Origin of the sequence: Pseudomonas kuykendallii, from assembly GCF_900106975.1 — a bacterium.
GTDB lineage: Bacteria > Pseudomonadota > Gammaproteobacteria > Pseudomonadales > Pseudomonadaceae > Pseudomonas_O > Pseudomonas_O kuykendallii.
The window spans coordinates 1-57,671 of sequence record NZ_FNNU01000006.1 but is presented as its reverse complement, the minus strand read 5'-3'; the positions used below and the strand labels follow the sequence as shown (position 1 = coordinate 57,671).

53 protein-coding genes and 1 tRNA gene (1 of these 54 running past the window's edge) are annotated in these 57,671 nt (G+C 59.3%); 34 read left to right on the top strand and 20 right to left on the bottom strand.

Going from position 1 to position 57,671, the window contains the following annotated elements; genetic code table 11:
* The 3 genes from BLV15_RS18260 to BLV15_RS18250 all read left to right on the top strand — a co-directional run.
* Positions 1–451, top strand: partial view of a hypothetical protein gene (locus BLV15_RS18260; protein WP_090231138.1) — the 3' portion only. 416 nt of this gene lie to the left of the window's left edge; 451 of the gene's 867 nt are visible here — the last part of the coding sequence; its start codon lies off the left edge, out of view; the stop codon is at positions 449–451.
* A gap of 172 nt (positions 452–623) precedes the next feature.
* Complete coding sequence (locus BLV15_RS18255; RefSeq protein WP_090231137.1) at positions 624–806, top strand: hypothetical protein; 183 nt, start codon at positions 624–626, stop codon at positions 804–806.
* Between the two features lie 156 nt (positions 807–962).
* Positions 963–1,208, top strand: coding sequence for a hypothetical protein (locus BLV15_RS18250; protein ID WP_090231343.1), 246 nt, complete (start codon positions 963–965; stop codon positions 1,206–1,208).
* Between the two features lie 78 nt (positions 1,209–1,286).
* Here the strand turns inward: BLV15_RS18250 and BLV15_RS18245 are convergent, their stop codons facing one another.
* Both BLV15_RS18245 and BLV15_RS18240 read right to left on the bottom strand, forming a co-directional pair.
* On the bottom strand, positions 1,287–1,538 hold the full coding sequence (locus BLV15_RS18245) for a hypothetical protein (RefSeq protein ID WP_090231136.1): 252 nt from the start codon (positions 1,536–1,538) through the stop codon (positions 1,287–1,289).
* 121 nt (positions 1,539–1,659) lie between these two features.
* Positions 1,660–2,130: a DUF4124 domain-containing protein gene (locus BLV15_RS18240; protein WP_090231135.1), complete on the bottom strand. Its 471-nt coding sequence runs from the start codon at positions 2,128–2,130 to the stop codon at positions 1,660–1,662.
* Between the two features lie 325 nt (positions 2,131–2,455).
* Between BLV15_RS18240 and thrS the strand changes: the two genes are divergently transcribed.
* From thrS to qatD, 13 genes are all read left to right on the top strand, one after another.
* Entirely contained in the window at positions 2,456–4,378 is a 1,923-nt protein-coding gene (gene thrS, locus BLV15_RS18230) for a threonine--tRNA ligase (protein ID WP_090231134.1), read from the top strand.
* Positions 4,378–4,929, top strand: a complete 552-nt coding sequence (infC, locus tag BLV15_RS18225; protein WP_175534400.1) for a translation initiation factor IF-3 — start codon at positions 4,378–4,380, stop codon at positions 4,927–4,929. Before thrS ends, infC begins: the two co-directional genes overlap by 1 nt.
* A gap of 61 nt (positions 4,930–4,990) precedes the next feature.
* Entirely contained in the window at positions 4,991–5,185 is a 195-nt protein-coding gene (gene rpmI / locus BLV15_RS18220) for a 50S ribosomal protein L35 (RefSeq protein WP_090231132.1), read from the top strand.
* Between the two features lie 29 nt (positions 5,186–5,214).
* Positions 5,215–5,571 (top strand): 50S ribosomal protein L20, encoded by a 357-nt coding sequence (gene rplT, locus BLV15_RS18215; protein ID WP_090231131.1) that lies wholly within the window; start codon positions 5,215–5,217, stop codon positions 5,569–5,571.
* A gap of 93 nt (positions 5,572–5,664) precedes the next feature.
* Positions 5,665–6,669 carry a phenylalanine--tRNA ligase subunit alpha gene (pheS, locus tag BLV15_RS18210; protein WP_090231130.1) on the top strand — a complete coding sequence of 335 codons (1,005 nt, stop codon included), beginning with the start codon at positions 5,665–5,667 and terminating at the stop codon, positions 6,667–6,669.
* Between the two features lie 127 nt (positions 6,670–6,796).
* Entirely contained in the window at positions 6,797–9,172 is a 2,376-nt protein-coding gene (gene pheT, locus BLV15_RS18205) for a phenylalanine--tRNA ligase subunit beta (protein ID WP_090231129.1), read from the top strand.
* A 3-nt stretch (positions 9,173–9,175) separates the two neighbouring features.
* Positions 9,176–9,478, top strand: a complete 303-nt coding sequence (ihfA, locus tag BLV15_RS18200) for an integration host factor subunit alpha (protein WP_003282572.1) — start codon at positions 9,176–9,178, stop codon at positions 9,476–9,478.
* Positions 9,459–9,815, top strand: coding sequence for a MerR family transcriptional regulator (locus BLV15_RS18195; RefSeq protein ID WP_090231128.1), 357 nt, complete (start codon positions 9,459–9,461; stop codon positions 9,813–9,815). Before ihfA ends, BLV15_RS18195 begins: the two co-directional genes overlap by 20 nt.
* A 75-nt stretch (positions 9,816–9,890) precedes the next feature.
* Positions 9,891–9,967 (top strand) — tRNA-Pro (locus BLV15_RS18190).
* Positions 9,968–10,467: 500 nt separating this feature from the next.
* The gene (gene qatA / locus BLV15_RS18185; protein WP_090231127.1) at positions 10,468–12,417 is read left to right on the top strand and encodes a Qat anti-phage system ATPase QatA; all 1,950 of its coding nucleotides are present in this window, start codon (positions 10,468–10,470) and stop codon (positions 12,415–12,417) included.
* An 8-nt stretch (positions 12,418–12,425) separates the two neighbouring features.
* Complete coding sequence (gene qatB / locus BLV15_RS22430) at positions 12,426–13,289, top strand: Qat anti-phage system associated protein QatB (RefSeq protein WP_305087516.1); 864 nt, start codon at positions 12,426–12,428, stop codon at positions 13,287–13,289.
* Positions 13,286–14,662 carry a Qat anti-phage system QueC-like protein QatC gene (gene qatC, locus BLV15_RS18175; RefSeq protein ID WP_090231125.1) on the top strand — a complete coding sequence of 459 codons (1,377 nt, stop codon included), beginning with the start codon at positions 13,286–13,288 and terminating at the stop codon, positions 14,660–14,662. The genes qatB and qatC overlap by 4 nt, the downstream gene beginning before the upstream one ends.
* Positions 14,659–15,426, top strand: coding sequence for a Qat anti-phage system TatD family nuclease QatD (qatD, locus tag BLV15_RS18170; RefSeq protein WP_090231124.1), 768 nt, complete (start codon positions 14,659–14,661; stop codon positions 15,424–15,426). Before qatC ends, qatD begins: the two co-directional genes overlap by 4 nt.
* A gap of 139 nt (positions 15,427–15,565) precedes the next feature.
* Here qatD and BLV15_RS18165 read toward each other — a convergent pair whose 3' ends face one another.
* Positions 15,566–15,787: an AbrB/MazE/SpoVT family DNA-binding domain-containing protein gene (locus tag BLV15_RS18165; RefSeq protein ID WP_090231123.1), complete on the bottom strand. Its 222-nt coding sequence runs from the start codon at positions 15,785–15,787 to the stop codon at positions 15,566–15,568.
* Between the two features lie 498 nt (positions 15,788–16,285).
* On the opposite strand from BLV15_RS18165, the gene drt2 reads away from it, so the two are divergent.
* From drt2 to BLV15_RS18125, 9 genes are all read left to right on the top strand, one after another.
* Positions 16,286–17,569 (top strand): antiviral reverse transcriptase Drt2, encoded by a 1,284-nt coding sequence (gene drt2, locus BLV15_RS18160; protein WP_090231122.1) that lies wholly within the window; start codon positions 16,286–16,288, stop codon positions 17,567–17,569.
* Between the two features lie 703 nt (positions 17,570–18,272).
* Positions 18,273–19,289, top strand: coding sequence for a site-specific integrase (locus BLV15_RS21945; RefSeq protein WP_139210747.1), 1,017 nt, complete (start codon positions 18,273–18,275; stop codon positions 19,287–19,289).
* Between the two features lie 109 nt (positions 19,290–19,398).
* Positions 19,399–19,608 (top strand): hypothetical protein, encoded by a 210-nt coding sequence (locus BLV15_RS18155; RefSeq protein ID WP_090231121.1) that lies wholly within the window; start codon positions 19,399–19,401, stop codon positions 19,606–19,608.
* Positions 19,609–20,091: 483 nt separating this feature from the next.
* Positions 20,092–22,617, top strand: a complete 2,526-nt coding sequence (locus BLV15_RS18150) for a type I restriction-modification system subunit M (protein WP_090231120.1) — start codon at positions 20,092–20,094, stop codon at positions 22,615–22,617.
* Positions 22,610–23,935 (top strand): restriction endonuclease subunit S, encoded by a 1,326-nt coding sequence (locus tag BLV15_RS18145; RefSeq protein WP_090231119.1) that lies wholly within the window; start codon positions 22,610–22,612, stop codon positions 23,933–23,935. The genes BLV15_RS18150 and BLV15_RS18145 overlap by 8 nt, the downstream gene beginning before the upstream one ends.
* On the top strand, positions 23,935–27,270 hold the full coding sequence (locus BLV15_RS18140) for a type I restriction endonuclease subunit R (RefSeq protein ID WP_090231118.1): 3,336 nt from the start codon (positions 23,935–23,937) through the stop codon (positions 27,268–27,270). Before BLV15_RS18145 ends, BLV15_RS18140 begins: the two co-directional genes overlap by 1 nt.
* A 70-nt stretch (positions 27,271–27,340) precedes the next feature.
* Positions 27,341–28,027, top strand: a complete 687-nt coding sequence (locus BLV15_RS18135; RefSeq protein WP_245728235.1) for a M48 family metallopeptidase — start codon at positions 27,341–27,343, stop codon at positions 28,025–28,027.
* A gap of 6 nt (positions 28,028–28,033) precedes the next feature.
* The gene (locus BLV15_RS18130; RefSeq protein ID WP_090231116.1) at positions 28,034–30,415 is read left to right on the top strand and encodes an AAA family ATPase; all 2,382 of its coding nucleotides are present in this window, start codon (positions 28,034–28,036) and stop codon (positions 30,413–30,415) included.
* A 14-nt stretch (positions 30,416–30,429) separates the two neighbouring features.
* Complete coding sequence (locus BLV15_RS18125; protein WP_090231115.1) at positions 30,430–31,785, top strand: McrC family protein; 1,356 nt, start codon at positions 30,430–30,432, stop codon at positions 31,783–31,785.
* Between the two features lie 8 nt (positions 31,786–31,793).
* Here BLV15_RS18125 and BLV15_RS18120 read toward each other — a convergent pair whose 3' ends face one another.
* Positions 31,794–33,134, bottom strand: coding sequence for a tyrosine-type recombinase/integrase (locus BLV15_RS18120; RefSeq protein ID WP_090231114.1), 1,341 nt, complete (start codon positions 33,132–33,134; stop codon positions 31,794–31,796).
* A gap of 1,085 nt (positions 33,135–34,219) precedes the next feature.
* Between BLV15_RS18120 and BLV15_RS18115 the strand changes: the two genes are divergently transcribed.
* Entirely contained in the window at positions 34,220–35,341 is a 1,122-nt protein-coding gene (locus BLV15_RS18115; protein WP_090231113.1) for a sensor histidine kinase, read from the top strand.
* 98 nt (positions 35,342–35,439) lie between these two features.
* On the opposite strand, the gene BLV15_RS18110 is transcribed toward BLV15_RS18115, so the two are convergent.
* Positions 35,440–35,907 carry a DUF4142 domain-containing protein gene (locus tag BLV15_RS18110; RefSeq protein ID WP_245728234.1) on the bottom strand — a complete coding sequence of 156 codons (468 nt, stop codon included), beginning with the start codon at positions 35,905–35,907 and terminating at the stop codon, positions 35,440–35,442.
* A gap of 316 nt (positions 35,908–36,223) precedes the next feature.
* Between BLV15_RS18110 and BLV15_RS18105 the strand changes: the two genes are divergently transcribed.
* The 3 genes from BLV15_RS18105 (at position 36,224) to BLV15_RS18095 (ending at position 37,803) form a co-directional block, all read left to right on the top strand.
* Positions 36,224–37,105, top strand: coding sequence for a manganese catalase family protein (locus BLV15_RS18105; protein ID WP_090231112.1), 882 nt, complete (start codon positions 36,224–36,226; stop codon positions 37,103–37,105).
* 200 nt (positions 37,106–37,305) lie between these two features.
* On the top strand, positions 37,306–37,446 hold the full coding sequence (locus BLV15_RS18100) for a hypothetical protein (protein ID WP_407072448.1): 141 nt from the start codon (positions 37,306–37,308) through the stop codon (positions 37,444–37,446).
* Positions 37,447–37,548: 102 nt separating this feature from the next.
* Positions 37,549–37,803, top strand: a complete 255-nt coding sequence (locus tag BLV15_RS18095) for a hypothetical protein (RefSeq protein ID WP_090231110.1) — start codon at positions 37,549–37,551, stop codon at positions 37,801–37,803.
* 370 nt (positions 37,804–38,173) lie between these two features.
* Here BLV15_RS18095 and BLV15_RS18090 read toward each other — a convergent pair whose 3' ends face one another.
* The 3 genes from BLV15_RS18090 to BLV15_RS18080 form a co-directional block, all read right to left on the bottom strand.
* Positions 38,174–39,532 (bottom strand): DUF1329 domain-containing protein, encoded by a 1,359-nt coding sequence (locus BLV15_RS18090; protein ID WP_090231109.1) that lies wholly within the window; start codon positions 39,530–39,532, stop codon positions 38,174–38,176.
* Between the two features lie 10 nt (positions 39,533–39,542).
* Positions 39,543–41,318, bottom strand: a complete 1,776-nt coding sequence (locus BLV15_RS18085; protein WP_407072449.1) for a DUF1302 domain-containing protein — start codon at positions 41,316–41,318, stop codon at positions 39,543–39,545.
* Positions 41,319–41,587: 269 nt separating this feature from the next.
* A complete protein-coding gene (locus tag BLV15_RS18080; protein WP_090231108.1) occupies positions 41,588–42,775 on the bottom strand; it encodes a citrate synthase in 1,188 nt (395 codons plus the stop codon).
* Between the two features lie 226 nt (positions 42,776–43,001).
* Between BLV15_RS18080 and BLV15_RS18075 the strand changes: the two genes are divergently transcribed.
* From BLV15_RS18075 to BLV15_RS18060, 4 genes are all read left to right on the top strand, one after another.
* Entirely contained in the window at positions 43,002–44,285 is a 1,284-nt protein-coding gene (locus BLV15_RS18075) for a CitMHS family transporter (RefSeq protein ID WP_090231107.1), read from the top strand.
* Between the two features lie 132 nt (positions 44,286–44,417).
* The gene (locus tag BLV15_RS18070; protein ID WP_090231106.1) at positions 44,418–45,785 is read left to right on the top strand and encodes an acyclic terpene utilization AtuA family protein; all 1,368 of its coding nucleotides are present in this window, start codon (positions 44,418–44,420) and stop codon (positions 45,783–45,785) included.
* Positions 45,786–45,787: 2 nt separating this feature from the next.
* Complete coding sequence (locus tag BLV15_RS18065; protein WP_175534396.1) at positions 45,788–46,093, top strand: DUF4387 family protein; 306 nt, start codon at positions 45,788–45,790, stop codon at positions 46,091–46,093.
* Between the two features lie 56 nt (positions 46,094–46,149).
* Positions 46,150–47,520: an MmgE/PrpD family protein gene (locus tag BLV15_RS18060; protein WP_090231104.1), complete on the top strand. Its 1,371-nt coding sequence runs from the start codon at positions 46,150–46,152 to the stop codon at positions 47,518–47,520.
* A gap of 934 nt (positions 47,521–48,454) precedes the next feature.
* Here the strand turns inward: BLV15_RS18060 and BLV15_RS18055 are convergent.
* The 8 genes from BLV15_RS18055 to BLV15_RS18030 all read right to left on the bottom strand — a co-directional run bounded on the left by BLV15_RS18055 (position 48,455) and on the right by BLV15_RS18030 (position 51,387).
* A complete protein-coding gene (locus BLV15_RS18055) occupies positions 48,455–48,643 on the bottom strand; it encodes a hypothetical protein (RefSeq protein ID WP_090231103.1) in 189 nt (62 codons plus the stop codon).
* Positions 48,644–48,682: 39 nt separating this feature from the next.
* Positions 48,683–48,868, bottom strand: a complete 186-nt coding sequence (locus BLV15_RS21940) for a hypothetical protein (RefSeq protein ID WP_139210746.1) — start codon at positions 48,866–48,868, stop codon at positions 48,683–48,685.
* Between the two features lie 38 nt (positions 48,869–48,906).
* Complete coding sequence (locus BLV15_RS18050) at positions 48,907–49,086, bottom strand: hypothetical protein (RefSeq protein ID WP_139210745.1); 180 nt, start codon at positions 49,084–49,086, stop codon at positions 48,907–48,909.
* Between the two features lie 43 nt (positions 49,087–49,129).
* Positions 49,130–49,312 (bottom strand): hypothetical protein, encoded by a 183-nt coding sequence (locus BLV15_RS18045; protein ID WP_139210744.1) that lies wholly within the window; start codon positions 49,310–49,312, stop codon positions 49,130–49,132.
* 30 nt (positions 49,313–49,342) lie between these two features.
* Positions 49,343–49,531, bottom strand: a complete 189-nt coding sequence (locus BLV15_RS21935; protein WP_139210743.1) for a hypothetical protein — start codon at positions 49,529–49,531, stop codon at positions 49,343–49,345.
* A 41-nt stretch (positions 49,532–49,572) separates the two neighbouring features.
* Positions 49,573–49,779, bottom strand: coding sequence for a hypothetical protein (locus BLV15_RS18040; RefSeq protein WP_090231100.1), 207 nt, complete (start codon positions 49,777–49,779; stop codon positions 49,573–49,575).
* 54 nt (positions 49,780–49,833) lie between these two features.
* The gene (locus BLV15_RS18035) at positions 49,834–50,025 is read right to left on the bottom strand and encodes a hypothetical protein (protein WP_090231099.1); all 192 of its coding nucleotides are present in this window, start codon (positions 50,023–50,025) and stop codon (positions 49,834–49,836) included.
* 576 nt (positions 50,026–50,601) lie between these two features.
* Positions 50,602–51,387, bottom strand: coding sequence for an exodeoxyribonuclease III (locus BLV15_RS18030; protein ID WP_090231098.1), 786 nt, complete (start codon positions 51,385–51,387; stop codon positions 50,602–50,604).
* Positions 51,388–51,525: 138 nt separating this feature from the next.
* Here BLV15_RS18030 and BLV15_RS18025 point away from each other — a divergent pair, with 138 nt between their 5' ends.
* The gene (locus tag BLV15_RS18025; RefSeq protein ID WP_090231097.1) at positions 51,526–51,936 is read left to right on the top strand and encodes a hypothetical protein; all 411 of its coding nucleotides are present in this window, start codon (positions 51,526–51,528) and stop codon (positions 51,934–51,936) included.
* On the opposite strand, the gene BLV15_RS18020 is transcribed toward BLV15_RS18025, so the two are convergent.
* The 4 genes from BLV15_RS18020 to BLV15_RS18005 all read right to left on the bottom strand — a co-directional run bounded on the left by BLV15_RS18020 (position 51,933) and on the right by BLV15_RS18005 (position 57,375).
* Positions 51,933–54,290 carry an ATP-dependent DNA helicase gene (locus tag BLV15_RS18020; protein WP_245728222.1) on the bottom strand — a complete coding sequence of 786 codons (2,358 nt, stop codon included), beginning with the start codon at positions 54,288–54,290 and terminating at the stop codon, positions 51,933–51,935. The two genes, BLV15_RS18025 and BLV15_RS18020, sit on opposite strands and share 4 nt — an antisense overlap.
* Positions 54,291–54,401: 111 nt before the next feature.
* Complete coding sequence (locus BLV15_RS18015; protein WP_090231096.1) at positions 54,402–56,213, bottom strand: glycoside hydrolase family 15 protein; 1,812 nt, start codon at positions 56,211–56,213, stop codon at positions 54,402–54,404.
* A complete protein-coding gene (locus BLV15_RS18010) occupies positions 56,206–57,006 on the bottom strand; it encodes a glucose 1-dehydrogenase (protein WP_090231095.1) in 801 nt (266 codons plus the stop codon). Before BLV15_RS18010 ends, BLV15_RS18015 begins: the two co-directional genes overlap by 8 nt.
* A 156-nt stretch (positions 57,007–57,162) precedes the next feature.
* A complete protein-coding gene (locus tag BLV15_RS18005; protein ID WP_090231094.1) occupies positions 57,163–57,375 on the bottom strand; it encodes a cold-shock protein in 213 nt (70 codons plus the stop codon).
* Positions 57,376–57,671: the final 296 nt, after the last annotated feature.

The following is a 57,671-nucleotide window of genomic DNA, read 5'->3' as shown; positions in this document are numbered from 1 at the left end:
GATGGGCAACCTTGATCGTCGCTCTCTGTATTCGGTCAGCGAGAACGTCGGGGGGCTGTTCTCCGAGCAGGAGCAGAAAGCCGCGAGTTCCCTGATGAAGCAGCAGCTGTCGCTGGCGATGGGTGAATTCGTCGGCCCGGCGGGCAGCCAAGCCCAGTTCGTCGATCCATACGCCGGGGACGAAACGGCGCGCAATCTCGCGGGCGCGAAATTCCTCGCTGCCGTGAGTAGCGACGAGAAGTCTTCGGCCGCCTGGAATCAGGAGAAGGCACCCATCGAAACGGCCCTTCGCACAGCCGCGCTCAAGGAGCAGGTCTCCAAACCTCTGCCGAACCTGTTCGACCTGTTGTCCGCGAGCGGGAAGGAAAACGGGAGCACGTCCGACGAAGGCGGGTTTCCCTCCTTGCAGGACATAAAGGCGACCAACAGCTCGCTGCTGGCGCGGGTTTGAGCGGGTTTAGTCGGTGTCTCACGCGCCTGCGAAACACGGTGGCAACGGCCCGCCAACCTTTGGTTGGGCAATTATCGAGCGTTTTGGCCGCTCTTAACCCTGGACATAACTGAACGGGTAACGGGCTATGGGCTATCGAGTGATAGGTGCTACGCGCGTTTGGTCTAGTGCTGTGCAGGACAGTGACGGCATCAAGGCGTTCGTCATGCTCAGAGGGCGTACCGCGGAACAGTCGGCGGCGTTTCAGGTAACCCGTACGAAGGATTTCGCCAGCCTCGTCGAGGCGGAGTGCGCGGCGGCCGCCATCATCGATCAGATTGCCGGCATCGAAGGGGGCGAGATCCACTTCTATTAGGCCTGTTATTAAGTTCTGTCGGAATTTAGATCTGTCGATTGTCGACAATGGTTGCTGACGATACAGTATCGCTGCGGCATCCAGCCGCGGGCCGTATGCGGTCAATCCAGCAGCAGGGTTTCGTAGTTGAGCAATCTGAGTTTGTCCGAGGACGACGTGCGTAAAGCATTGGGCCTCACCCCCGCCGCACCGAAGAAACAGAAAAAAGAAAAATCGCCTAATCCCTTCACCTACACCTTGGTCGAGTTGAGTGTCCGCAAGAATGGCGGGCCGCCGTTCCGCTTCGAGCACCGCTCGCGCTCGATCAGCCGGCTGACCGCTCAGTTGGAGGCCGAAAAAGCCGCCCGCGCCCAAGGGCTGGATGTCTGGGTGCTTCTGGACATCCGGCAGGAGTCGAAGTAGCCGGCGCGCCTGGCGGTCATTCGCGCCAGGCGGTGGATCGTAGTTCCGTGAAGCCCGGCCCAGGGCGGGCTCGTACGGTCATTCGATCGCTTTGGCTTGCTCTACGCCGGCGGATGTCAGCTTTACGGGCAAGTCCAGGGAATGGTCGTTCACCGCGCCGGGCAGGATGGTTCCTCCCTGAATCAACCCGCGTTCCTGCAGATCGGCCAGGCAGTCCACGACGGCCTGCTGGCCTCGATAGTTGTCCAGGACTTCCTTGCCGAGTCCTGCCGGATGAGCGTGCAGCAGCCGGGTGAGTACTTCATTCCAGAGCGCTTGTTCGATGGCCATGAGAGCCTCCATCAGTCTGTGGGTGAGTGATGCCTCATGGGTTGGGACAGCCTTTGCCGCGACGGTTTCATTGAATTCGACGTGTGGAACGCCCGGTTCCAGGGCGTTCACCGGGTGGCCGTCAGCGATCCATCAGCATTCCCTTGATGCGCGGTTTGTCCGGCTCCGCGGGTGGGCGCGGCGGTGGCGGGGGCGGCGGCCATGAACCGGGCGGTTTTCCCCAGTAGCCGGGTGGCGGCGGATAATAGTCGTGCCGGTAAGGTACGTGACGCTGATAGCCGCGATAGCTCTCGTAAATCTCACCTTGCGCTTCCGGAGCCGGTGCCGGAGCCACGATGACGATCGGCGGTTGAGCGGGAGTGGGGGGCGCTTCGGTTGCCGGCGCGGGTGCCTTTGGCTCGGCCAGTTTGACCGGATCGCCATCGCCGCTTGGTGGTGGTGGCGCGGTGAGCTCGCTGATGCTTTCCAGGTGCTGGCCGGGCGGGCAGGACGTCTGGGTGAAGTTCACGTTGCCTGCCGCGTCGATGCATTTGAGCACGGTGGTGGCCTGGCTGACGCAGGGCAGGCAGGCAAGGGCCAGCAGTATCGACATTCTCATTGAGGTCTCCCCGCGACCGCGCGGCTTTATCGGGTCGTCAGGCTGATGGTAAGGCAGGTCTGAAACGCATGCATGCAGGCGAACATTTTCGTTCCGATGAGTGCTGAATCCATGGATTTTGCTGTTTTCGGGCCTTTCGCTTGTCAGGCAGCGGCGTTTCTGAAAGCATCCGCCCTCCAAAACTTCCAGTGACTCCGGTCCGGTCTGGTTGGCCTTCGGGCTCCAGCCACTGTGAGGCGGGTACACCGCCGGATCGCTTACTGGCTCATCCCAACCCACGTGGCCTTTGGTAGGGGTCACCACTAGGAGAGGAGGCGCCATGCCCATCATCACTCTTCCCGACGGTAGTCAGCGTTCGTTCGATCATCCGGTATCCGTTGCCGAGGTGGCTCAATCCATTGGGGCTGGCCTGGCCAAGGCCACCGTGGCGGGCAAGGTGGACGACCGTCTCGTCGACGCCAGCGATGTCATCGAACATGACGCGCGCCTGCAGATCATCACCCCGAAGGATCAGGAGGGCGTCGAGATCATCCGCCACTCCTGCGCGCACCTGATCGGTCACGCGGTCAAGCAACTCTATCCAACCGCCAAGATGGTGATCGGACCGGTCATCGAAGACGGCTTCTATTACGACATCGCCTACGAGCGTCCCTTCACGCCCGATGACATGGTGGCGATCGAGCAGCGCATGCATCAGCTGATCGAGAAGGACTACGACGTCATCAAGAAGATGACGCCGCGTGCCGAGGTCATCGAAGTGTTCGAGTCCCGTGGCGAGGACTACAAGCTGCGCCTGGTCGAGGACATGCCGAACGAGAAGGCGATGGGGCTCTACTACCACGAAGAATACGTGGACATGTGCCGCGGCCCGCACGTGCCCAATACCCGCTTCCTCAAGGCGTTCAAGCTGACCAAGCTGTCGGGCGCCTACTGGCGCGGCGATGCGAAGAACGAGCAACTGCAGCGTATCTATGGCACCGCCTGGGCGGACAAGAAGCAGCTCGCCGCCTACATCCAGCGTATCGAAGAGGCCGAAAAGCGCGATCACCGCAAGATCGGCAAGCGCCTTGACCTCTTCCATACCCAGGAAGAAGCGCCGGGAATGGTCTTCTGGCATCCCAACGGCTGGAGCATCTATCAGGTGCTCGAGCAGTACATGCGCGTCCTGCAGCGCGAGAATGGCTATCTGGAAGTGCGTACGCCGCAGATCGTCGATCGCGTGTTGTGGGAGAAGTCCGGCCATTGGGGCAACTACGCCGACAACATGTTCACCACCGAGTCGGAAAGTCGCGACTACGCGATCAAGCCGATGAACTGCCCGTGCCACGTGCAGATCTTCAACCAGGGCCTGAAGAGCTACCGCGAACTGCCCTTGCGCCTGGCCGAGTTCGGCTCCTGCCATCGCAACGAGGCCTCCGGTGCACTGCACGGCATCATGCGCGTGCGCGGCTTCACCCAGGACGATGCGCACATCTTCTGCACCGAAGAGCAGGTGAGTCTGGAGGCGGCCAACTTCATCAAGCTGACCCTGCAGGTCTATGCCGATTTCGGTTTCACCGACGTGATCATGAAACTCTCCACCCGGCCGGTAAAACGCGTCGGTTCCGACGAAATGTGGGACCGCGCCGAGAAGGCCCTGGCGGACGCACTGGATGCCTCCGGCCTATCCTGGGAGTACCAGCCGGGAGAGGGCGCGTTCTACGGTCCGAAGATCGAGTTCACGCTCAAGGACTGTCTGGGGCGGAACTGGCAGTGCGGTACCCTGCAGTACGATCCGAACCTTCCAGAGCGTCTGGATGCCAGCTACATCAGCGAGGACAACAGCCGTCAGCGCCCGGTGATGTTGCACCGCGCCATCCTGGGCTCGTTCGAGCGTTTCATCGGAATCCTGATCGAGCATTACGAAGGCGCTTTCCCGGCCTGGCTGGCGCCGACCCAGGCGGTGATCATGAACATCACCGACAAACAGGCCGATTTTGCCTCGGAAGTCGAGAAATCTCTGGCTCAAAGCGGGTTTCGTGCCAAGTCCGACTTGAGAAACGAGAAGATCGGCTTTAAAATCCGCGAGCATACTTTGCTCAAGGTTCCCTATCTCTTGGTTATTGGAGACCGGGAAGTTGAGACACGATCCGTTGCTGTGCGCACCCGCGAAGGCGTCGACCTGGGCTCCATGCCCCTCGAGCAGTTTCGTGAGTTGCTTGCGCAAGCGGTTTCCCGGCGTGGTCGCCAAGAATCGGAGTAATCACTATTAAGCGTGAAATGAGACAGGATAAGCGAGCTGCACCCAAGGCCCCAATCAACGAGAACATCTCGGCCAGAGAGGTCCGATTGATTGGTGCTGACGGCCAACAGATTGGCGTCGTCTCGATTGATGAAGCGCTTCGCGCTGCTGAAGAAGCCAAACTGGATTTGGTAGAAATCTCTGCTGATGCAGTCCCGCCTGTTTGCCGGATCATGGACTACGGCAAGCATCTCTTCGAAAAGAAAAAGCAGGTTGCAGCAGCCAAGAAGAATCAGAAGCAGCAGCAGATCAAAGAAATCAAGTTTCGACCAGGGACGGAAGAAGGGGATTACCAGGTAAAACTACGCAACCTGGTACGTTTCCTAAATGAAGGGGATAAGGCCAAGGTATCCTTGCGATTCCGCGGCCGAGAGATGGCCCACCAGGAGCTGGGGATGGAGTTGTTGAAGCGGGTCGAAACCGATCTCGCCGAATACGGCGCCGTCGAACAGCATCCTAAGATGGAAGGACGCCAACTGATCATGGTCATCGCCCCCAAAAAGCGGAAATAACCACCAGGGCACTGGCAGGCCTTGCGGTTATGTGTAATCACTGAATGCGGAGTATCCGAACATGCCAAAGATGAAGACCAAAAGTGGCGCTGCGAAGCGCTTCAAGAAGACTGCTGCGGGCCTCAAGCACAAGCACGCCTTCAAGAGCCACATCCTTACCAAGATGTCCACCAAACGTAAGCGTCAGCTGCGCGGCACCTCGCTGTTGCATGCATCCGACGTCGCTCGTGTCGAGCGCTCGTTGCGTCTACGTTGATTTCGTTCATCGGTCTGGAGGATTAATTCATGGCTCGTGTTAAGCGTGGCGTCATCGCCCGTGCTCGTCACAAGAAAATTCTGAAACTCGCCAAAGGCTACTACGGCGCACGTTCGCGTGTATTCCGTGTTGCCAAGCAGGCGGTGATCAAGGCTGGCCAATACGCCTACCGTGACCGCCGTCAGCGGAAGCGTCAGTTCCGCGCTCTGTGGATCGCTCGTATCAATGCTGGTGCTCGTGTCAACGGTCTGTCCTACAGCCGTCTGATCGCCGGTCTGAAAAAAGCGGCCATCGAGATCGATCGTAAAGTTCTGGCCGATCTGGCAGTGAACGAAAAAGCGGCGTTCGCTGCGATTGTCGAGAAAGCCAAAGCCACTCTGGCTTAACTCCCCGACAATCATCGGGTTCGCCCGGTGCTGAACGTCAACGATAGGGGAAGAGCCTGTGCTCTTCCCCTATTTCGTATCTGGAGCCCTGAAATGGAAAACCTGGATGCATTGGTCTCGCAAGCGCTAGAGGCCGTGCAACATAGCGAAGACATCAATGCCCTGGAGCAGATCCGGGTTCTTTATCTTGGCAAGAAAGGTGAGTTGACCCAGGTGATGAAGACCCTGGGCGACATTCCTGCCGAAGAGCGCCCCAAAGTTGGCGCCCTGATCAATGCTGCCAAGGAGCGCGTCCAGGATGCGCTGAATGCACGCAAGGCTGGGCTTGAGAGCGCCGCGCTGAGCGCCAGGCTGGCTGCCGAGCGTATCGACGTGACGTTGCCTGGACGCGGTCAGACTACCGGTGGATTGCATCCGGTTACCCGTACGCTGGAGCGCATCGAGGAACTCTTTGCTGACATCGGTTATGACGTCGCCGAAGGGCCTGAGATCGAAGACGACTACCACAACTTCGAAGCGCTCAACATTCCCGGCCACCACCCGGCTCGGGCGATGCACGACACCTTCTACTTCAATGCCAACATGCTGTTGCGCACCCATACGTCGCCGGTGCAGATCCGCACGATGGAGCAGCAGCAACCGCCGATTCGCATCATCTGCCCTGGTCGCGTCTATCGCTGCGACTCGGATCAGACTCACTCGCCGATGTTCCACCAGGTCGAGGGCTTGGTGATCGACGAGAACGTCAGCTTCGCCGACCTGAAGAGCACCATCGAAGGATTCCTGCGCGAGTTCTTCGAAGAGGAGTTGGAAGTCCGCTTCCGCCCCTCCTACTTCCCATTCACCGAGCCCTCCGCCGAGGTGGATATCCGCCGTGTGGTGAAGAAAAATGGTCAGGAGAGTGCCGGCTGGCTGGAAGTGCTCGGCTGCGGCATGGTCCATCCGAATGTGCTGCGCATGGCAGGCATCGATCCGGATCGCTATCAGGGCTTCGCCTTCGGCATGGGCGCGGAGCGGCTGGCGATGCTGCGCTATGGCGTCAACGATCTGCGCTTGTTCTTCGACAACGACCTGCGCTTCCTCGCGCAGTTTCGCTGATCGACTAAACGAATCGAGCTGCCGCGAGGCAGGTATGCGAGGACGGGCGGTGGCGCAAGGCGATCCGCTCCGTTCTCTTGCGGTTTGACCCGGCTTGGGCCGAGTGGTCGCCGCCTAGGAGAGCAGAATGAAATTCAGCGAGCAGTGGCTGCGCAGTTGGGTGAATCCGTCGGTTTCCCATGATGATCTGGTGGCGCGGCTGTCGATGGTCGGCCTGGAAGTGGACGACGTGATCCCGGTCGCCGGTGCCTTCAGTGGCGTCGTCGTGGGCGAGGTGTTGAGCACGGAACAGCATCCGGACGCCGACAAGCTTCGCGTTTGCCAGGTCAGCGATGGCTCGGCGGTCTCCCAGGTCGTGTGCGGCGCGCCCAACGTGCGCCCCGGTTTGAAGATTCCGTTCGCGATGATCGGCGCCGAGCTGCCGGGCGACTTCAAGATCAAGAAGGCCAAGCTACGCGGCGTCGAGTCCAACGGCATGCTGTGTTCGGCTTCCGAGCTGAAGATCAGCGAGGACAACGACGGGCTGATGGAGCTGTCGGCAGACGCGCCGGTCGGTGAAGACCTGCGTGCTTACCTTAACCTCGACGATGCGAGCATCGAACTCGGCCTGACGCCCAATCGTGGTGACTGCCTGTCGATTGCCGGTCTGGCCCGCGAAGTTGGCGCTATCTACGGCGCCACCGTGACCCCGGTGGAAGTGGCTGCCGTTCCGGCCAGTCATGATCAGGTCGTTTCGGTCGAGGTGGCGGAGCCCAAGGCGTGCCCGCGTTATCTCGGACGTGTACTGCGCAATGTCGACTTGAGCAAGCCGACCCCGCTGTGGATGGTTGAACGTCTGCGCCGTTCCGATGTGCGCAGCATCGATGCGGTGGTGGACGTTACCAACTACGTCATGCTCGAACTGGGCCAGCCGATGCACGCCTTCGACCTCGCCGAGATCAACGGCGGCATCCGGGTGCGCATGGCCGAAGCGGGCGAGCGGCTGGTGCTTCTGGATGGTCAAGACGTTGAGTTGCGTCCCGATACGCTGGTGATTGCGGATCATCAGCGCGCGCTGGCGATTGCCGGCGTAATGGGCGGCGAGCACAGCGGCGTGAGTGAAAGCACGCGCGACCTGTTCCTGGAAAGTGCCTTCTTCGAACCTATTTCGGTGGCCGGCAAGGCGCGCTCCTACGGTTTGCACACCGATGCCTCGCATCGCTACGAGCGTGGCGTCGATTGGCAACTGGCGCGTACGGCCATGGAGCGGGCCACGGCGTTGCTGCTCGATATCGTCGGCGGTTCTGCGGGGCCGGTCGTTGAAGCGGCCAGCGAGACGGATCTTCCCCAGTCCACCACGGTTGTTCTGCGCGCAGAGCGCATCGAGCAGATGCTTGGCCTGGCGATGCCGGCCGAGGAGGTCGAGCGCTTGCTGAACGGCCTCGAATTGGCCGTGACTGGCGGTGATGGGAAGTGGAGCGTGTCGGTGCCGAGCCATCGTTTCGACATTTCCCTCGAAGTGGATCTGATCGAGGAGCTGGCTCGCCTCTACGGCTACAACCGTTTGCCGGTGCGTTACCCACAAGCCCGACTGGCCCCCAAGGGAAAGCCGGAAGCAAAGGTTGCGCTGAGCAAGCTTCGTCGCCAGTTGGTGGCGCGCGGCTATCAGGAAGCGATCACCTTCAGCTTCATCGACCCGAAGCTGTTCGAGCTCTTCCATCCCGGCGTCGAGCCTCTGCTGCTGGCCAATCCGATTTCCGCCGATCTCGCGGCGATGCGCGTCTCTCTCTGGCCGGGCCTGGTCAAGGCCGTGCAGTACAACCTGAATCGCCAGCAGGATCGCGTGCGCCTGTTCGAGACTGGCCAGCGTTTCATCGGTGCGCTCGACGGGCTGCAGCAGCAACCGGTTCTATCCGGGGTGATATGTGGTTCGCGGCAGCCCGAGGCCTGGGCGAATAGTCGTGAGCCCGTTGATTTCTTTGATCTCAAGGCTGACGTGGAAGCACTGCTGGCAGTGGCTGGCGCGGGCGATGCATTCAGTTTCCTGCCCGCTGAGCACGCTGCGCTTCACCCTGGGCAGACTGCTCGCGTCGAGCGCGATGGGCGACTGGTCGGCTTCCTTGGGGCGCTGCATCCCGAGCTTGGCAAGGCCTTGGGTCTGGATAAGCCCGTCTTCCTCTTCGAGCTGCTATTGAGCGAAGTTGTCCAGGGGCGTCTGCCGGCATTCGGTGAGCTGTCCCGCTTCCCTGAAGTGCGCCGTGATCTTGCCTTTATCGTGGATCGCGATCTGACTTCGCAAGAGGTGCTTTCGGCCATTCGGGAGCGGGGAGGGGAATTCCTGACCGACCTCAGGCTATTTGACGTGTATGACGGTAAAGGTATTGATCCGCATAGAAAAAGCCTCGCCGTCGGCTTGACCTGGCAGCATCCATCACGCACTCTTAATGACGATGAGGTGAACGCCATTACGCAAAGCATCCTCACTTCTCTGGAAGAAAGGTTCAACGCCACGTTAAGGAAGTAGCGTATGGGGGCTCTGACGAAAGCTGAGATGGCTGAACGTCTGTACGAAGAGCTAGGCCTGAATAAACGGGAAGCCAAGGAACTGGTGGAGCTGTTTTTCGAGGAGATCCGTCAGGCGCTTGAGCACAACGAACAAGTCAAATTGTCCGGTTTCGGCAATTTCGATTTACGTGACAAGCGCCAGCGTCCGGGCCGAAACCCCAAGACAGGCGAAGAAATCCCAATTACCGCGCGCCGCGTGGTGACCTTTCGTCCAGGGCAAAAGTTGAAGGCCAGAGTCGAAGCTTATGCTGGAACCAAGTCATAACGACGAACTGCCACCCATTCCCGGCAAGCGCTATTTCACCATCGGTGAGGTAAGCGAGCTCTGTGCGGTGAAACCCCATGTCCTGCGCTATTGGGAGCAGGAGTTTCCCCAGCTCAATCCGGTCAAGCGTCGTGGCAATCGTCGCTACTACCAGCGTCAGGATGTGTTGATGATTCGTCAGATCCGCGCGCTTCTCTATGACCAAGGATTCACCATCGGCGGGGCGCGTCAGCGTCTTTCTGGCGACGAAGCGAAGGACGATACCACCCAGTACAAGCAGCTGATCCGGCAGACGATCACCGAGCTGGAAGATGTGCTTCAGGCCCTGCGTAAGTAACCAGCAAAAAACTTCCACATTTCAGTTGGTTAAGGTATAGTCCCTCCCGCTTTCAGCAGTGCTGGAAGCACCTGTCGGGGCGTAGCGCAGCCTGGTAGCGCACTTGCATGGGGTGCAAGGGGTCGAGTGTTCGAATCACTCCGTCCCGACCAAATAACTCCACGATCTAGGCCAGTTCAGAAATGAACTGGCCTTTTTCGTTTTGGGCATGGGACACATTGGGGACTCATCTAGTAGAGAGCCCAAGAACTCAATCCAGGTTGCCTCCGCAATCTTGTCTGTGAGGGCGTAGCTTAAACACAGAAGCAAGCGCTAGCGTGCTTGGCCGGGGGCCAAAAGCCACCCTCTCGGCGCTTGGTCGGTTCCATCGTTCTCGATCTCCACATGCCGAGAATCACGGTTCATCAGGCAGAAGCCGGCCAAAGAGGTCATTGAGTGCCTACAAAAGCAGGAGGCATTCAGCGTTATGGCTGCACAGTACGAGAGGCAGCGAGCGCGGACTCATCAGAATGGCGCATTGACATCAGCGCGCCGGCTTTGGCCTACTCGTGACATCTGTGTATGCCCGCCAGGTGATGTGAAAACAGCCGTCTTCTAGCGCTGAATTCACTTCAATGGGTAGATCTCAAATGCTAGGAAGGGAGTTCTTTGCATGTTCCTGAACGACCAGGAAACGGCTACTGACCTGCTGTATTACACCCCCATTGCTAAAACAGTAGAACGTCTACTTCGCGAATCACGGGGGGCACCGGTCACCATTGGTGTTCACGGCGACTGGGGTGCCGGTAAATCCAGCGTTCTGAAGATGACACAGCAGATCCTCAATTCTGATGATCGCGTCTGCTGCATCTGGTTCAACGGCTGGACATTCGAAGGTTTTGAGGATGCGAAAACTGTCGTTATCCAGACCATTGTCGATGAGCTGCGGCGTGCTCGCCCAGACTCTACGAAAGTGGCCGAGGCCGCGAAGAAGGTCTTGCGACGTGTTGATTGGTTCAAGCTGGCCAAGCATGCCGGAGGACTGGGGCTCACTGCGCTGACCGGCATCCCCAGCATTGACCAGCTCAAAGGGGCCATGGAGTCGATTTCCGCCTTCGTGCAGAACCCGGGTGACCATCTAAGTATTGAGAGCCTTACGGGCCTTGCTGAGAAGGCTGGGGGATTCATCAAGGATGCTGAAAAAGAGTCTGAGCAGCTTCCCGAACACATGCACCAGTTCCGGGCCGAGTTCGAAGAGCTCTTAACGGCCGCAGACATAGACCAACTGGTAGTTATCGTTGATGACCTTGATCGATGCCTGCCCAAGACAGCCATCGCAACGCTTGAGGCCATCCGTCTCTTCCTCTTCGTAAACCGGACGGCGTTCGTGGTCGGTGCCGATGAGGCGATGATTGAATACGCGGTGCGCGAGCACTTCCCAGACCTGCCACAGGGTGCGGGGCCGGTGACCTATGCGCGCAACTACCTTGAAAAACTCATTCAAGTACCATTCCGCATCCCGGCGCTGGGGCTGGCAGAGACCCGGAGTTACATCACGCTGCTGCAGCTGGAGAGCTTCGTCAAAACGGATGATGATCGATTCAAGAAGCTCTTGAATACTGCTCAACAGGACATGCTCCGCCCCTGGAAGAGCACCGGCCTCGACCGCAAAGCCGTAGCTGGCGCTTTCGGCAACCCACTTCCCGACTTTGCCCAGGAAGCATTGGATACCAGCGCCTTGCTGGCCCGGATATTGAGCGAGGGTACTCGGGGTAATCCCCGGCAGATCAAACGCTTCCTGAACTCCATGATGCTGCGCTACGCCATCGCCGAGGCTCGCGGGTTTGCTGAGGATATCCGGCGTCCAATACTTGCGAAAATCATGCTGGCGGAGCGTTTTCACCCAGACTTTTACGAGCAGTTGGCCCGGATCGCGAGCCTGGATGCGGACGGTACGGTACCTGCCATCGCCGAGCTGGAAAAGCGGGCCAAGAAGTCCAAGGGATCCGACTCAGAGCCGGGTGAGGGGAAAGGCTCTGGGAAGCTCAAGGCAGTGGCCAACTCTAGCGATGTGAACGATTGGGAGAAGAGCGATTGGATCAGCAATTGGGCGGCGATCGATCCCGCGCTGACCGGCGTTGATCTGCGCCCCTACATCTTCGTGACTCGAGACAAACGCAGCTCCTTGATGGGGCAAGTTGCAGTGAGCCATCTTGAGGCGCTCGTCGACAAACTAATGGGTCCGCCATTGCAGATCCGGCAAGCGGCCACGAAGAAGGATATCGTGGCATTAGCTGAAATTGATGCCGAGAATGTTTTTGATGCACTCCGCGATCGGATAATCCAAGCAGATGATTATTCGGATCAACCCAAAGGCGTTGCGGGCTTGATCGAACTTGTCAAACAGCGCCCCGCGCTGCAGAAACGCCTAATAGAGTTCGTCCGATCTCTGCCCACGCCCAAGCTTGGCATGTGGGCTCCCGCCCCATGGCATGAGTGCCTTAAGGATATAAATGCCATCCAGGGGCTTGAGGGGATTTTGAGGGGCTGGAGTCAGCAGATCGAGAACGAGACGCTTCAAAAGGCAGCCAAGCGCGTACTTGAATTCAGCGGGAAATCATAAGGATTGATATGGGTACCTCCAAAGGATATGGAGGCCCGAGCTCCGGCTTGGTGCCCTCCTGGATTGATGATGTAGCACAACCAGCCGCGCCGGCCGCTCAACCGAACGGAACAGGCCAATCTAATCCATCTCAGCCCGGTTCTACGCCATCTCAGCCAGGCTCAGCTCCGTCAGGGCCAGTAAACAATGACGGCACTGGCTCACTTCGAGGGGCTCGTAGCAGCTTCACCCGGTTCGCCCGCACTGGAAGCCCCAGCGATTTGGGGAATGCCCTGTCTTCATATGTGCGTAAAGGCGTAGGGGGACCGTCGAGAAGCGCGCGCCGCATGGGGACATCCCGCGCTGCTGCGGCAAAGTTGCTCAGTATCTTCGGAGATGTTCAGCGCAACGGGGCCACGGAAACACTGCGGCGGTTGCAGCTCACCGTAGCGCCAGGGCAACCGGCCTCTCAGGTGCTGCTCTCGCTGCTTGAGTTCATTTGCCCGCCTGGCGGCGCCATTGACGAAGGTGTTGCTCGCCAGGCTGCGCTGAACACGATCGCCGAACTGGACGAGGCAGGCAGTGGTAGCTTCGAGGACATGACTCAAGCTGATCGGCAGGACTTCTTCCTCGACTTCGTAGCGAACTCGATTGAGAGCATGATCATGGCGGACTTGGGCGGCCTGGGGATCACCATGCCGGATGATGTGGATGCAGTTGAGCGCATCCAATCTCAGCTGAGTTCCTTCATCACAGGCTGTACACGGGGCCAGCTCGCCAATCGGCTTGAGCAATGGCCGGCTCCCACAGATCAAGAGGTCAATCAGGTCACCTCTGCGATCTATGAAGCGGCGTTCGATCTTATCGCGACTGCAGCGGAGGGGCTGGAATGAGCCACCACAGCATCATCTGTCGACTTGGCGAAACGGATGACCAGGACCTAGCACTGCTGGAGCCAGGCAGTGTCATCACCGACATCCAGTTCCTCGACGGGTACGGGCGACTGCAGTACGGGATTGGCCAAGCCATTGAGCAATTGGCTGATCTGGGTCTGAGCCCAGGAGAGACCGCCGTCGACCTGGCACTGCTGGCAGCGACCCTTACCGCAGCGGATACCAGAATCTCACGAGACACTGAGTCAGAGAACTCCTGGACGAGAGAGATCGACCTCTACGTCCCCGTCGCAGATCCGGCACTATGGACAGCAACGTCCGACATGCTGGCCTCGACATTGAAATTCCTCACTGGTGATCGCTGGCGCCTGGTCTTCCGCGAGCGGCCCTTGGATATCGATGAGCTATCTCCCGCTCCGGAGAGCTTGAGAACAGATGATTCGGATAGCGTCTGCCTGTTCTCAGGGGGGATGGACAGTTTCATTGGGGCGATCGATCTACTCAGTGGCGGCGGCAAGCCATTGCTTGTGAGCCATTACTGGGACACCAACAGCACCAGCACCTATCAGAACGACTGCCGGGCAGCGCTGCAGGAAAGGTTTTCCGAGATATCGATTAACCGCGTCCAGGCCCGTGTGGGGTTCCCGCACGATCTCGTGGAGGGTGGAGGTAGTGAAGATACACTTCGAGCGCGCTCATTCCTGTTCTTCGCGCTGGCGGCCATGGCTGCGGAAGCGATCGGCGATTCGATCACCATCCATGTGCCTGAAAATGGCCTGATCTCTCTGAACGTCCCCTTAGACCCACGCCGCCTGGGTGCATGTAGCACGCGCACGACGCATCCATACTACATGGCGCGGGTGAATGAGCTCTTTGGGCGTTTGGGCCTTAGCACGAGGCTGTTCAACATGTTCAGCCATCTGACAAAGGGGCAAATGGCAGAGCAGTGCTCTGACCCTGTGTTCCTAGCGGATCATGTGCATCTGACGATGTCATGCTCATCGCCTGGAAAGGCCAGGTACCATCCCGATCCCTCGAATCGATCCCCCAAGCACTGTGGGTTCTGCGTCCCCTGCATCATCAGGCGGGCAGCGATTCTCCGTGGGTGTGGCCCCGATCGGACCCGATATGTCATCCCAGATCTGCATGCGCAAGCGCTGGACACTAACAAGTCTGACGGCGAACATGTGCGTTCCTTCCAGCTCGCCATCGCGCGTCTCAAGCGTTCGCCTCACCGAGCCAAGTTCGCAATTCATGAGCCGGGGCCGTTGATCGATCACCCTGACCGTTTAGGGGACTTTGAACAGGTCTATCGAAATGGGCTGCTGGAGGTCGACGACTATCTCGAGGGTGTCACAGCTATACCTCTATGAAGCCGCAAAAAAGCCCGATTCCAAAGTGGGTGGATTTCCACTGCCATCTCGATCTTTATCCTGATCATGAGCGCCTCATATTGGAGTGCGATCAGGCAGAGGTCGCTACCTTGGCCGTGACCACGACACCGAAAGCATGGCGGCGCAATCGTGAACTTGCGGCATCCTCTCGACATGTCCGGGTGGCATTGGGGTTACATCCCCAACTGGTGGCAGAGCGTGAATCGGAGCTGCCGCTCCTAGAGCGCCTCCTTGAGGAGACTCGATACGTTGGAGAGGTGGGGCTTGATGCCGGGCCCCAGTTCTATCGAAGCTTTGAGGCTCAGGAGCGGGTGTTTAAGAGGGTGTTGGAGGCTTGCTCGGAGCAGGGCGGGAAGATCCTCACTGTCCACAGCGTACGCAGTGTGGGAAAAGTGCTGTCACATATCGAACGCCTGCTTCCGCGCGACCGCGGAACAGTGGTGCTTCACTGGTTCACCGGCTCCGCTAGTGAGGCTAGAAGGGCTGTGGAGCTTGGATGCTATTTTTCGATCAATTCTCAGATGCTGACCTCAGCTAAACATCGAAATCTAGTTGCCTCACTGCCTCTTGGTCGAATACTCACAGAGACCGATGGCCCGTTCGTGCAGAGCGAGGGACGGTCAACCAGGCCTGCCACAGACATTCCGAAAACTGTACAAGCTTTGGCAATACTTCGAGAGCAATCGCCAGAGCAAACAGCGGCCCAGATCATCAGTAATTTGCGTGATTTAGTGTCCAGCTAGTACTCCAGGTGTGAATGGCTTTCAAGGTAGTTTCAGGTCAGTGAGCGGGGATGCTGGCTTCACTCCGACTGGCATTGGTTGTCCCTGATTGCGTCGACCGGTTGAATCTACAGGCGAAAGCTGCCTGCTGTGATCGGCGCTATTCGTCGCCATCTCGATTCCAGTGGGAGACCAGCTCATCGGTACGATCCGGGATCTGTGGTGTCTTGCTGAGTACAAGGCACCGGGCATTGCCGACGTATTCCTCGATCACATAGAGAGTGTCGCCAACGTCGACGCCTAGCTCCTGAAGGGCTTCATCCGGAATGCGGATAGCGCCATCGCCGTCCCAGTCTTCGATAGTCACTTGCTTGGGGCCCATTTCTTTTCTCCACCGTCATGATCGCCTTCGGTGCGGTCGATCTTGGGGCACGGTCAGGCCGCTAGCCGGGATCATACGCTGTAGCAGTAGTTCTGGCCGGTAGCAGCCCTTAGTGGAACCGGAACTGGCACAGCAGTGATTCTGATGAGCTCTATCGAGGATGGGGGCTGGCTCAGCCAGATTTATGCTAGCCTGCAAGCGCTTCGGGTATAGACCCGAAGGTGCATCACAAGCTGTCAAGCCCCAAGGCGGCATCCCAGGTGTAACAACCCAGGGTGACCAGCAATGCGGCCAGCAGCCCTCGGATACTTATCTTCATAGGTACTCCAAGTGTGACGCTGACACTATACGTCGATCCTAGCAATCGCGGCGAAATCGGAACTGGGTGACCAACACCGATTGGATGATGTGAGGAGCATTTGAGTTTATCCGGCCAGGCGGCTGAGGATTGCCGCCATCCTATGCCTGGCCGGTTGGCTCGAACATGGATGTACGCTGATGCCAGAAAATTGGTACAAATCTCGGGGCTATCTGCACTTTGATCGCCCGATCAACCAGGCTGCGGCGCTGGAGATAGTCTCAAGCCCTAAGACTGTTGCTAAGCATGCCTTTTACCCCTTCATTCGCTATGTCGCACAAACACAGAAAGTGTTTTTCGACAAAAGCATTGGGAAGGTGGTCAAAAAAGACCCTAAGCAACGGCCGATTTCCTACGCTGCGCACGTCGACAGCCACATTTACTCCTACTACTGCGAGCTGCTGAACCGGGCCTACGAGGACCATTTGGCGAAGGTGCAGTGGTCCTCCGCCATTTTGGCGTTTAGAGCCCTTGGCAAAAGCAATATCGATTTTGCTCGGGATGCGTTCCTGGATATCGCAACGCGAGACTCCTGCTGCGTCATCGCCATCGACATCAAGGGCTTCTTTGACAACCTAGACCATGCGTATCTGAAAAATGCCTGGCAGGCGCTCCTAGGCAGCAGTCAGTTGCCCGACGATCACTACGCGGTGTACCGATCTCTCACCAAGTTTTCGTTCGTCTATAGGGATCAAGTCTACGAGGCACTGGGGCTCTCCAAGAGCAACCCCAAGCAAGGCCGTAAGCGAATTTGCGAGCCCCACGAGTTCCGGGCCAAGGTGCGTGAGGGCGGCCTGATCGAAACCAACAAAGACAAAAAAGGTATCCCTCAAGGCTCCCCCATCAGCGCCATGCTGTCCAACGTGTACATGATGGGCTTCGATAAGCAGATCCACGCGCATGTCGAATCCTGCGGTGGTGCTTATTACCGGTACTGTGATGATGTGCTGCTGATAGTCCCGCTGGAGAAGGAAGCGGAGACCAGGGCCCTAGTCGACCTACGGGTCAATGAAATCGGGCTGGAAATCCAGGCCGCCAAAACAGAGACCTGTAAGTTCACGCGGTCGGCCAAGGGCTTGAGGTCCGACCGACCGCTGCAGTATCTGGGCTTTATCTTCGATGGGGCCAACATTTACCTGCGCTCATCGTCACTGGCTCGCTACCAGGACCGTGTACACAGAGGCATCTGGCTGGCCGAAAAGTGTATGGGCAAGGTCAATGCCAAACGGATTTCCAGAGGCCAGTTGCCCCGTTCGATGTTCCTGAAGAAGTTGTACAAGCGATACTCCTACCTAGGTCGGAGAAACTTCATCTCATATGGTTACCGGGCAGCCAGAATCATGAACGCCCCCTCGATCAAGAAGCAGCTCAAGCCACATTGGAACAGGCTCCGCGAGCGCATTTCTGATGCTCAGGGCGAATAGCGGCCCACTAGAAGAATAGAAAGCGCGAACCATGGCTAATCGACCTCGTTTCCCTAGAAGCCTCCTACAGCGGCTGCTATTGGCTGGGTTGCGGTCATCGTCTTCGCCAGAGATGTCTTGATATTTGGGTCGAGCTTCCTGAGTCGCTGCATGAAATGTTGATGAAAAATCAATCAGGTTTCTTTCGCGACTACCTATGAAGGGAGGGGCGCAATGAGAACGGGGCATGATTTATTTTGCTAGCTGGGACGCGAAATTAATTTCTATGCATTTCTATGCGAAAAATTGCCCAAACAAGCTGATCAAGGCGATTTCAAGCCTGGGAATACTTTTCGATGCCTATTTATGACGTATGTGGATTCACAGTCTGGATTGACTATTTTGCCGTCGCTTCGGGTCAAGGGGTGTGGTGCGGCCCGCAGCCTGCGAGGACACGGCCCCTTGACGCGAAGCGGTGGCAAATACCCTTGAAGTACTCCGGGAGCCAATTCATTGGCTCCCGGAGATGCCTAGCGGCGAGCGGGCGATGGTGCGTGACTCAATTAATTAGGCATGGTGTGGCTCCTATTTTCGAGCCGCAATGTGCGGTCGAAAATAGGGCCGTTTCGAGGTTTATCGGCGCAGCCGACGCGAGTGGAGTGGCCGAAGGACACGTATCGAGCGCCTCGAGACGGCATAGGTTGGGGCTACCTGAGGAGGGCTTATGCGCAAACCTGGTACATCGGATAAGGGCGATCTCAGACGGTTGGCTCAGGCTATCGTGGATCGGCCGCTGAAAGAGTCGACCATTGCAGAGTACGCCAGGGTGGCCGCCCGAATGGGGGATATGCATTGGTATGAATACGCGCTGAACCAGAGGCTTTGTCGTCGGACTGCGGTAGTAGCGCGTTACGCATGGCGACGGAATATGGCGCACCGTTTACTTAGTGTATTGCGCGAAATCGATCATGAGCATGACAGCGATAAGCGGCGGAGTTTGCGTCACGCGATGGCTCTCTGTGCTCAGCAGCTTTCTGCGCCGCAACCTAGTTATCGGTTGGACGTACCAACTAAGGCTAAGAAGCAATCAAAACGATCTAGCTTGAATGGCCTGCCAATCGATTGGCGAATCTTGCTTTTGGCCAAGCTTAAGTCGGCTGATCGATTGGCGGCAGCTGTTTTGATTCTGACTGGATGCCGGCCCGCTGAACTTCGAAAGGGCATCCGCATGCGGAGGCTAGGAGAGTTTATTGAATTCACGATTCAGGGAGCAAAAGTGTCAGATTTAACTGGAGCAGGGCAGTCAGAGCGCATATTGCTAATAAATGCAAATGCCATTTTGGGTGAAGAAATTCATGCGCAACTTCTGCAGAAACTTTCTTCCGAAGGGGATGAAATGCTTATTCAGGATACTGGCCAGAACCGGGCACTTGAAAAACGGCTCAGCCGTGCGGCGAAGCGGGCAGGGTTACCCGGTATTAGCGCTTACAGCCTCCGGCATCAGTTCAGTGCAGATCTCAAGGGAGAAGTAGAAGCCGACCAGGTCAGCCTTGCGCTTGGACAGGTGTCGAGGAAGAGCCGAAAGCATTATGGGCATGCCAAGCAGAGGCGGTCTGGGGCTGGCGGAGTTCTGCTATCTGTTAAGGCTGACAGAGAGCTTCGGGGGATAGCGAGCGGATATGGACGTAGATTGGACGCTCCAGCATCGAAATTTGATGGTTTTGATTGGGGATTTGAATAGCGGGCTCTGCCCGAACCCGCCCTGCCGGGGGCTCCCCGAGGGCCATTCTGTCCCTCGGGGCTTATTGCGGCCGGAGCACGAATTTCTATAGCTGTATGTAGGAGAGCCCATGACTCGACGTGTGGTTTTGAATCTCGACCTTAATGAAAATGATTTCAATGCGTTGTCTTTGCTTCTGGCTCAGCCGCAAGCGGTTGCGCAACTCGTTGCGCCTCAGGATGTGCGGGAGCAAGCACGTGTGATTGATGTGCTCTGTGAAATGGCAGGAGCTATCGAAGAGCAGGGCAACTACTTGGATAGGCAGCCTGAGGTGAGTTGACCCGCGCCTCTCGATACTGAACTCACCCGCTCGAACCACTACAAAGCCAAGCTGATTAGCTTGGCTTTGGCCGTTCCGGGACAGGGGAAACCCGATCAGCAAGCCTGATTGATGTATCAGCGATATCCACGAATCGAGCTTTGCCGCGCTTTTGTGTACATCGCAGCGATACCTGCGGTGCCTGCAACGGCCACAGCTACGGACGCAGAACGCCAGTGGAAATCGACGCGGATCGGATAAGCCTAAACCAGTGTCCGGAATGCGTTGACCACAACAAAAGCGCTACACCCGTCCATTTCACCCCGACCATGAATCACCGCCATTTTCTCGAGGCCCGAATACGCCACCCAGGTGCTCGGTGGGATGACCGCATCTCCCAAAGCTCAACGCGAGTGGCATGAATTACGCCGCTTTTGCGAATACACTGCCGGCCTGAAACTGCCTATCCAGATGGCAAGCAATGACTAATCAGGATCTCCACCAATGCCTTTGACCCTGCCCCAACTAGAGCGCCACTTGTTTAAGGCGGCTGACATCCTGCGCGGAAAAATGGACGCCTCCGAGTTCAAGGAATACATCTTCGGGATGCTGTTCCTCAAGCGTTGCTCTGATGTGTTCGACCAGCGTCGTGAAGAGGTCATCAGTGAGCAGATGAAGGGCGGCATGAGTCGCACCGCTGCCGAGGCAGTTGCTGAGAACAAGCGTTGGTACAAAAAGGATGGCTTTTTCTGGGTGCCGAAAGAGTCACGCTACAACTATCTGGTCGACAACTCGCGTCAGGCAAACGTCGGTAGCCTGTTGAGCAAGGCGCTGGCCGGGGTTGAGGGCGAAAATACCAGCCTGTACGACGTGCTAGAGCACATCGACTTCACCCGAAAAATCGGCCAGAGCAAGATCCCCGATATCAAGCTGCAGCAGCTCATCACCCATTTCAATCTGTATCGCCTGCGCAATGAAGACTTTGAGTTCCCCGACCTGTTGGGCGCGGCCTACGAATACCTGATTGGTGAGTTTGCCGATTCTGCGGGCAAGAAGGGCGGTGAGTTCTACACGCCCCGCTCGGTTACACGCATGATGGTGCGATTATTGAAGCCCACGCTGGCCCACGACATCTACGACCCATGCTGTGGCTCCGGCGGCATGCTGATCGCCGCCAAGGAATACATTGACGAGCACGGCGAAGACGGGCGCAAAGCTAACCTGTTCGGGCAGGAGTTCAACGGCACCGTCTGGTCCATTGCCAAGATGAACATGCTGCTGCATGGCATCAGCACCGCCAACCTGCAAAACGACGACACCCTGGCCGAGCCTCAACACGTTGAGGGTGGTGAGTTGATGCACTTCGACCGCGTGCTCACCAACCCGCCGTTCTCCATTCACTGGGGCAATACCGAGAAAGATGCAGACGGCAAGCCCGCCTGGAAGCCCAAGTTCGAGACCGAGCGCTTCCCCTATGGTCAAGTGCCGCTGGGTGCTAAGAAGGCCGACCTGATGTTCCTGCAGCATATGCTGGCCGTCACACGCGACGGTGGCATGGTGGCCACTGTTCTGCCCCACGGCGTGTTGTTCCGGGGGGGCGAGGAGAAGACCATTAGAAAAGGCATTATAGACGACGATCTGCTCGAAGCCGTCATCGGCGTGGCTCCCAATCTGTTTTACGGCACCGGCATTCCGGCCTGCATTCTGGTGTTACGCCAGCGCGTGCAGAACGGTGCCAATCGCGTTAGTGGTAAACCTGCCGAGCGCCAAGGCAAGGTGCTGTTTATCAATGCCGACCGTGAGTTTTTTGAAGGCCGCGCGCAAAACTACCTGCTGCCCGAGCACATTGAAAAAATCGTTACCACCTTCGATGAGTTCAGGCAGGTCGACGGCTTCTCAACGATCGTCGACAACGCCACATTGAGAGTCAACGAATACAATCTGAATATCCGCCGCTACGCCGATAACGCGCCGCTGCCTGAACCGCACGATGTGCGCGCCCATCTGGTGGGTGGCATTCCCAAGTCTGAAGTGGCCGACAGAACCAAACTGTTTAGCGCCCACGGCCTGAATCCGATGGACCTGCTGGTGGAGCGTGACGCCAAGTATTTCGACTTCGCGCCGACTCTAGATAAGCGGCATGAATTAAAGCCCGCCATCGAAACGAATGCAGGTCTGGTTGCCAAGGAAACCGCTATCCGTGAGGCATTTGAGCTGTGGTGGAAAGAGCACGGCGTTCGCGTCACCACCTTAAGCAATCAGATTTCTGCAGACAGCGAAACAGCAATGGCCTCAGGTAGTCTGGTCAAGCTCCGCGAGGAGCTGCTTGCTAGTTTCAGCGAATCACTCGAAGCCGTCGGTCTATTGGATCCCTTTCAGGTGCGCGGCATCGTGGCCGGTTTCTGGTACCAAACCAAGTACGACTTCCTCACCCTGATGGCGCGCGGCGCCAAGGGCGTGGCCGATGCTTGGCGCACCAGTATCGTCACCGCGCTGGAAGACAAGGCCAGCAAAGAGAACCCGCTGGAACACAAGCTGGTCAAGTTCCTGATGAGCGACTTCGTCGAGGCCATCACCGAACTGGAAGCCAAGAAAGCTGAGCTCGACAGTCAGATCAAGGCCGCCAGTCCCAAGGACACCGAGGGCGAGGGTGGCGAAGCCGACGAAACGGCGGAAGATGATGCCGACGAAGAAAGCGCCGTGGATGAAGTCCAGCTCAAAGCCTGGAAAAAGGAGCTCACCGCCGTCAAGAAGCAACTCAAGGCCAAGAACGACAGCTTCAAGCTGCACATCGAGACCGCCGTTGAGGGACTGACACCGGAGGCCGCCTCTGAATTGCTGCTGACCATCTTGCACAACGATATGCAGGCCATCGTGGAGCGCTACATGGCCGCGCAACGCAAGCAGATCGTGATCGCGTTTGAGAGCTGGTGGGACAAGTACCAAGTGACGCTGACCGAAATCGAAGGCAAGCGCGATGAGGCGGCTAAAGCGCTGCAGGGTTTTTTGCAGGGGTTGCGGTATGTCTGAATTCCCGCATTGGCCCGTGCGTCCCACTGGAGACGTCTTCTATGTGAAGGGCCGCATAGGTTGGCGGAACCTGCGCCGATCTGATTTCTGCGAGGTCGGCCCTTATCTGATTACGGGCATGCACATCGACGACTCTGGACGGGTCAATTGGGATGCATGCTTCCATATACCTCAACGGAAGTTTGATGAGTCTCCTGAAATTCAGGTGCGAGTTGGCGATTTGGTGATTACAAAGGACGGAACCATCGGAAAAGTCGGTCGCATTGACTGGCTTCCTGGGGAAACATCACTTAATTCGCATCTCTTCTTGGTACGACCGATCCGTCCTGAGCAGTGCTCGTCACGATTTGCGTTCCATGTCTTCACGTCACCTGCATTCCGTCGGTTTATCGACGCTCAAAAAAGCGGAAGTACCTTGGTGGGGCTTGGTGAAGCTAAGTTTGTGAAATTTGATTTCCCTGTTCCTGACATGGAGGAACAGGCACTCGTTTCGAATGTGCTAGATACTCTCGACACTGTCATCCTCGAAACTGAGGCGATCATCGCCAAGCTCAAGGCCGTCAAGCAGGGACTGCTGCACGACCTCCTGACGCGCGGCATCGACACTAACGGCGAACTACGCCCGCCCCAAGCCGAGGCCCCGCATCTCTACAAGGAGTCGCCGCTGGGGTGGGTTCCGAAGGTGTGGGATGTCGTCACGCTGGAGTCGGTGTCCAATACAGTCACCAGCGGTTCGCGCGATTGGGCGCGCTTCTATGCTGACAGCGGTGCGCTCTTCGTCCGCATTGGCAACTTGACACGTGAGCATATCAACTTCCGCTTCGAGTCGACGATGTACGTGCGCCCGCCTAGAAATGCGGACGGACAGCGTACACGACTCGAGTCCGGCGACATTCTCATTTCCATTACGGCCGATCTGGGTATCGTCGGCGTTGTTCCAGACGGCTTAGGCGAGGCGTATATCAATCAGCACGTTGCCTTGGTGCGCCCAGACCTAAATGCTGTCAATTCGCGATTCGTTGGCCATTACCTGGCCGGGCCAATTGCACAAACCTACATCAGCAAGCTGAACGATGCGGGCGCGAAAGCAGGTCTTAATCTGCCAACGATCCGGGGGCTGTTGACTATAAAGCCGCTTCATGCCGAACAAGATCTGATTGCAACGCGCTTGGATGAAATCGATAACCGCATACAGAGCGCGGCGGCCGAGTCCGCCAAGCTAAGAGAGCTCAAGGCTGGCCTGATGGACGATCTTCTCACCGGTCGCGTCCGTGTTACACCGCTGCTGGCTGATGCCACACAACGAGGGAGCGCCTGATGGGCTGGGAGCTCGATGACGTCGAAAAGCCCTTCGTAACCCAGTTGCAGGCACTCGGTTGGGCCTATAACGCAGGCAGTCTTGACGACCCAGCAGTGACGGGGCGCACCAGTTTTGCCGAGGTGATTCAGGAGGGATTGCTGCGTGAACAGCTGCGGGCGCTAAACCCTGGATCTGACGGCGCGCCCTGGCTGGATGAAGCGCGACTGTCCGAAGCCGTATCCGCCATCACCCGCCTGGGTACGCACAAGCTGATGGAGGCCAACGAGAAGGCTACGGGTTTGTTAATCCGTGGCTTAACCATGGACGGCCTACCTGGATGGGATGGCGGGCGCGGCCAGACGATTCGTTACATCGACTGGGACACCCCGACCAACAACCGCTTCACGGTGATCAACCAGTACCGCGTGGATTGCCCACCCGGCTTCAATAGCAGCAAAGCCTTTATCGTGCCCGACCTGGTGCTGTTGGTGAACGGTATCCCCCTGGTGGTGGTGGAGTGCAAAAGCCCGTCGATTCCAGAGCCTTTGGCAGAGGCCGTGGATCAGCTGCGGCGCTACAGCAACCAGCGCAAGGCGGCCTTCGAGGTGGACGACAACGAGGGCAATGAGCCCTTATTCGCCACCAACCAGCTGGTGGTGGCCAGTAGCTTTGACCAGGCACGCGTGGGTTGTATCGGCGGGGCCTTTGAGCATTACGCCCAGTGGAAGACTGTGGGCGGTCCTGATGGCAGCGGCAGCGAGATTGAGGTCGCGCAAACGCTCGGCAAGCCAGCCCTCTCCGAACAGGAGCGGTTGATTGCAGGGCTGCTGTCACCCGCGCATCTGCTGGATGTAGTGCAGAACTTCATGCTGTTCATGCAGGTGGGCGGGCAAACCATCAAGACGGTGTGCCGCTACCAGCAGTATCGGGCGGTAAACCGGGCGATTGCCCGCCTCAAGAGTGGCCCGACGCGACTACAAGATGGCGAGCATGATCAGCGTGGCGGCATCATCTGGCACACCCAGGGCTCCGGCAAGAGCCTGACCATGGTATTCCTGGTGCGCAAGATGCGCGCGGAAGAGCAATTGCGGCGCTTCAAGATCATCGTTGTCACCGACCGCAAGGACTTGCAGGGGCAGTTGTCCGTTACCGCCACCCTGACCGGAGAGGTGGTGGATATAGCCGAAAGCACGGCGGGCGTGAAGGCACTGGCGCGACGCAAGGGCCCAGGACTGATCTTTGCCACCATCCAGAAATACCGCGACCCCGATAGCGCCGGCGATGCGCCACTGACGGCGGGCGATTTGCCGAAAGCGGAAGAGCCGAAGGCCAGCTACAAAGCGGACGATACATTTGAGGTGCTGAACGAGGATGACAGCATCCTCGTGTTGGTGGACGAAGCGCACCGCACTCAAGCGGGTGATTTGCATGCCAACTTGCTGGCGGGTCTACCCAACTGCGCGCGCATAGGCTTTACCGGCACGCCAATTATCATGGGTGAGAAAAAGCGCACCCATGAAATCTTTGGCGAGTTCATTGACCGCTACACCATCAAGGAAGCCGAGGCCGACGGCGCTACCGTGCCGGTGCTCTACGAGGGCCGTACGGCCAACGGCGCTGTCAAGGACGGTGCCAGCCTGGATGAGCTGTTTGAGGATTTGTTTCGCCAGCACACCTCCGAAGAGTTGGAGGCGATCAAGCAGAAGTACGCCACCAAGGGCCATATCTTTGATGCCCCGGCGCTGATCGCAGACAAGGCGCGCGACATCATCCGCCATTACGTCACCTACATCCTGCCCAATGGCTACAAAGCGCAGGTAGTGGCTTACAGCCGCTTGGCAGCGATCCGCTACTTCGAGGCCTTGAAGCAGGCACGTGACGAGCTTCTGGCGGAGGCTCAGGCGCTTTCCGCTGAAGACAAGGCACTGGATGACGAAGCTCTATGCCAACGCTCGGCCAAGGTGCAGGCGGTGGTGCAGGCTTGGCGCTACCGCGACACGCTGGCCCGCATCGAGTTCGCGCCCATCATCTCGGGTAGCAACAACGATGACCCTGCTTGGAAGCAGTGGACTGATGGCTCGGCACATGAGCAGTTGATCAAACGCTTTAAGAAGCCGCTGTTCAATGCCAAGCCGGAAAAGACCGATCCGCTGACCTTTTTGGTCGTGAAGTCGATGCTGCTGACCGGCTTTGATGCGCCCATCGAAGGTGTTATGTACCTCGACCGCCCGATCCGCGAGGCGGAGTTGCTGCAGGCGATTGCCCGCGTCAACCGTACTGGCTTCGGTAAGCGTTGCGGCATCGTGGTGGATTACTACGGCGTGGCGCAGCACTTGAAGGAGGCACTTGCGGCCTATGCTGATGAAGACGTGGCAGGCGCACTGGCCAGCTTGAAGGACGAGGTACCGGTGCTGCGCGATCGGCATCTGCGTGTGGTGGATTTGTTTCGGCAACAGGGCATCGAGTCGCTGGACGACACCGAGGCCTGCGTTGAGGCATTGGGCAGCGAGAAACTGCGCGCCGAGTTCGCCGTCAAGCTCAAGGCCTTCCTTGCATCACTGGACACCGTGCTGCCACGCCCCGAGGGGTTGCCGTACTCGGGCGACGCCAAGCGCCTGGCCTACATCTACGCCCGAGCTCGCAATCGCTACAAAGACACGCCAGTACTGGGTAAGGACGTCGGCGCCAAGGTGCGCAAGCTGATCGACGACCATGTGATTTCGTTGGGCATCGACCCTAAGATTCCACCGATTCAGCTGACTGATGCAGAGTTTGTTAAACACATTGAAATGATGGATAGCGCCGACGGCGTAGCCTCTCGGCGAGCGGTTGCATCGGAAATGGAGCATGCCATCCGTTCGCACATCCGCAAACACACCGATGAAGACCCGGTGCTGTATCGCAAGCTTTCTGAGCGTTTGAACGACATCCTGAAAACCTTGGGTGAGCAGTGGAATGAGGTGATCTCGCAGCTGCAGAAAATCATCGATGAGCTGCGTACGGGCAAGGTAGGTAGCGCGGATGCACCAAGCGACTTACCCGGGCATTGTGCGCCATTCCTGCGCACGATTCTTGATGAGGTATTTACTGGGCGGACACCGACAGCAGCCGAACTGCTTAGCCTAAAGGACGTGACTCTTAGGTTGGTGGATTTACTGGTGCAGGAGCTGCAGGGCAATAGGAATATCTGGAGCCCTCATAAGCGCGCTGCCCAGGAAGATTTGAATACGCGATTGTTCGAGCACTTGATGAGTCTGCAGCCTAGCTTGGTTGATGACGACAAGGCAGGCGTTCTTGCAGACAAGTTGATGGAGCAGGCTCGCGCCAACCACGACAAACTGGTGCAGGTGTAATCCCATGCTGGCCCAGCTGAACGCTACTGACCACCAACTAGAAAAAGCCTCTGCAAAGGTAGGTGACTGTATGCAGGTGGACGATTTGCTATTCGCGATACGGCGCAGCGCCCGGCGCCGGACGATGCAAATTACGGTGGAGCGAACGGGCGAACTGATTCTGAGCGCACCGCCTGAGGTGGGCATCGATCAACTCCGTGAGTTTGTTAGCGAGAAGCGCTTCTGGATCTACACCAAGTTGGCCGAGAAAGACCGGCTGCAACGCAAGGTGCCGCGCAAGGAGTTTGTCGGCGGCGAGGGCTTCTTGTACCTGGGGCGTACCCATAGGTTAAAAATGGTCGATGACCAATGCACGCCTTTGAAGCTGGTGAATGGCCGCTTTGCCCTACACCATGATGCTCAGGCGGACGCACGGGAGCATTTCATTCGCTGGTACAGCGACAGAGCCCGTGTTTGGTTGTCCGGTCGCGTAGCCGACTACCAGTCGCGCATGGAAGTGGCGCCGGCTGGTGTGAAGGTGCAAGACCTTGGTTATCGCTGGGGTTCATGCGGTAAAGGCGACTGGCTGTACTTCCATTGGAAGACCATCCTGCTGCCTCCCCACATCGCGGAATATGTGGTGGTGCACGAGATTGCCCATCTACACGAGCCGCACCATACCCCTGCGTTCTGGCTGCGTGTTGAGCGCGCAATGCCCGACTACGTGCAGCGCCGGGCTTGGCTGGCCGAACACGGAATTGATGTTGAAGGGATATAGAAGAGCATGGCGGACTATTTCACCAGTGACCACTTCAAGCTGCTGAACAAGTGGAAGGGCCAAAAACGCGACGAATCCAACCCTGAGCAGAATCGTGCCTACGAGGAGCTAAAGAAGGCCTACGAAGTAACTGAGGCGTGGGCGAATAAGGTCAAGGCCGAGCTGTTTCCCGTGGGGCGCGTGGAGATTCGCAAGCGTCCCACCAACCAGGGCAATAACTTCGCTGGCTATAACTGGGCCAAAATCTACCCTTCGTCTGAAGCGCCGAAGGAGTTGGCCTACACCGTAGGCATCGATGCCAATGACGGCTTCGTGGTCAAGATCGATACCGTTGGCCTCGACGACTCGGATGCGAAGCGAAAGGCCTACCTGGATCTGCGTGGCACCTATGACAGCACATCCCCCTTCATCGCCAAGCTGCCCACGGCCGATGGGATGGAAAAATCACTGGATCAACTCGTTACTTGGAGCTTGGAAGCCATCCGTAACTTCAAGCTGCGCTACGACGAGGTGGTCTCCAAGCTGAGCCTCGGCAAGACACTGAGCGACGAGGACCTGCTCAAACACTTCGATGGTAAACCTGCATTCCAAACTTTCCGCGCCTCATGGTCGCCACAAGACAAGGCGCTGTTCTGTCGATTGGCGCGGGCCGTCCACATGGCGGGCATGGACTGGTGGCACATGAACAAAGGCGTCCAAGTGCGTTTTGGGCGCAAGGATCCTGGAAAAGAGCGCGCGGTCGGTGTGCTTGGCGTGGTTCGTGGCACTCGGACGCGCAAGCTCTCATGGACGCGAGGTGTGGGCGCGTTACCCAAGCTCCACCGCGAACCACTGGCAGAGGAACTAGTTTCGAGGATCGAGGCAACCCTTTCAGCCGAACATGACTCACTTGACGATTGGCTGGTACTTGAAACGGAACGACCGGGACTGTGGCCAGATCAACTGCGGGACGATCCAGTCGAGCACGGCGATGATTCCGACGAAGACGAAACGCCCGACTCTGATGCAGTGAGGTCTCCGATCAACCGTATCTACTATGGCCCACCTGGCACGGGGAAGACCTACGAGTTATCTAAGCTGCTCAAGCGAGAGTATGAGCAAGCCATGACCTCTGTATCTAAGGAGGAGTGGCAAAATCAGTTTGTGGGTGAAAAGATTGTGGGCCTTACTTGGTGGGAAGCAGCTGCGGCGGCTCTCTACCATCTGGGCGGGAACGCGAGTGTCGACACACTGCTTGATCACCCTTTTATGAGAGCTATTGCCGCCGCCAAGAGCGCGAACAAGAGTGTGCGAAACACCGTTTGGGGCGCTCTGCAGTACCACACGATTGAGTCGTCTGAAACCGTCAAGATGAGCAAACGGATGGCTCCGGCTGTGTTCGACAAGCTACCGGATTCGTCCTGGATACTTGCTGGAGACTGGAAGGACGCAGCTGCCGACCTTAAGAGGCTCGTGGACGAGTACGATGCCGGCCCACCCTCAGCCGAGTACATTAAACGCTACAGCTTTGTTACCTTCCACCAATCCTACGGCTACGAGGAGTTCGTGGAGGGCCTCCGGCCGGTTCTCGACGGCGATACAGCGACCGGTGAGATCCAATACGAGATCCGCGCGGGCGCCTTCAAGGATCTGTGCCGGAAGGCAAGATCAGCGCCAGATCAGCAATTCGCGATGGTGATAGACGAGATCAACCGGGGAAACATCAGCAAGATCTTTGGTGAACTGATCACCTTGATCGAAGCTGATAAGCGCGAAGGAGCTGTAAACGCCGTTTCGGTGACTTTGCCGTATTCCGGCGAGAGTTTTTCGGTGCCAGCCAACGTCGACATTATCGGCACAATGAACACGGCTGACCGATCTCTTGCGCTGCTAGATACCGCGTTGCGCCGCCGATTCGAGTTTGTGCCGGTGATGCCTGATGCTCGCGATGAGCCGGGAGCGCCGCTTGGAGGCCTGCGGGTTAGTCTGGGCGAGCAGGTGATCGACGTGCCTCGCATACTTGATGCCATAAACCAGCGCGTCGAGGTGCTCTACGACCGCGACCATTGTATCGGCCATGCATACTTCAGCGCTTTGGCGCAGGTGCCTGATGGGGACGAGCGATTTGTAGCCCTGCAGCAGGTGTTCAGTACTCGCATTTTTCCCCTGCTTGAAGAGTACTTTTTTGAGGATTGGCAAAAGATCCGTCTTGTATTGGCGGATAACCAGAAATCCCCTGCTGCACGTTTTGTTGTAGAGGGCCAAGATCAGGAGGACGAGTTGGCTCGCCTGTTCGGCAGCGACCATGGCATGGACAGCTACTCCACTAAGCGACACTACGCTGTGCAGGACGCTGCGTTCTCCAATCCGGATGCTTACATCGGCATCTACAAGACGTTGCCGACCTGAGTGCTGGGTGACTCGTGAGCGGCATTACGATTTACGAATTCGATGTGCTGATAGCAGAGGCATCGGGTGGCGCGTGTCCCGAGGGTTTGCACACCATTCCGGATAAGGTCTACGGATGGCTTGAGCGCCAGTGTCTGCGGGCAGCCGACGAGGGTGGGGCGCAATGGTTGCGCCTCACCCAGCGGCGCGGGCATCGCGCCGTCCAGGTCACCAGTTTTGTCGGAGTAATTCGCGCACCGGATGGTTACCAGATCGAGGTGCTGCCCAAGGTCGGCAAAGCAATAGGCGGCGGTGCGGCGGAGGCGCGTCAGCTTCTAATCGACATGCTTTGCTGCCTTCAAGGCTTCCGCCACGTTCAAACTGACAGCGCCAAGCTCTCGGCGACACAAATGCCCTTGCTGGAAGTTTTCATTGCTGAGTTTCTGCGTACGGTTGGGCACATCGTCAAACGCGGGTTGCGCAGTAGCTACTCCTGTAAGCAGGACAACCTGTTTGCACTTCGCGGCAAGCTGATTATGGCGTCACATCTTCGGCAAAACTTATATCGGGCGGACCGCTTCTTCACAGAGCACGACGAGTTTTCGATCGATCGCCCGGAAAACCGCTTGCTGCATACCGCGTTGCGACGAGTACTGATGCTGTCTACTTCTCGGGCTCATCAGCAACTGGCCCGTGAGTTGGAGTTCGTGTTTGCAGAGGTTCCGGTCTCAGTGCAGCCACGGATCGATTTCCAGCAGGTGCGTCTCGACCGGGGCATGGGCTACTACAGCGATGCGCTGGCTTGGGCGAAGTTGATCCTTGAGGAGCAGTCACCCTTAACAGGCAGCGGCGGCCACAATGCGCCGTCGCTGCTGTTCCCGATGGAGGCAGTGTTCGAAGCGTTTGTCGCCAAGCACCTCGCGAAACAACTGGCGCGGCCCCTTGTCCTGAAAACCCAAGCACGCAGCCATCACCTGGTTCGCCACCGAGAGCAGAACTGGTTTTGTTTAAAGCCAGATCTCTTGATTCGGGATGCCAGCGGGGATCTACTGGTTCTCGACACAAAGTGGAAACTGTTGGATGGGCTGAAGGCGAACGGCACGAACAAGTACGGCCTTGCGCAAAGCGACTTCTACCAGTTACAGGCCTACGGCCAGAGTTATTTGAGTGGGGCAGGGGATGTTGTGCTGATCTACCCCAAAACGGCTGCATTCGAACGGCCGTTACCAGTATTCGAGTTTCCCAAGCTGGAGGGCTTACGGCTATGGGTATTGCCGTTCTGTCTGAGGTCACGCCAGCTTTTGGTCCCTGAATGCTCTCCGTTCGCTGCCATACTTGAAGGCAGGCAGGAGAATATTAGCGCCGATCTTGAGTCGTTAGCTGCCGTATGAAAAATGTGTCATGCGCCGGCCGCTAACCGGGCTAGTGGGTGGACAGGTTTTTCAGCAATTAGCTCGTTGAGCTTTTCTCCAAGTCGCTGCCAGGCCTCTTTCATCTCGTTCGAGTAGCTATGCCGTTGGTAAATGCGCTTTACCTTGTTTTCTTCGGTATGGTTTAAGCATCGCTCGGCAACTTCGGGGATGACGCCCAAGGCAGTCATCATGGTGGCTCCCGTGCGCCGCAGATCATGAGGTGTCCATTTTCCGCCAGGCAGTAAAAGGGCATGTGGGGCGGCACTGCGATTACTCATGATTTTTTGCCCTGGTTGGCGTTGCCGATCACCAGTTTGCTTCGTGACCGTTTTTGAGCAGACCGGGCCAGTTTTCTTGGCGTTGGGATAGCACCACAGGGTTTCTTTGCTAATTTCCTTTACCCGCTCAAACTGCGCAGCAGTAAAGTCGGACAGAAAGATTCGGTGTGGTTTGCCGTTTTTGCTGTTCTCTGCAGGAATTACCCAGATTTTTTCTTCTAAATCGACATGCTCCCACCGAGCGGCTAGTAACTCCCCGATGCGGCAGCATGTCGATAATGCAATCCAGATGGCAGCTTCGCTGCTGGCTTGCATTCCGGCATTGGGCAGCTTGAGATTCAATTGCTGGATTTCGCTTTCGCTAAGTACGCGATCGCGCTCCACCTCTTTGCCACCGATCTTGGCCTTGCGAATGCTAGCGCTGGGGTCGTGTTCCAAAAAGTCTCGATCTACGGCAAAGCGAAACATCTGCCGCATCAACGAGAAGATGAGTTTGGCCATGCGGTTTACTCCGCGGGCCAGCAGCACATCTGTGACTTCGGTGATATGGCCCTTTTTTACATCCTCTACAGCCAAGGCCCCAAGGTAGGGGAGTACGTCTTTCTCGAACATGCGGCGAACCTCTTTGCCCCTGTCCTTGCGGTTCACCAGGTCGACTTTTTCCCAACGATTGAATAGTTCGTTCACGGTAATGCGCCGCGCTGCTTCGGCCTCTCGTTGTCGTTTCTCTTCTGCTCGTTGCTCGGCGAGTTTGCGCTTCTCTTCTACTGGGTCATGGCCACGGCTAATGTCGATTTTTAGTGACGCCGCTGCCTTGCGAGCGGCGGCTGTCGTGACAGTAGGAAAGGCGCCTAAGCCTTTGCGGCGGCTGGCCCAGCTATCGCCAATTCGTGCGCGGTAGCGCAGCTGCCAAATCTTGACGCCGTTTGGGGTGATTCGCAGGACCAGGCCAGGAGTCAGGGAGTCTTTTAGGTAGGTGTCTTTGTCGCTGACCTTCGCCTTGGCGCAGAACTCATCAGCGAGATTGCGAGGAATCGTATCGGTCGTCATGTTCTTCGTCCATTGATGTGTCCCCTTGGATGGGACGCATTGGGGACACATGATTGCCCACGGAACGGAATGAAACAAGGGGACACGGTCGAGCCTGTTTGGTTCGAATAATGTGCCTATATCATTGGGTTTCAGCGTGTTTCACTCTGTTTTTGAGATGGGTCGGAATTCGCGAAAAGCCACATTTCTGATGTATGGGGTGCAAGGGGTAGAGTGTTCGAATCACTCCGTCCCGACCAAATAACTCCACGACTTAGGCCAGTTCAGTGATGAGCTGGCCTTTTTCGTTTCAGGGACTTTTGCAGGGATTTATATCGTGTCGTCCTCGTCTGTTCTCGCAAGCCCGTCGCCAATATCTTATTGGTGGCGTCGATCGTTCCAACTCGTCGCACTCCCACCTCAGCTGGACCACCTGCTGTCCTGTCCCTGGAGCCGCTGGTGACCTTGCAGGGCCCTATCCGGCGCAGATAGTGAACGCAGTTCGATGAGGTGCAGCGATTGCTCTTCCCACGGAAGCGGGTAGGGCACTCTCGAACATCTCTCGTCCAGCTTGCTGATCATCGGCACCCTGTTCAACCAGGGCTCTTAATGCCGCCACACCATTTCTCTGCACACAGGTCGAGAATGACTTCTCCAGCGCGATTTTCACGTCCTTGGATTTACGCCAGGCGTTGTTCACTGGTCGATGTTCTGCCCTGTCCTTGATGATGGAACGAGCGACTCGTCGTCGACGTACGTGAGCAATAGGTGGCCGATGCAGGAGGCCTGCCTGACTGCCACGCTTTTCGCCCAGCGAAGCGCTGGTGCCAGACGCACATACCGCTGCGAGCCCCGCTCAGCGATCGGCACATCGGAGCCGCTGGATAGCAACCGGCCAGCGGGCGTTGGCTTCAGTCCGTAGGCAACGTAATGGTGACCAGCGTCCGCGACAGGCGACGTTGCCTTTCCCATCGACCTTTCGCTAGACCCGTTGCCGGCCCGGAAACCTTTCTCCCTCCGGAGGCTGTCTATTATGGTCTTGGGTGTGCTCGGCAACCTGCTCAACTCGCAATCCTTCGCGGTGGCAACCTGTCATGAGGACGACTATGCGGCTTGCAGATTTCATTCGGAAAGATATGGACAGGATCATAGAGGCTTGGGTCGATTTCGCGCGGACGGTGGACGTTCCTCAGGCCCCGTTGGGGCAGGTTGAGTTGAGGGACCACGCTGAGGGGATCCTTCGCACCGTCGCTCTGGATATGCAATCGCCCCAGACGAGCCGGCAGCAGCAGGACAAGTCGCGCGGCCTGGGGCCCGCCACGGCTCAGGATGCGTTCTCCAAGACCCATGCTGTCATGCGCCATATCTCGGGATTCAGCCTGGATCAAATGGTGTCCGAGTACCGGGCGCTGAGGTCCAGCGTCCTGCGTCTGTGGTTGGCCCAGGGGCACGCCGGCGAGGCGCACGAGCTCGATGACATGGTGCGCTTCAACGAAGCCATCGATCAGGCGCTGATCGAGTCGATTTCAGCCTATGAGCAATCCGTCGAAGTCACCCGCAAGATGGTGCTGGGCGTGTTGGGGCATGACCTTCGGACACCCTTGGGAGCCGCCCTGCTGGGCGCCCAGATGTTGAGAAGGAAAACCTCCACCGATCGGGGGATGAAGATAACGGATCAGATAATTTCAAGCGTGGAGCGGGCCAATCAGATGGTCGAAAGCCTGCTCGATCTCGCCCGCGTGAACTTCGGTGGCGGTATCCCGATTCAGAGGGAAGCGGGCGACCTCAAGGCCGTCTGCGCGGCGCTGGTGGCTGAGCTCCGCTCCCGTTATCCGCAATCGCAGATCGTCCATCACGAAGCGGGCGAGGTGGTGGGTGATTTTGATCCTGTACGAATGGGGCAGGTTTTTTCGAACCTGATCGGGAATGCCGTGCAGCACGGCGATCCCCGTAAAGCAATCACCGTAAGCCTGGAACGTGTCGACAGTAGCGCCCAATTCAGTGTGCATAACCATGGCGAGCCGATTCCGACGGATGCGATGTCGCACCTGTTCTCCCCGCAGGGGCGTTACTCCAGATACGCCTCCGGCCAGCAGGACGCGTCGGGCGGACTTGGTCTGGGGCTGTTCATCGCCAACGAAATCGTCACGGCCCATGGAGGGACCATCGAGGTCCGGTCCACTCGCGAGTCCGGCACGGTGTTTCAGGCGTCCATACCGCTCGGCTAATCCCATGATGATTAGCACAGGAAAATGGGGCCGTCGGCCCCTTTTTTTGCGTCAGGACGGCAGCGATGAGCGCCGCTCCATCGCCGCCTTCTGCGGCGTTATTCCTTGTGAGCGTCGCCACCATGGGCCGCGGAGAGGTCCTTCGCCATTTTCAGATGGCCCTCCAGCTTCGGCAGAGTGGTCTTGGCGAACGCCTTCAGATCGGCGTCTTCACCTTTTTCCGCCTGCTCGCGGAACAGCTCGATGGCCTGTTCGTGGGCAACGACCTGGTTGTTGGCGTATGCCTGGTCGAAGGACTCGCCATCGCGGAGTTTGAGGATCAGCTCCTTGGCCTTACTCATCAGTTCCGCATCGTCGGCCACTTCCAGCTTTTTCTCTGCGGCCAGTGCCTTGAGCTTGGCGTTGGCGGCGGTGTGATCGTCGATCATCTGCTGGGCGAATTTCTTCACGTCGGCGGATTGCCCTTTTTCCAGGGCGAGCTTGCCGCCTTCGATTTCGGCGATGCCTTTGGCTGAGGCGTCATCCACGAAGTCGGAGGCATTCGAGGCGAAAGTCTGGAAGCTCATTACGGTAAGCAGTGTGCTGCAGGCAATTGCGAGCGCGCTTTTCTTCATGATCATTTGTTGTTCTCCATTTCTGGTTGCCGCGCGCGAAAGCGGCGCCGGTCTCTTACCGACTCCCGCGTTTCTATGCATGTTCCCTTGAAATGACCAAGTGTCTGAATGCGCCGCGCCGTAGGCCAGTATTGGTATTTTCGCGACCGTTCAGCGGTGTTGATGAACATTCGTACCGCCTCGCACTTCCACTTAAGGCGGGTACTGCCCGCCTGGAATTCAGGAGTGCTTGTGAAGGACCGCGCAAATAACCGTGTGAGGCAAAGCTATGTTCGTACACAACAAACGGCTGCAATACACCGTGCGCGTGGCCGCACCTAACCCGGGATTGGCGAATCTGCTCCTCGAGCAATTCGGCGGCCCCCAGGGCGAGTTGTCGGCAGCAATGCGTTATTTCACTCAGGGGCTCGCCGAAGACGATGCCGGGCGTAAGGATCTGCTCCTGGATATCGCAACCGAAGAGCTCAGCCACCTAGAAATCATCGGTTCGATCGTGGGCATGTTGAACAAGGGCGCCAAAGGCCAGTTGGCAGAGGCCGTGGAGCAGGAAGCGGATCTTTACCGCTCGCTGACCGGCGGCGGCAACGATTCACACATCACCTCGCTGCTTTACGGCGGCGGCCCGGCGCTGGTCAACTCCGCTGGCGTGCCCTGGACCGCGGCCTACATCGACTCCATCGGCGAGCCCACGTCCGATCTGCGCTCCAACATCGCCGCCGAAGCGCGCGCCAAGATCGTCTATGAGCGACTGATCAACGTGACAGACGACCCCGGCATCAAGGATGCGCTGATGTTTCTGATGACGCGCGAACTGGCGCACCAGAAATCGTTCGAGAAAGCGTTGCACTCGATCCAGCCGAACTTCCCGCAGGGCAAGCTTCCGGGTATGCCCGCGTTCACCGACGTCTACTTCAACATGTCCCAGGGCGAGGCGGATCGCCGTGGTCCCTGGAACATGGGCGATGAGTGGGAATACGTGGAATCGCCAGAGCCGGCGGTGGACGGCGGTGACGGCGATGCCGTGGTCGACATGCCTGCTGCGGATGCGAAGGTGGTCCTGCAGATGGCGCAGCGGACGATGTCCGATGCGGCCTCCGACCCTCTGACGGGCGCCGACCTCGGTTCAGGGAAAGCCATCAAGCCCGAGTGACGCCGTGATCCGGCCCCTTCGGCAGAGGTCGATGGGGCCTTTTTTTCGAATCGCAAAGCAGCAGATCGTTATCGCCCAGCGGTGACGAAGACTACGGAATGTAGAGGGAGTGCGACCGTGGAGAACTGTCACTTCGACAAGACCGAGGTCGTTGGGAACTGATCAAGGAGAGTGCGCGGCGCGCCTCGAAGACGGCTTCGATGAAGGTGAAAATCGTGAAGCTCGCCGGTGAGTTCCTGGCGGACAAAACCGCTTCTGTGAAGGTTCACCGGCAGGATGGCGTCATCGAAGAGGAGCGGACCTATCCACGCAGTGCCGACCCCACAAGCAGCAACGGCTGAGTGGGCGCATCGATCCGCGCGCTGGATGGTGATCATCCAGTGAACTAGCGGGTTTGGAAAAGCCCTAATGGAGGTAGGCTCCACTCATATAAGAAGATCGCCATGAAACCGGCTGCCGAACAATCCCTCGAAACGCTGCGCCAGGCGCTGAAACCCCTCACCGCGGAGTTCGTCGTCAGGGGGCGCATGGTCGAGGTACGCGTGCACGACGGGCCTGATATCGAGCCCTACGTCGTGCTTCTCCCGCTGAGCAAGCTGGAGAACATGCGAGGCATCAGCCAGGTGGTGCTGGAGGCGCGCCAGCATCTGGCCGTCTCGATGGCGCGCAGCAGGCAACACGCCGCTTCGAAGGATTAGCCGATAGAACCGTGCAACGACACCGGTCGCCACGCATGCGAAGTCTCATCGAATGTGCGGGACCGCGTTTGGGCCGGCACGACTGCAGTTCGCCTTTAGCGTCTCCTCTCCATCGAATTGACGGGTTTCACCCTCGGGCTGGCGTTCTTCGTCTGTCTGATGGGAGCGTTACGGCTGTGGACGTGCGAGCCATCAGCGCTGGCTCAAGGTCCTCGCTCAAAACGTCGCGGCGGGATCGTACGAATTCGTTCTGGACCTTCCGCGACGAGGTTCGCCGCTTCTGATTATTGCGCCGAGCGGGCCTCCGCCCGGACCGCGCCCCAGGCCGGCGCTGAGCGGCCGGCCTGGGGAGGGGGAGCCACGCGAGGCGTCAGCGAATGCCCATGGAGCGCAACGCCGCCGGGGTGAAGTCCGAGGACTTGGCCTTTAGGCCGAACTGGTAGGCGTTCTTGGTCTGGTTGAACACGTAGTTGGCCAGGTAGCGCCCGGACAGCAGGTCGTAGGTCAGTTCGCCGGCGGAGATCTGCGTCTGCACGTCGTACAGCGGCAGTACGTGGTTTTCCGATACGCGCCAGAGGTTGCCACGGTTGTCGTAGTGGTCGGCCTCGACGATGGTCCAGCTGTCTTCGTCGATGAACAGGTGGCGCTTGGAATACACGTGTCGCTGACCTGGCTTCAGGGTGGCGATGACTTCCCAGACGCGGTGCAGCTCGTAACGGGTCTTGTCCTGGTTGATGTGGCCGGGGGTGACCAGGTCGTCGTAGCGGACGCTCGGGTCGGCGAGGCGGAAGCTGTTGTAGGGGATGTACAGCTCCTTCTTGCCGACCAGTTGCCAGTCGTAGCGATTGGGCGAACCGTTGAACATGTCGGTCTGGTCAGTGGTGCGCAGGTTGCCCGGGCCGGGGCTGTCGTAGGCGACCTGGGGCGCACGGCGCACGCGGCGCTGGCCGGCGTTGTACTGCCAGGCCATGCGCGGCTCCTTCACTTGGTCGAGCGTTTCGTGCACCAGCAGCACGCTGCCCACGTCGCGCGCGGGGGCGATGTTTTCCGAGGTGAAGTAGTAGAGGACGTTGCCCGCTTTCGACGGGTCGTAGTCCAGCAGCTGTTCGCTGTAGGCCAGGCGGTCGCGCTCGGTCTTCCACGAATAGGTGCCGTTAGGGGTGGTCATGAGAGCGGTGGTTTCGCGCTCGAAGCTGCCGCCGCGGTAACGCGTGATGTGGTTCCAGACCACCTCCAGGCCATTTTGCGGAATGGCGAACGCCAGCGGGCTGCGGTAGTCGGTCAGGCCGTTGCCGTCTGCCACCAGCTGGGTGCTGGCGGCATTCTTGCGGATCGTCTCGTAGGTGGACTGCGGCCAGGCGATGCTGCGATGGCTAGGGTACACCGGCATCTTGTAGGTGTCCGGGTAGCGGGCGAACAGCGCCTGCTGGCCGGGGCTGAGCTGGGCGCGGTACTGGTCGAGGTTCTTCGCGGTGATGGTGAACAGCGGCTGCTCCTTGGCGAAGGGGTCTTCGCGGAAGCCGTCGACCACTTTGCCGGCGTCCTTGGGCAGGCCACCGGTCCAGGCCGGGATGGTGCCGGCGGCGTTGCCGGCCTGTTCGGCGCCCACGGGCGTCAGGCGCTGGCCCAGTTCGGCGATCTTGGCGGCATCTACCGCGGCGAAGCAGGGTTCGGCCAGCAGCGGCAGGCTGGCCAGTGCGGCATAGAACATCGTTGTTTTTATGGGCATGGGGAAATCCTCAGAACGTGACGCCGAAACTGGCGCTCAGGAAGTCTCTGTCGACGAGGGTGTTGTAATCGCCGCCGAAGTAGTCGGTGTAACTCAGGCTGGCTTCGTAGTTGTTCAGGTACTTGGCGCTCAGGCCGATGCTGATGGCCTTGCTGCCCTCGTTGAAGGTCGGCCCGTAGCCGTCCACATCGTGGGAGAAGGCCAGGCTTGGCGTCAGGTCCAGGCCACCGATCACCCCGTTGTAGGCGAGGCTGCCGCGCAGGCGATAGCCCCAGGAGTTGCGGGTGAAGTAGCCGTTGCTGTTGCAGTACTCGGGGCGCGCGCTGAGCAGCGTGCGGCACAGGTCTTCGCCATTGTTGCCGTAGTACTCGCCGGTGCCGTACGGGCTGGCGCGGCCGAAGCGCAGCGCGCCGGCCTTGCCCTCGGAGATGCCGGAGAGGTGGTTGTAGCCGGCTTCGCCGACCAGGGTCAGACGGCTGGCGCCGAGGATCTGGTCGAAGGTCTGGGCGACGCTGAGCTGTGCCTGGGTCATCGGCTTGCGCACGTAGCCGTGGATGGTGTCGCCCGGGATGCCCGAGTTGGGAATCACGCTGGGCACCACCGGGTCCAGCCGCAGGGTGGCGTAGATCAGGTCGTCGAAAGCCAGCGGCATGTTCGGGCGATAGCTCAGTTCACCTTCCACCGACGCACTGCCGATGTTGGTGTTGAAGCTCATGCCGTACAGGCGAATGTCTTCCGGGTACTCGAGGAAGTAGGTGCCCGTGGGCGCGCCGAAGGCGGGGCTGGTGAACGGGTCGGCGGTGACCATGGTGGAACTGCCCACCGGTGTGCGGCTGTGGTAGTTCAGGTAGTAGGCGCTCACTTCGGTATCGTTGAGCCCGGGCAGCAGCCAGCGCAGGGCCACGCCGAACTGGCCGCTGTCGCGCGCATCGCGGTCGCCGCCGCGCGGCAGGTAGAGGGTGTTGCCATTGAGGCCGGAGTTGTCCGACTCGCCTGGTGCCTGGTCGGCCCCGCTGAGCACGTAGCGGTCGTTGCAGCCGTCCGCGGCGATGTCGGAACTGGCGAAGAAGGTGCCGCAGTTGTCCGCCACCGACTGGTCCCATTCCAACTGGTAGAAGGCCTCGACGCTGACCGCATCGTTCAGCGTCTGCTGCAGGTACAGCATGTTCACCGGCAGCAGGCCTTCCTTGAGCTCCGAGCCGGGTCGGCGCAGGGCGTTGGCGTCCAGCGGGTTGATCACGTTGATGCCGCCGCCGATGAAGGTGCTGCCACCCCAGCTGACTACCTGCTTGCCGACGCGGAACGAGCCCGGCAGGTCGGCGATCTGGTAGTTGTGATAGAAGAACGCGTCGAGCAGGTCGATGCCGGAGGACTGCGCGCCGCGCTTGCGGCCCTTGTCCTGGATGTCGTAGAGGTCCTGGTGCTCGTCCTTCAGTTCGAAGTCGTACCAGTACTTGCCGCGCACGAATACACCCGAGTCGCCGTACTTCAGCTCCAGGTCGTGGCTGCCCTTGAAGATCTTGGAAAAGGTGTCGTGCTTCTTGAAGTTCAGCCGGCCGTCGTCGGTGGTGCGGGACTCGCCCTTGCCGCCGTTGGCCACTCCGATGAAGTCCGGGTCCGGCGAGCGCATCGCCCAACTGGCACCGATGGACAGCGAGGAGTCCAGCTTTCCCTCGACCTCGCCAAGATTGAAACTCACCGCCTGTGCGCCGGCCATGTAGCCTGCGGTGGCCACTGCCAGCACGGCTGCGCCGGGCAAGCCGGACCGCTTGATGGTTGCTTTCACGTCTGTTCACCTTTTCTTGTTATTGGATGCGGGCGTGAGCGATTGCTGTATCCCCTGCAACCTAGGCTTTGGGTCAATTAAACATGTACTGGCGCCGTACATGTGTATGTATTGAGCTCCCGGATACGCTATACACGCGTGGATTGGATGTAAATCTGTACGGAATTCGTACACCTATCGCATCCGTTTGCGTGGCACATCGAGGGCAACAGACGGGGAAGGGAAGGGCGCGCGGCGACAAGGGTTGCCGCCGGTATTTGAGGGAAGGCTTAACCGGGGAGGGCGCCGGTGTAGCGGGCGCGATGGCGAACCATCGGCTGCTGGTTGTACTGCTCGCTGGCGTGAGCGATCCAGCCGATCAGCCGGGCTACCGCCGCCAGCGCCAGTTCCTGGCCGACCAGGTTGAATTTGCGGCCGACGAAACTGACCAGCAGGATGAATTCCACCGGGCGTTGCACCAGCTCTTCGGCCACGCTCATGGCTTTGAGCAGGCGACGGTATTCCGGGTCGTCGGCGAACATGCCGTCGAGGGTGTTCTTCAGGCTGATGGCGCGTGGATCGGCGACGCGGTGCACGTTGGCGCAAAAGCCCGGAATGTCGCCGCCCTGGCTGTAGTGCTGAAGAATGGGGTCGGAGGGGTCCTTCGCCGTGCACACTTCATCGACCAGCCGGCCGACCGCCTCGCTGCGGCCGTAGGCCATGCGTCGCCCGCGCGACGCCGCCAGACCGGTGATCACCGCGTAGTAAGGCGTAACGCCGGTGTTGGCGGCGGCGCGCACGCTGTACGTGGAGTGGTCCAGTTCATGGTCGATGCAAAGGATCAGCATGCGTCGGATCAGGTCGGCGTAGTGCGCGTCCACGCCGCGGGAAGCGGCGATGAACTCGTGCAGCGGCCGGGTATCCGGTGCGGCGGTGCCGACGACCAGGGCGGCGAACCAGCGCACCACGTCGGCACCGGTCCGTGCATAGCCTTCGGGGGACAGATCGAACGCCTTGGGATTCTCGCGCTCCACCAGGGGGAACAGCGCGATGGCCTTCTCGATCACCGTCGTATGGCTGTACAGCTCGAGCAGCGGCAATACGCCCGGCGGCATGTGCGGAAGGGTGTTGCCGAAGGCACCGGGAACCTGCCAGAACATCTCCGCCACTTCTTCCACGGTCGCCGTTTCCACCAGCTCGGTGATGTCCCGTCCCCGGTAGTAGAGGCCGTTTTCGGTAAGCAGGGTGAGCGAACTGGAGTCCCCGGCAACGCGCTTGCCGGCGCTGCCGTCGGGCGTCTTCACACCTTTGGTCAGGCGCTGGATGTCCGCCGCCCAATAGCGGCGCTTGCGCGAACCCTCCACCTTGATCGAGCGGATGTTCTTGCGTCCGACGTAGGCATAGAGCGTGGGCAGGTTGACGCCGAGCAGGCTGGCGGCTTCTTCGGCGGACAGGTACAGCTCGTCTTGGGTAGGCATTGGAGGCTCGCATCTGAGGTGGCTTGCTGGCCGACCCGAGAGCCTGGTGGCTGGCGGATCAACGGGAACATCGGCGCATTTTGAAACGTTAGTGGACAAAAAAAATACAGATTTACACAAAATCTATCCATGTTTATTTTCCCCGCCATTGATGCATTCGTGGCGGGGTCGTTCCTCGCTACAGGCGTGCTCAGCAAGCAGCTTTCATAAAAACAAGGATAAGAAAATGGCTTGGGTTGGTTTCGGCATGGTGTTGGTGTTCATGGCGCTGATTCTCAGCAAACGATTGTCGGCAATCGTTGCGCTGATCCTGGTGCCGGTGGTTTTCGGGCTCGCACTGGGCCTCGGCCCGCAGCTGGGCGAGATGGTGATGGGCGGCATGGTCAAGGTGGCCCCCACCGCGATGATGTTGATGTTCGCCATCCTGTTCTTCGCGGTGATGTTCGACGCCGGCCTGTTCGAGCCGGCAATCAGGCGGATCATGCGCATGGTGGGTAACGATCCGTTGCGCATCACGCTGGGAACCGCCGCGCTATCGGCGTTGATTTCCCTGGATGGCGATGGTTCCACCACGGTGCTGGTAGTGGTCAGCGCCTTTCTGCCGGTGTACCTGCGCATGGGCATGAACCCGCTGATCCTGGCGGTGATGCTGCTGCTGACCAACACCGTGATCAACGTGGTGCCCTGGGGCGGGCCCACCGCCCGGGCCGCCAGCGCGCTGCACCTGGATGCGATGGATGTGTTCACCGGGTTGCTGCCGACCATCGGGATCGGTCTGGCCTATGCCTTCGTCGCCGCCTGGTGGCTGGGTCTGCGCGAGCGCAAGCGTCTGGGCTGGACGCCGGGGGGCGCCGGAATGGCCAGTGCGCACCTGGTGCGCGAGCCGAAACCCAGCCATCGCCCGCGGCTGTTCTGGATAAACCTGGCATTGACCCTCGGGCTGGTGGCGTCCATGGGGCTGGGGCTCGGACCGCTGCCGGTGCTGATGATGGTCGCCCTGGCGCTGGCGCTGGTGATCAACTACCCACGGCTGCAGGACCAGAAGGAGCGCATCGCCGCCCATTCGGAGAGCGTGTTGAACGTGATCGCCCTGATCTTCGCCGCCGGGGCCTTCACCGGCATCCTCAGCGGGTCGGGAATGGTCGACGGCATGTCCCAGGCGTTCCTTGGCGTGCTGCCCGAGGGAGCCGGACCGTACATGAGCGTGATCACCGCACTGGCGGGGATTCCCTTCACCTTCTTCATGTCCAACGACGCCTTCTTCTTCGGCATCCTGCCGATCCTCGGTGGCGCCGGCGCGCAATACGGGGTCGACCCGCTGCACATCGCCCGCGCCTCCGTGCTGGGCCAGCCCGTGCACGCCTTGAGCCCACTGTTGGCGGCGTCCTACCTGCTCAGCGGGCTGCTGCAACGGGAGGTCGGTGACCTGCAGCGCTACTGCCTCGGCTGGGCGCTGGGCAGTTCGGCGGTACTGATTCTTTCCGCCCTGGCGACCGGCGCCATCAGCTAGCGCCCCCGTTCCACGACTCACAGCGCCCCCTGGCGAATGCCGGGGGGACAGGCAGCGGCTTGCCGCAAAAAAGCCAGCCTCGCCGGTCCTGCAAGCGCGGGCGAGGCGGCACCTTTCGACAGAGGAACGACCATGAAAAAATCCATCAAGGTGCTCGCCCCGACCGGGGGCATGGGCTCCGGGCTGCGCCAGGACATCTTCCAGCAGGCACTGCTGGAGAAGCCGGACGTGATCGCCATGGACGCCGGCTCCACCGATTCCGGCCCCTATTACCTGGGCACTGGCAAGAGCAAGAGCTCGGCCATCGTGCTCAAGGCCGAATTGCAAACCTACATGCGTGCCCGCGCCGAACTGGGTGTGCCGCTGGTCATCGGCAGCTGTGGCACCTGTGGTTCCGATGCCGGCGTGGACCTGGTGCGCGGTCTGTGCCTGGAGATCGCCGCCGAGCTGCAGCAGACCGTGAAGATCGCCGCTATCTATAGCGAACAGAACACCGCCACCGTGATCCAGGCCCTGGCGGACGGGCGGATACTGCCGTTGAACCCGGTACGACCGATCGACCAGGCGCACATCGAGCGGTGCTCGCGGATCGTCGCGGTAATGGGGGTCGAGCCGTTCATCCATGCGCTCGAACAGGGTGCGGACATCGTCCTCGCCGGGCGCGCCACCGACACCGCGGTGCTGGCCTGCTTCCCCATCCTGCATGGCGCACCGGCGGGCCCCGCCTGGCACGCCGGCAAGACGCTGGAGTGCGGGCCGCAGTGCACCACCACGCCAACCGAGGCGATGGTGATCGCCGAGATCGATGACGATGGATTCACCCTGATCGCGGTGGGCGACCAGGCGCGAGCCACGCCGCATTCGGTCATGGCGCACATGCTCTACGAGAACAGCAATCCCAACGTGCTGGTGGAGCCGGGCGGCGTGCTGAACGTCGAGGCGGCGCGCTACCACGCGATCGACGAGAAGAGGGTGCGGGTCGAAGGTTCGCTGTGGACCACCAGCGAGGACTACACCGTGAAGCTCGAAGGCGCCGCGGTGGTGGGATACCAGTCGGTACTCCTGAGCCTGGTGCGTGGCCCGGCATACATCGCCCGCTTCGACGAGTGGCTGGCGTCGCTGGACCAGGTCATGCGCAAGCGCATCGAGAAGAACCTCGACATCGGCCCGGCGGATTACGACCTGCAATTCCGCGCCATCGGCAAGAACTCGGCGCTCGGCGATCTGGAGAGCCAGGTCGGCCAGCCGGTGGAGATCGGCGTGCTGGCCATCGTGACCACCCCGCAGGCCTCGCGGACGCAGGACATCATCGCCTTGCTCAACCCGTACCTGCTGCATTTCCCGCTGCCCGACGACAAGGAGCTGCCGTCCCACGCGTTTCCGCTGTCGCCCCCGTCCATGGATCGCGGCCCCGCCTACGAATTCATGCTCAACCACGTGATGGTGATCGAGGATCCGTTGGCGCCGTTCCGTTTCGACATCACCACTACAGGAGCTTGAGCATGAGCCATTCCCTGGGTTACGAGATCCGTTCGAAAAACGCCGGGCCTTACTGGCTCACCTTCGACATCTTCTGCGCGAACACCGAGGTTTTCCGTCAGCTGAGCCAGGAGCCACGCCTGGCCGAGCCCGCGATGGCGGAGATGCTGCACGGCGACCCGCAGCAGGTGAGGGTGTTCCGCCTGGAGGCGCTGAACGTGATCAAGGTCAGCCTGCCGCGCCCGGTGGTGCAGGGTTCGCTGCAGGACCGCGACATGCACGGCGCGCAGTGGGCCAACGTCCTTGCCGAGGCGCTCGCCAGGCGGTGAGCGTGATGTCTTGCGCGGGGCTGGCAAGCCAGTCCCTCTCTTTCTGGGAACCCTATATGAACCTGGCAGAACAACTCAGCCACTACGCCTTGACGCTTCGCTACGACGACTTGCCCGCCGCCGTGGTGCACAAGGTCAAACAACGCATGGTCGATAGCCTTGGTTGTGCTCTGGGCAGCTTCGACGAAGCGGTGGTCGCCGACTTGCGCCGCTTCGCCGGCAGCGTGCCCCTCGACTCGTCGAGCGTGCTCGGCACGGCGCAGAAAACCAGCGTCGACGTGGCCGCATTCGTGAATGGCGCCATGGTGCGCTACTACGATTTCAACGACGGCTACATCGCCAAGGAACTGGGCCATCCCAGCGACAACATTCCCACCTGCCTGGCGGTGGCCGAAGCCGAGGGCGCCTCGGGCCGGGAGCTGATCGTCGCCATCGTGCTGGCCTATGAAGTGCAATGCCGCCTGCAGGACGTCGCCAACCTCTATCGCCTCGGTTGGGACCACGTGAACTACGTACTGATCTCCGCCACGCTGGCCGCGGGACGGCTGATGAAACTCAGCCAGGAGCAACTGGCGCACGCCATCAACATCGCGGTGAATGGGCATATCGCCCTGCGCCAGGTACGCGCGGGCGAGCTGTCGGCATGGAAAGGTTGCTCGGCTGCCAACGCCGCCCGCAACGGCGTGTTTTCCGCGCTGCTGGCGCGCCACGGCGTGACCGGTCCATCGCCGATCTTCGAGGGCGAGATGGGCTTCATGAAGCAGATCACCGGCGCCTTCCAGCTCGATGTCCAGCAGTTCGGCAACGCCGAGAATGGCGATTTCCGCATCCTTAATACGTTGACCAAGCTGCTGCCGATGCAAGGCGAAATGCAGACCGCGGTATGGGCGGCGCTGGAACTGCGCAGCCAGCTCGGCGACCTCGGAGTCATACGCGCCGTGCGCATCGACACCACCGAAGTGGGCTACCGGATCCTTGGCAAGGACCCGGAGAAATGGCGGCCCGCCAGCCGTGAAACGGCGGACCACAGCTTGCCCTACGCCGTGGCGAGGGCCTTGCTCGACGGGGAGATAACCGCGTCGTCCTTCGCCCCGAAGAAGCTCGGCGAGCCCAGCGTGCTGGCGTTCATGGACAAGATCAGCGTGTACCCCAATGACGAGCTGACCGCGCTGTTTCCGGCGCAGATCCCCAACCGGGTGACCATCGAGCTGATCTCGGGTGAGACCCTCACCAAACAGGTCAACGCCGCGCGGGGCTCGCTCGCTACGCCGATGGACGATGAAGACTTCGAAAACAAGTTTCGGACGCTTCTCTGTCCTCTCCTGGGCGTGGAGCGGATCGACAAGCTGCTCGAATGCATCTGGCGTCTGGAGGGACAGCAGGGACTCGAAGCGCTTTTCGAGCTGGCCATCATCGAGGCGCATTGACCGCCGGCTGCCTGTGACGAGGGAGCAGGGGCCACTCCTGCCGGCGCCTTGCCCCCGTCCAATTGCCCTGAGCGGAACGCCTCGATTCGCTTCCGCGGTGCGAGCGGCGCGCAGGCGTGCCGCCTCGCCGTAGGCTTACCGCTGTGATAATCAGCTGCTTACGGCCTCTTCATCGGGCTTCACCTTTGCCAGCTGCGGCGTAGGGGGCAGTCTCAACATCACGCTGAGAGCCGTGGCAGTGGCCGATGGCTGCTTCCACGCGCTCCAGCATCTCGCGGGAATCCGCTAGCCACGCCATGAGCGCTATCGGTGAATGGCGGATCCGCCTATTGGCTCGTACTTGATGTACACCGATGCCAGGCAGCGTCTGGTTGAAACACTCATATAAACCGAGCGCCATTGTTTACGTCGCGTGGTAATGCATGGCGATAATGTTCGTGCGCGATACTGGCTAATTAGATGGCGAGTGCTTTCTGGAATCAGAGTCGATGTTCTGGTCGGGCGGAAGAGATTAGCCGAGGAGTGTTAAGCCAGGAAGAATATCCAGGTTTCCATGAATAGATTTCGAGATGCGCAGAGGGGTATTTTACCAACTGCCCAGGCGAATAAATAACCACATCCGGAGCGCAAGTTGTTATTCGGCCAATGTTCCCTGACTGCAGAGAGCGAACCCTGCTGGAGCGACGCAAGTTCTCCCGATCAATAGTCTCGAGTCGACGGGCATGTAATACGAAATCGGGGTCCGTAGGCAGTGGACGCTTCCAGTTTCGCGATATCTTTTCCAAAGACACAAAGGCGATGCTCAGTAGTCGCTTAAACTCTGGGATGACCACTCCAGAAATCTCTTGGATTTCCGATGTCAATTTCAATGAACGATAAATCCAACCCATGCTCTGGGTGGCTTACTCGCTCGCGTATAATCTGCGCATGTAACTCAGGTCTGTGGCGTAGGCCTTGTCGCAATATGGTTTTCGTTCACGCGTGCCCGAACTTGGCTATGGCCGGTCAATAGCGCGGTAAACATTGCCCTGATCTTTCCTGCAAGCGTTAGAGTGAGTTCGTTGATCCGAGCGTCATCGCCATTCATCTCGTCCATCGATTGCATCGAATCCGCAAAGCTCATGGATGTATCTCCCAGTTGCCCATCGAGTGATTTACCAAATTACGACGGCTGGCCTAAGTTCTGCTGTTGGACCGTTGCGTTGCCGAGAACCGGGTTGCGCTCGGGTTTGAACAGCGAAACGAACTTGAGCACGATGGTTTTGAACGAGGGCAGACGAATCTCGTTGATCGCGATTTCGTCGTCGTTCATGGCGTCCAGCGAGTTCATCGAATCTGCAAAGCTCATGGTTATCGTCCTTCCGTAGTTGGGATTGTCGAGGGTGATCAGGACTGCTGAACGTGGCCCAGGTGCTGGCTGGCAGGCTCTACGAGTCGCGGCGCCGGCTTGAGGGAAGCAATCATCCTGGCAAGAAGAACCTTGATCGATGGCAGACGAATTTCGTTGATCACAACGTCGTCGTCGTTCATGGCGTCCAGCGAATTCATCGAATCTGCAAAGCTCATGGCGGTCATCCTTTTCGTGGTTACGGGCAAGTTCGGTCTTGATCTAGAGCTGCCGGAGGCCGTGTTGCTGACGCTGGCTGGCGGACAGGTCGACGGTTTGTTCCGGTTTGAAGAGCGAAACGATTCTGGCAAAAAGAACTTTCACGGACGGCAGTCGAATCGAGTTGATTACAACTTCGTCGTCATTCATGGCGTCCAGGGAGTTCATCGAATCTGCAAAGCTCATGTTGGTCATCCTTGCTGGTTTCAAAGAAAGTCAGGAGTGCTGGCTGATGTTCGGTTGTTGGATGTACTGGGCGCGCGAGGCGTCGACCGTATTGCCCGGCTTGAACAACGAGATAACTTTCAGGGCAAGGCCCTTGATCGACGGCAGGCGGATTTCATTGATTACTACATCGTCGTCGTTCATGGCGTCCAGGGAATTCATCGAGTCTGCAAAGCTCATGGCGTTCGTCCTTTGATTTTCTGTGAGGTTATGGAACTTGATCAGGAGTTCTTGCTCTGATTCGATTCACGCCCGATGTCGGGCTTGCCAATTTTTTGCGTTTGGTTTATTTCGCGCGAAGTAGAGGTCGATACGAGTGTGACGACGCTGCGGAGAATTTTTTTGAAGGAAGTCAGCTGAACATGGTTGATTTTGGCAACGGCCGAGTTCATGGTATCAAGATCGTAAATCGAGGCGGCGAAACTCATGATGGATATCCTTTCAAAAATGGTTTATAAAAATACATACCGTCCCGGACCGATCTAGATCCCGCGACCGAGGTGCTGCTTATGACTTTGAAGTTCAAGGCGAAGACCGCTGCTCAACTTCGTGGCTGGCATGAGCGAGGCAACTTTTGCGATGATTCTGGAAAAGAACGGAATACGAATTTTATTGATTTCGACGCCATCGGAGTTCATGGAGTCGAGGTCGATCATCGAGTCAGCGAAGCTCATGTCAGTCATCCTTAAGTTGGCTTACTTTTAGCCTGCTCAGCCAGGCGGTGTCATTCGGTTGGCGTATTGGTGCCAGGTAGTCGGTTATCTGACTGTGGCGTTCCGCCATCCCGAAAGTATCATCAAATTTGAGCATTTGCTCGAAGAAGATTCGGCCGCCTGTCGTTCCGCTTAAACGCCCGTGGGGCGGTGCCTGCAAACGCTTCGACTGTCTCGCCGCAGAATAGCTCCACGTACTTTTTCTGCGTCTCTCGAAATAGCAAAATCTCCGGAATTTCAAGACTTCGCCGTTTCGCTTAAATCGAAGCGGTATCGGCGAAGATCACTCCTATATCCCGGTTTTTTTAATAATCAGGTTGTGTTTCTGAGTTATGAAATTTTTTCTGCTCAGTCGACAATCGGTATGGCCCGTGGCCACTGCTCGCGCTTTTTTCGCTTCCTGGCGGACTTTTTAACCGCTTAAAAAGAAGGGTTTTTTACTCGAAAAAGTCTTCGCTCGATCCTCGTTTTTATCGAATGAACGTCATTACGGGCCTGTTTGAGGGTGCCCAAGCCACTCCTTTTGGCCGTCTTTTTTCAGTCCATCTCCAGCGAAATCCATGTCGGCGCGTGGTCGCTCGTATGGGGCAGATCCCGAACCCAGCGGTCCACGCCAGCGTCTTTAAGGCGGGGTGCGAGCGTGCGGCTGAGCAGCAAATGATCGATCCGCAGGCCGGAGTTCTTTTGCCAGTGCTGGCGAAAGTAATCCCAGAAGGTGTAAATCCGCTCGTCGGGAAAATGCGCGCGAAGGGCGTCGGTCCAGCCTTGTTCCAGGAGGCGCTGGTAGCAGGCGCGGCTTTCCGGCTGCAGGAGCGCGTCCTTCAGCCAGGAACGCGTGTTATAGATGTCCATGTCGGTGGGGATGACGTTGTAGTCGCCCGCCAGTACGACGGGGTGATCGCTCTCCAGCAGGCCGGCGGCGTGTTCGATGAAGTGTTCGAACCAGGCCAGTTTGTAGTCGAATTTCGGGCCTGGTTGCGGGTTTCCGTTCGGCAGATACAGGCTGGCGACGATCACCCCATGGGCCGCGGCTTCGAGATAGCGGCTCTGGCCGTCGCTTTCGTTTCCCGGCAAACCACGGCGGATTTCCAGCGGATCCATTCCTTTGGCGAGAATCGCCACGCCATTCCATGAGCTCTGCCCCTGCCAGATCGCACCATAGCCAGCGGCCCTTATGTCATCGATGGGGAAGCCTTTGTCCGGCGCTTTCAGTTCCTGCAGGCAGGCGATATCCGGTGCTTCCCGCTCCAGCCATTTCAGCAGGATGGGCAGGCGCGAGCGGATGCCATTGATGTTGAACGTGGCGACTTTCAAGTTGGACATGACGGTTCCTTTCTACCTGTGGAGACGATCCGCACCTGATCGGTAGAAGGAGCGCGATGCGGGAAGTTCTCCGGTTGGGGAACGACCAGGCGCATCGAGGGCTCGACATGTTCATCTTTCCCATGCAGCGAGGCTGGCATGAAACGGATCATCACGATGATGACGCTGGCTACCCTGGCGGGTTGCGGCGACGACACCGCACCCGTAACCCGTACGGCGGCGCCCGAGCGGGCGGCGGTCGTGCCGACCACGCAGGTGCCAGCCACCGACAGCTGGATTGGTCGGTGGCTGGGCCCCGAGGGACTCTTCCTCGACATTCGTGCGTATGCCGAGGGCGGGGAAGGGCACTACGTGCTGACCATCAAGAGCGATCTGGACGGCCAGGCCGAATTCGTCGGGCAGGCCGATGGCGAGACGATCCGCTTCGTGCGTGGTGGGGCGCAGCAGACCATTCGGCCTGGAAAGGGCGTGGAGACCGGATTCAAGTGGCTCGCCGACAAGTCGAACTGCCTGATTATCCGCAGCGGCCAGGAGGGTTACTGCCGCTAGCCGGGCACCGGGTCGAGCCGGTGCTCGATCGCAGTACAGTCCGCGATCGAGGCGTACGCGACGCTCCACCAGGCAGGTAGCAACGCGCGTACCTGGCGCTGGGCGAAGCGGTCGTCGATCAGATACACCACGCCGCGATCATCCTGGCCGCGGATGACCCGCCCCGCCGCCTGCACCACTTTCTGCAGGCCGGGGTAGAGGTAGGTGTAGTCGTAACCGGCGCCGAACAGCTGCTGCATGCGCAGCTTGATCTGTTCGTTGACCGGGTTCAGCTGTGGCAGGCCCAGCGTGGCGATGAACGCGCCGATCAGGCGCTCGCCCGGCAGATCGATGCCCTCGCCGAACGCGCCCCCGAGCACGGCGAAGCCAATACCCCGGCCTTGCGGCGTGAAGCGGGCGAGAAACTCGCCCCGGGCCGGCTCATCCATGCGCCGCGACTGTTGCCACAGCGGAATGTGCGGGAATCGCTCGGCCAGGAGCTGCGCCACCTGCTGCAGGTAGTCGAAGCTGCTGAAGAAAGCCAGGTAATTGCCTGCGCGGTTGGCGAACTGCTGCCCGATCAGCTCGACGATCGGGCGCAGAGACGACTGTCGATGCTGATAGCGGGTCGACAGGTCGTCCACCACCGTCACCTGGAGTTGTCGATGGTCGAACGGCGACTCCACATCTATCCAGCGGCAGGTATCGGGCAAGCCCAGCAGTTCTCGATAGTAGTGCTGCGGACTGAGTGTCGCGGAGAACAGCACGGTCGAGCGGCTGGCCTCGAAGCGCGGCTGTAGGAAGGGCGCCGGCACCAGGTTGCGCAGGCTCAGCAGCGAAGCGCTGCGGCCCCGGCCGATGTCGCGTTTGTGCACGTCGAACAACGAGTGGGCGCCGAACAGCTCGGCGATGCGCAGGAACTGCAGGCTGTCGAAGTAGAAGGCCTGCAGTGCAGGGTCGATGGACGACGGGGCTTCGCTGAAATGGTCCATCAGCGCCGAGCCCGCCTGCTGCAAGGCCTGCAGCAATTTCGTCGGGAGTGCGTCATGGCGCTGGTAGGGCCCGACTTGCTCGGAATGCAGGGCGTTCCATTGGCGATGCACACGGTCCAGCGGTCGCTTCAGTGCCGCGGGTGCCTCGCGACGTATCGAGGCCAGCTGCGACTGGTCGAGCGTGGCGCTGTACATCTGTCGAGCGCGCTCCACCAGGTTGTGCGCTTCGTCGACCAGCACGGCGATACGCCATTCGTTGGATTGGGTCAGCCCGTGCAGCAGGCCGCCAAGGTCGAAGTAGTAGTTGTAATCGCCGATCACCAGATCGACCCAGCGCGCCAGTTCCTGGCTCAGGTAATAGGGGCAGATGCGATGCTCCAGTGCCACGCACCGCAGCGCCTGCTGGTCCAGCCAGGCTACGTTCAACGCTGCTTCGCGCGCTGCCGGCAGGCGATCGTAGAAGCCCTGGGCGAGCGGGCAGGATGCACCGTTGCAGGCTTTGTCCGGGTGCTCGCAGGCTTTGTCGCGGGCCACCAGTTCGAGCACGCGCAGGGGCGGATGCTGCGTCTCGCCGCGCAGGGTTTGCAGGCTGTGCAAGGCCAACTGACGGCCTGGAGACTTCGCCGCGAGGAAGAACACCTTGTCCAGCCTCTGGCCAGGCATCGCCTTGAGCTGCGGAAACAGCGTGCCGAGGGTTTTGCCGATGCCCGTTGGTGCTTGGGCGAGCAGGTGGGTGCCAGTGCAGGCGGCTTTGTAGACGGCTTCGGCCAATGGGCGCTGTCCGCGACGAAAGACTTCGTGGGGAAAGCGCAGCGCGCCGAGCGCCAGGTCGCGCCGTTTGCGATGCGCGACCTCCTGTTCCGCCCAGGCGATGAAACGCTGGCACTGCAATTCGAAGAACGCGCGCAGTGCGGACGCTGCGTGCCGCTCGCCGATCAGGGTCTCACGCTGGCTGGCGATATCGAAGTACACCAGGGTCAGTTCGATTTCCTGCAAGTCCAGCTGCCGGCACAACAACCAGCCGTAGACCTTCAACTGCGCCCAGTGCAGGGCGCGATGATTGGCCGGCTGCAGGGCCAGGTCGCCGCGATAGGTTTTCACTTCTTCCAAACGATTCGCCTGCGGGTCGTAGCCGTCGGCGCGACCGCATACCCGAAGGTGCCGGTAGTCCCCGTTCAAGGTCAGTTCGGTCTGGTAGCCCGCGCCACGTCTCGCCGCCACCGCCATATGTCCCGCCATGCCTTCGCTCGCGGTTGGCGAGGGCGTGAAGCGCAGGTCGAGATCTCCGGATTTGGCGGTGAACTCGCACAGCGCCCGCACGGCTACGACGTAGCGTTGCTCATCGTCGGGCGACAGGGAGGAAGGAATGACTGCGGTGGGCACGGGGAGCGGATTCGATTGGAACTGGTTATCCGTACAGATACCAGCGGCGCCGGCATTCGGCAAACGGAATGCGATCGATGGAAGGTCCGCCGGAGTGGCGGACCTCTCCCATCAGGGCTGCCAGAGCGTCGCGCGTTTATCCAGCTTGCGATCGAGGAAGGTCGCGGCGCTTATCAAGGCCAGATGGGTCAGCGCCTGGGGCATGTTGCCGAGATGGTGGGCGCGCCCGTCGAACTCTTCAGCGTAGAGACCCAACTGATTGGCGTAACTCAGCAGCTTCTCGAACTCCAGGTGCGCCTCCGCCACGCGGCCCGCGCGGGCCAGGCATTCGACGTACCAGAAGGAGCAGGCGGCGAACGCGCCTTCCTCGCCCTCGAGGGTGTCCGACGGCGTTTCGCTGGGCAGATAACGCTTCACCATCCCGTCCCTGACCAGCGATGCGCCGATGGCATCCAGCGTTGCCAGCCAGCGGGGATCGGTCGCGCTGACGAAGCGTACCAGCGGCATCATCAGCATCGCGCCATCCAGCGCGGTGCTACCCAGTCGCTGAACGAAATGGCCGCGTTCCTCGTTCCAGAAATTGCTCCAGATGTCTTCGTGGATCGCCCGGCGGGTTTCATCCCATTGGCGAAACGGCGCGGGAAGCGAGCGTTTGCTGGCAAGTCGAATGGCGCGATCCACCGCGACCCAGCACATCACCCGGGAGTGCAGGAAATGCTGCGCCTCGCCGCGCATCTCCCATATCCCCACGTCGGGCTGTTGCCAGCGTTCGCAGACGTGATCGACGAGGCGAGTGATGTGCTGCCACTCATCGTGCGGTACGGCCTCGCCGTACTTGTTCGCCAGGTAAATGGCATCGAGAAGTTCGCCATAGATATCCAACTGAACCTGACCGTAGGCATCGTTGCCGATCAGAACCGGGGTGGCGCCGCCGTGGCCGGCGAAGTGGGGCAGGGATTCCTCGGTGAGTTCCCGTTCCCCGTCCGCCCGATAGACGATGCGCAACTCGCCACGCTTGCATTCGCTGACGCGTTTGCCGACCCAGCGCATGAAGTCGTTGGCTTCGTCCACGTAGCCCAGGCGCATGAACGCGTACACCGTGAAGGACGCGTCGCGGACCCAGGTATAGCGGTAATCCCAGTTGCGGGAGCCGCCCGGCGCTTCAGGAAGCCCGAAGGTGGCGGCGGCGAGTATCGCGCCATGTTTGCGCGACGTGAGCAGCTTGAGCGCGAGAGCGGAGCGCTCGACGGCTTCGCGCCAACGGCCGCGGTAGTTGGATCGGTGAACCCAGTCGCGCCAGAAGGAGAGGGTCTCCTGCTGGCAGTGCTGGGCGTCGTCAGCATTCATCCGACGGTCGCTGGCGTCGCTCAGCAGTAACTGGACGCTCTCACCTTCGGCGAGGACGAACTCGGCCAACGCGGCGCCGTCCTCGATCGTCAGCGAGCAGGTGGCGGCGAGGCGAAGCGTCGGTTGCCCTTCGGCGCGGAAGCACACGTCTGCGCCGTCGGCCTCCGCGCGGGTTTCGGCGCGTCCATAGTCGTGTCGCACGGCACAACGCATCGTGAATCTGATCTCGCCGCGCACCGCGTTGACCTGCCGGATTAGCCGCGGCGACCCCTGATGGTTGCCTACGGGCATGAAGTCGGTCACCTCGGCGATGGCCGTTTCACCTAGCCAGCGGGTCTGCAGAATGTTGCTGTCGGGCAGGTAGATTTGCTGATGACGCGGGGAGGGAATGTCCGGAGCGATCTCGAAGGCTCCGGCCTTCGGACTGTCCAGCAGGGAAGCGAAGATGGTGGGGCTGTCGAAGTTCGGCCAGCAGAGGAAGTCGATACAGCCATCGTCGGCGATCAGCGCGGCGGTCTGCATGTCGCCAATGATGCCGTGAGCCTCGATAGGGCGTTGCATGTGGGCTTCATCCATTATCACGAAACTCCGGGTAGAGGCTCATGCCTCCATCGATGAACAGGCTGGCCCCGACCACGTAGTCGGAGGCGTCGGAGGCGAGCCAGACGATCGCGTTGGCCACGTCCTCAACGGCTCCGATCCGGCCGTAAGGAATCAGCTCGAGGAGCTTGTCCGCCGCATCGCCCTGGGTAGCCTCTTCGTTTATCGCCGTCCTGATGGCGCCAGGCGCCACGCTATTGATACGAATGCGCTGGTGGGAGACCTCCTGCGCAAGGCTTCGCATGAGCAGGTCGACACCCCCTTTGGACGCGGCGTAATTGACATGTCCCGCCCATGGGATGCGCTCGTGTACCGAGCTCATATGGATGATCTTGCCGGCCGCGCGGGATATGGAGGAATCGATGCCCTGCGCCACGAACTGGCGGATGGCCGCCCGGGCGCAGAGGAACTGACCGGTGAGGTTGACCTGGATGACGGCGTTCCAGTCCTCCAGCGTCATGTCCAGAATTGCGGCGTCGCGCTGCATGCCGGAGTTCGCCACCAGGATGTCCAGCCTGCCGAACTCGTTCAGGGTCTGCCTGAACATCTGCTCGACGTCCGACTCGCTGGAGACATCGGCTTTCACGGCTATCGCCCTGTCGCCGGCCGCCCGGATCTCCGCGACCAGCTGCTGGGCGGGTTCGGCATGTGAGTTGTAGTTGACTACGACTGCGGCGCCGGCGTCGGCCAGCGCTTTGGCGGCCGCTTTGCCGATTCCGGAGCTGGCTCCGGTAACCAGGGCGACCTGGCCTTCCAAACTGATTTCCATCATCTGCTCCCGGGTTAGTCACCCTAGAGCTGACTGCCCCCGACATGCAGAGTTCGTCTGCAGGGGCCTGGCTACGGGCTTTCTGGTAACCGGATGCGTTTCTTCAGGCATAAAAAAAGCCCCGCGAGCGGGGCTTTTTTCAGTAGAGCTGCAGACTTAGTCTACGCGCACTTCTTCGGCTTGCATGCCTTTCTGGCCCTTAGCGGGAACGAAGGAGACCTGCTGGCCTTCTTTCAGGCTTTTGAATCCATCACTCTGAATGGCTTTGAAGTGTACGAACAGATCGGCAGAGCCATCAGTCGGGGTGATGAAGCCGAAGCCTTTTTCATCGTTGAACCACTTAACGGTACCAGTTTGGCGATTAGCCATTGTGCAACTCCAGAAAAATTTAAGGCCTATGGTGCAGTCTCGCCCACGGCTCTCATGCAGAGTATCCCAACCGAGGGCGTACCGGTAGCTTTTATTCTGTTCACGACACATATAGTTGTGGAAGCGGCTCCCAGGGCTGCCGGCGGTACCTAGCTCGCTCTTCCATATAAATGTAGGCAAATCTGTCAGCTGAAAACTCTTTCGAAAAAGCGGTTGACGTGAGTTTTGGGCTGTCTATAATGCGCACCACTTCCGGCGCAGTCCTCAAGTAAAACCTCTTGTAAATCAATGGGTTG

Coding starts and splice junctions, on each gene's coding strand:
- BLV15_RS18245 (WP_090231136.1), bottom strand. CDS start 1,538: ATGGCCATCGAACAAGCGCTCTGGAATGAAGTACTCACCCGGCTGCTG.
- BLV15_RS18240 (WP_090231135.1), bottom strand. CDS start 2,130: ATGTCGATACTGCTGGCCCTTGCCTGCCTGCCCTGCGTCAGCCAGGCC.
- thrS (WP_090231134.1), top strand. CDS start 2,456: ATGCCCATCATCACTCTTCCCGACGGTAGTCAGCGTTCGTTCGATCAT.
- rpmI (WP_090231132.1), top strand. CDS start 4,991: ATGCCAAAGATGAAGACCAAAAGTGGCGCTGCGAAGCGCTTCAAGAAG.
- rplT (WP_090231131.1), top strand. CDS start 5,215: ATGGCTCGTGTTAAGCGTGGCGTCATCGCCCGTGCTCGTCACAAGAAA.
- pheS (WP_090231130.1), top strand. CDS start 5,665: ATGGAAAACCTGGATGCATTGGTCTCGCAAGCGCTAGAGGCCGTGCAA.
- pheT (WP_090231129.1), top strand. CDS start 6,797: ATGAAATTCAGCGAGCAGTGGCTGCGCAGTTGGGTGAATCCGTCGGTT.
- ihfA (WP_003282572.1), top strand. CDS start 9,176: ATGGGGGCTCTGACGAAAGCTGAGATGGCTGAACGTCTGTACGAAGAG.
- BLV15_RS18195 (WP_090231128.1), top strand. CDS start 9,459: ATGCTGGAACCAAGTCATAACGACGAACTGCCACCCATTCCCGGCAAG.
- qatA (WP_090231127.1), top strand. CDS start 10,468: ATGTTCCTGAACGACCAGGAAACGGCTACTGACCTGCTGTATTACACC.
- qatB (WP_305087516.1), top strand. CDS start 12,426: ATGGGTACCTCCAAAGGATATGGAGGCCCGAGCTCCGGCTTGGTGCCC.
- qatC (WP_090231125.1), top strand. CDS start 13,286: ATGAGCCACCACAGCATCATCTGTCGACTTGGCGAAACGGATGACCAG.
- qatD (WP_090231124.1), top strand. CDS start 14,659: ATGAAGCCGCAAAAAAGCCCGATTCCAAAGTGGGTGGATTTCCACTGC.
- BLV15_RS18165 (WP_090231123.1), bottom strand. CDS start 15,787: ATGGGCCCCAAGCAAGTGACTATCGAAGACTGGGACGGCGATGGCGCT.
- drt2 (WP_090231122.1), top strand. CDS start 16,286: ATGCCAGAAAATTGGTACAAATCTCGGGGCTATCTGCACTTTGATCGC.
- BLV15_RS21945 (WP_139210747.1), top strand. CDS start 18,273: ATGCGCAAACCTGGTACATCGGATAAGGGCGATCTCAGACGGTTGGCT.
- BLV15_RS18155 (WP_090231121.1), top strand. CDS start 19,399: ATGACTCGACGTGTGGTTTTGAATCTCGACCTTAATGAAAATGATTTC.
- BLV15_RS18150 (WP_090231120.1), top strand. CDS start 20,092: ATGCCTTTGACCCTGCCCCAACTAGAGCGCCACTTGTTTAAGGCGGCT.
- BLV15_RS18145 (WP_090231119.1), top strand. CDS start 22,610: ATGTCTGAATTCCCGCATTGGCCCGTGCGTCCCACTGGAGACGTCTTC.
- BLV15_RS18140 (WP_090231118.1), top strand. CDS start 23,935: ATGGGCTGGGAGCTCGATGACGTCGAAAAGCCCTTCGTAACCCAGTTG.
- BLV15_RS18135 (WP_245728235.1), top strand. CDS start 27,341: ATGCAGGTGGACGATTTGCTATTCGCGATACGGCGCAGCGCCCGGCGC.
- BLV15_RS18130 (WP_090231116.1), top strand. CDS start 28,034: ATGGCGGACTATTTCACCAGTGACCACTTCAAGCTGCTGAACAAGTGG.
- BLV15_RS18120 (WP_090231114.1), bottom strand. CDS start 33,134: ATGACGACCGATACGATTCCTCGCAATCTCGCTGATGAGTTCTGCGCC.
- BLV15_RS18115 (WP_090231113.1), top strand. CDS start 34,220: ATGCGGCTTGCAGATTTCATTCGGAAAGATATGGACAGGATCATAGAG.
- BLV15_RS18110 (WP_245728234.1), bottom strand. CDS start 35,907: ATGAGCTTCCAGACTTTCGCCTCGAATGCCTCCGACTTCGTGGATGAC.
- BLV15_RS18105 (WP_090231112.1), top strand. CDS start 36,224: ATGTTCGTACACAACAAACGGCTGCAATACACCGTGCGCGTGGCCGCA.
- BLV15_RS18100 (WP_407072448.1), top strand. CDS start 37,306: ATGAAGGTGAAAATCGTGAAGCTCGCCGGTGAGTTCCTGGCGGACAAA.
- BLV15_RS18095 (WP_090231110.1), top strand. CDS start 37,549: ATGAAACCGGCTGCCGAACAATCCCTCGAAACGCTGCGCCAGGCGCTG.
- BLV15_RS18090 (WP_090231109.1), bottom strand. CDS start 39,532: ATGCCCATAAAAACAACGATGTTCTATGCCGCACTGGCCAGCCTGCCG.
- BLV15_RS18080 (WP_090231108.1), bottom strand. CDS start 42,775: ATGCCTACCCAAGACGAGCTGTACCTGTCCGCCGAAGAAGCCGCCAGC.
- BLV15_RS18075 (WP_090231107.1), top strand. CDS start 43,002: ATGGCTTGGGTTGGTTTCGGCATGGTGTTGGTGTTCATGGCGCTGATT.
- BLV15_RS18070 (WP_090231106.1), top strand. CDS start 44,418: ATGAAAAAATCCATCAAGGTGCTCGCCCCGACCGGGGGCATGGGCTCC.
- BLV15_RS18065 (WP_175534396.1), top strand. CDS start 45,788: ATGAGCCATTCCCTGGGTTACGAGATCCGTTCGAAAAACGCCGGGCCT.
- BLV15_RS18060 (WP_090231104.1), top strand. CDS start 46,150: ATGAACCTGGCAGAACAACTCAGCCACTACGCCTTGACGCTTCGCTAC.
- BLV15_RS18055 (WP_090231103.1), bottom strand. CDS start 48,643: ATGAGCTTTGCGGATTCGATGCAATCGATGGACGAGATGAATGGCGAT.
- BLV15_RS21940 (WP_139210746.1), bottom strand. CDS start 48,868: ATGAGCTTTGCAGATTCGATGAACTCGCTGGACGCCATGAACGACGAC.
- BLV15_RS18050 (WP_139210745.1), bottom strand. CDS start 49,086: ATGAGCTTTGCAGATTCGATGAATTCGCTGGACGCCATGAACGACGAC.
- BLV15_RS18045 (WP_139210744.1), bottom strand. CDS start 49,312: ATGAGCTTTGCAGATTCGATGAACTCCCTGGACGCCATGAATGACGAC.
- BLV15_RS21935 (WP_139210743.1), bottom strand. CDS start 49,531: ATGAGCTTTGCAGACTCGATGAATTCCCTGGACGCCATGAACGACGAC.
- BLV15_RS18040 (WP_090231100.1), bottom strand. CDS start 49,779: ATGAGTTTCGCCGCCTCGATTTACGATCTTGATACCATGAACTCGGCC.
- BLV15_RS18035 (WP_090231099.1), bottom strand. CDS start 50,025: ATGAGCTTCGCTGACTCGATGATCGACCTCGACTCCATGAACTCCGAT.
- BLV15_RS18030 (WP_090231098.1), bottom strand. CDS start 51,387: ATGTCCAACTTGAAAGTCGCCACGTTCAACATCAATGGCATCCGCTCG.
- BLV15_RS18025 (WP_090231097.1), top strand. CDS start 51,526: ATGAAACGGATCATCACGATGATGACGCTGGCTACCCTGGCGGGTTGC.
- BLV15_RS18015 (WP_090231096.1), bottom strand. CDS start 56,213: ATGGATGAAGCCCACATGCAACGCCCTATCGAGGCTCACGGCATCATT.
- BLV15_RS18010 (WP_090231095.1), bottom strand. CDS start 57,006: ATGGAAATCAGTTTGGAAGGCCAGGTCGCCCTGGTTACCGGAGCCAGC.
- BLV15_RS18005 (WP_090231094.1), bottom strand. CDS start 57,375: ATGGCTAATCGCCAAACTGGTACCGTTAAGTGGTTCAACGATGAAAAA.